Raw genomic sequence first — 50,027 nt, 5'->3', positions numbered from 1 at the left:
GGCGGCGCGCCCCCGCCCATCGGCGCGCCACCCCGCGCCGGGATGCCGTACGCGGCGGCGCCGTCCCCGCCGCGCGGCGACGGGAACTGGGTGCCCGGGTCGCCGGTGCGCGGAGCGGCCGGCGCGGTGCCGCTGGCGGAGGTGGTGCCGTCGGCGCGGGGAGGGGCGGTGCTGCTCGGGGTATCGGTGCCGGCGTGCGAGCCGGGCGCGTCGGACCGCGCGGCGGGCGACGATCCGGAGTGCGCCGGGCTGCCCCCGTCGGCGTGGCTCGGCGAGCCGGAGTGCGAGGGTGCGGGGCTGCTGTCGCCCGCGCGGGTGGGCGAGGGGCTGCTGTCCCCGGCGTGGGACGGCGTGCTGTCGCTGCCGCGGGTGGGTGATGGGCTGCTGTCGCCCGCGTGGGACGGGGTGCTGTCGCTCCCTCGCACCGCCGACGGGCTGCTGTCGCCCGCGTGCGAAGGCGTGCTGTCGCTGCTTCGCGTGGGCGACGGGCTGGAGTCACCGGCCCGCGAGGGCGAGCTGTCCCCGGCGCGCGTCGGCGACGGGCTCGAGTCACCGGCGTGCGCGGGCGAGCCGTCCGAGCGCACCGAAGACGGGCTGCTGTCCGGCGAGCCGTCGCCACTGTGCGCCGTCGGGGAACCGTCCCCATCGCCCGCGTGCGAAGGCGAACCGGAGCCGTCCCCGCTCGAACTCCGGCGTGATGCGGAGTCGGGCGAGGAGCCGGTGTTCATCGGGTCGGAACTCGGCGAATCCCCGTTCGCGTGGCCCGGATCGCCGGAATCCGTCGACGAAGTCTCGCCGCTGTGCGAACCGTCGCCGTCCGGCGAACCGTCCCCGTCGCCGGAGTGCGAGCTTTCGCCGTCCCCGCCGGAAGAACCCTCGCCGTGGGCGCGCGCGTGGACCCCGCCGCCTTCCCCCTTGGGGATCTTGTGGACGAAGCCGCCTTCCTTGACCTTCAGCCCGTCGAGCCCGCTGACCTTGCCCAGCACCTTGCCGAAGACCTTGGCGATCTTCTCGAAGATGTCGACCAGCTTCGACAGCAGCGGCGACACCTTGCGGATCGTGTCGGTGAGCTTCTTGAGCAGCTCCCCGATCTTCTTGCCCCACTTGGCGATCGCGGCCGTCGCCTGCGCCACCACCACCGGCGTGCCGAAGCCGAGGGAGAAGACCTCCTCCATCACCCAGGCGATCAGCTTGCCGACCAGGTCCGCGATCAGCTGCCGCACGGTCTCGCGCACGAACGAGACGACCTGGCCCATGATCATCGTGACCGTGCTGATCGCGCCGGCCACCGTGGCCGCGCCGGACAAGGCGTCGCTGTGCTCGGCGGCGAACTTGCGGTACGCGTCCGCGCCGTCGCCGGTCCAGCCGGCGGTGCCGTTCTTGACGGCGTTGTCGAAGTCGGTCTTGCGCTCGCCCAGCGCCTTCGAGACGTTGCCCCAGGTGTCGGCGTAGGACTGGATCACCGGCGGGTTGCCCGCGACGGAGTCGAGCATGTCCTTCAGCGGCTGGATGTGCTCCATCAGGAACGACGCCACCGACGACATCAGGTACCCGAACGGGTCGATCGCGGCGCCCGCGATCTCCCCGGCCAGGCTGAGCACGCCCAGCCCGCCGGATACCCAGTCGCCGTCCTTGATCCCGTTGAACGCGTCCATCGACGACTCGGCGAGGCCGATGCCGCCGGCCCAGCCGTAGTCACCGTTGCCCGCGGTGAACGCGCCCGGCCCGTCCGGGTCGGCCTTGGCGTCGACGACGAGCGGGTTCCCCTCGGGCATCACGCACCGCCCGCGGACTGGTTCAGGTCGTCGGCCACGCCGGCCTCGTACTTGTGGTAGGCCGCCGCGGCTTCGCGGACCTTGCCGGAGACGGCGGTCATCGCCTGCACGGCGTCCTTGAGCGCGTCGATCCCGTACTGCTCGACCGGGTCGAGCATCATGCGGAACGGCTGGCAGAGGATGCCGTACGCGTCGGTCGGCATGCTGACCTGGTTCGCCGCGTCGACGGCCTGCTGCAGCCCGTCACCGATGGCGTCGAGCTGCTTCGCGTGCGCCGTGAGGTCGGTGCTGAGTTCCACGTCTGCCACGGTTTTCCCCCTCAGGAAAGAATCGGTCCGCCGAAGTCGTCGTCATCGTCGTTGTCGGTCGGACGCCGGCGCCGAAGCGGCGGCTGCTGCTGCGGCGGCGCGGGCGGCGGCGGGGTGCGCGGCGGTTGCTCTTCGTTGTCCTCCGGCAGGAACCGGCGGACGCGGTCGGGCTCCGGGAACGCGGGTTCGGGATCCGGCGGCGGTTCCGGGAAGGTGCTCTGCGCCTCGCGGACGATCTCCGCCGCGGCCTGGTCGCCGGTGCCGGTGGTCTCGGTCATGGCCTGCTGCAGCAGTTCCGGGATCCGCGCCTGCGCGCGCTGCACCAGCTGCATCACCTGCGCCGACACCTCGGCCATCCGCTTGCTCGTGGCCGTCTCGGCGATGACGAGGTTCTTCAGCAGGCCGCGCGAATCGACGGTCACCTGGACCGTGCCGTCCTTCGACCGCTCGGTGACCGACTGGCCCTGCACGCGATCGGCCAGCGCCTGGTACCGGGCGGCGTTCTCCTCGAGCCGCTTGGTCCAGTTGTCGATCATCGCGTCGCTGGCGTCGATGCTGTCCGGCATCCCGGCCCCTTCTCTCTGCTTCTCCACACTGACGGATCCGGGAAGCAGTCGGTTCCCGGAACACGCCAAAGGCCACCATAGGGGACCCGGAGGTGCCCGATGGTGGCCTTCGCCGTTTCGTGAAACTAGAGGTTGCCGCGGCGCTGTGCTGATGGCGCCTCGGCGTTAAAGATTGCCTCGGCGCTGTGCTGATGGCGCCTCGGCGTTAAAGATTGCCTCGGCGCTGTGCTGATGGCGCCTCGGCGTTAAAGATTGCCTCGGCGCTCCTGCTCGCGCTCGATGGCCTCGAACAGAGCCTTGAAGTTGCCCTTGCCGAAGCCCAGCGAGCCGTGGCGCTCGATCAGCTCGTAGAAGACGGTCGGGCGGTCGCCGATCGGCTTCGTGAAGATCTGCAGCAGGTAGCCGTCCTCGTCGCGGTCGACCAGGATGCTGTGCTCCTTGAGCGTCTCGATCGACACGCGGACGTTGCCGATCCGGGCGCGCAGCTCCGGGTCCTCGTAGTAGGACGCGGGGGTGTCGAGGAACTCGACGCCGGCGGCGCGCATCGCGGTGACCGTCGCGATGATGTCGTTGGTGGCCAGCGCGATGTGCTGGCAGCCGGCGCCGCCGTAGAACTCGAGGTACTCGTCGATCTGCGACTTCTTCTTCGCGACGGCGGGCTCGTTCAGCGGGAACTTGACCCGGTGGTTGCCGTTCGAGACGACCTTGCTCATCAGGGCCGAGTACTCGGTCGCGATGTCGTCGCCGACGAACTCCGCCATGTTCACGAAGCCCATGACGCGGTGGTACCAGTCGACCCAGTAGTCCATCTTGCCGAGCTCGACGTTGCCGACGCAGTGGTCGACGGCCTGGAACAGCCGCTTCGGCGCGCCTTCCGGCCGCTTGATCGTGCTCTCGCGCGGCTCGTAGCCGGGCAGGTAGACGCCGGTGTAGCGCGACCGGTCGACCAGCGAGTGGCGGGTTTCGCCGTAGGTCGCGATCGCGGCGACGCGCACGGTGCCACGGGAGTCGGAGACGTCGTGCGGCTCTTCGAGGACGGTCGCGCCCTGCGCGCGGGCGTGCTCGACGCACTTGTCGACGTCGGTGGTCTCCAGCGCCAGGTCGATGACGCCGTCGCCGTGCTTGCGGTGGTGGTCGAGCAGCGGTGAGTCCGGCCGCACGCCGCCGGTGATGACGAACCGGGCCGAGCCGGACTTGAGGACGTAGGACTTGCGCTCGAAGTCGCCGGTCTCGGGGCCCGAGTACGCGACGAGCCGCATCCCGAACGCGATCTGGTAGTACCAGGCCGTCTGGGTGGCGTTGCCCGCGATGAACACCACCGCGTCCATGGCCTTGACCGGGAACGGGTCGGTCGAGGCGTCGTGGTCGACGAGCCCGACGAGCTGACGCAGCTGGTCATAGCTGACGTCGTCGAGTCCGCTCTGAGGTTCGGCAGTCTGGGTCATACCCCAAAGGATCAGCCCTGTGAGGCAAGATGTGCAATGGACTCAGTTTTCGCTGAACAACATGCTTGGTGACTGCCGGACATCGGCTGTCATCATGGACAACTTGTGCAGGGGAGAGAGCAATGTCGGAGAACCTCGACGCATTGGACGCGCGCCTCCTGTTGCTGCTGACGGACTCCCCGCGGCTGGGGGTGCTGGAGAGCGCGCGCCGGCTGGGGGTCGCGCGCGGGACGGTCCAGGCGCGGCTGGACCGCCTGACCGACCGCGGCATCCTCGGCGGGTTCCCGCCGGAGCTCGACCTGGCGGCGATGGGCTACGAGCTGACGGCGTTCGCGGTGCTGGAGATCGCCCAGGGCCGCCGCGCGGAGGTGACGGAGGCCCTCGAGGCGATCGACGAGGTGTGCGAAGTCCACGCGACGACGGGTCAGGGCGATTTGTTCGTGCGGATGGTGGCGCGGGGCAACGACGACCTGCAGCGGGTGATCGACGAGGTGGTGGAGGTCCCGGACGTGCTGCGGACGTCGACGTCGATCGCTTTGTCGACCCCGGTGCCGCCGCGGGTCCGCCCCCTGCTGGAACGCACGGCCCGAGGCGGGGGGCGCCCAACGTCATGAACGACTCTTTCCTGCCGCTGGGGGCCATGAACGACCCTTTCATGACGTCGGCCACCCGGGCGCGAACCCGATCATGACCAGGCAGGTCCGCGGCGCACGGGCCGGCGGTCAGCCTTCGTCGACCACGTGGGCCAGGTAGCGCTGCGCCGATCGCTGCACCACCTCGGAGCCATCGCTCCGCACGACCGCGTCCCACCAGGCGCCGTAGATCGCCTCGAAGCGGTAGCCCGCCAGCAGCTCCGCCGCGCGCCGGACGACGTGGGGGCGTTCCGGGATGAGGTTCGGGTAGCTGTACATGAAACCCACGTGCTTGCGGTCGGGGATCACCTGGACGATGTCGCCGGACAGCAGCGCACCGCGGCCGTCCTCGCCGTCCGGCCAGTGCAGGACCGTGCCGCCGGTGAAGTGCACGCCGAGGTTGATCAGGCGGAGGTCGTCGGCGACGTCCAGCGTCGTGCCGGACCACAGCTTCACCGCCGGGTCGGGCCGGCCGATCCACTGCTGGTCGCCTTCGTGCAGGTAGATGGGCACGTCGAACGCGTGCGCCCACTCCACCATCGTCGTGTAGTAGTGCGGGTGGCTGATCGCGATGCCGGTGATGCCGCCCAGGTCGCGGACCTGCTGGACCAGCGCGTCGTCGAGGTACGCGGCGCAGTCCCAGAGGAAGTTGCCGGAGCGCGCCCGCACCAGCAGCGCGCGTTCGCCGATCGCGAAGCCGGGGTTCGAGCCGACGCCGATGATGCCGCGGCCCTGCTCTTCGACGCGCGGGGCGTACGTGCCGCTCGCGCGCAGGGAGGAAAGGTTCGTCCACTGCTGCCCGGCCGCCGGGACGTATTGGCGTTCGTCCTCGCAGACCGGGCAGTCGTCACGGGCCTCGGCGTACTGCATGCCGCAGGCCAGGCAGATGGGTTCGGTGCTCACGACGATGTCCTCCCAGAACGTGGATCCTGGGAGGACACGCTAGCCGCGTTATTTGGTGTCGGTGTACGGAACCGCCTTGACGAGGGTGACCTTCTGGAGCTTGCCGTTGGGCAGCTCGTACTCGCGCGACTCGCCCTCCTTGGCGCCGAGCAGGGCCTTGCCCAGCGGCGACTCCGGGGAGTACACGTCGAGGCCGCCCTCGGCGCCCTCTTCGCGGGTGGCGAGCAGGAACTTCTCGTCCTCGTCGTCGCCCTCGTAGCGCACGGTGAGGACTTTCCCGGGGCCGGCGGTGCCGTCGTTCGCGGGCTTTTCGCCGACCTTGGCCGAGCGCAGCAGCTCCTGCAGGTGCCGGATGCGCGCCTCGGCCTGGCCCTGTTCTTCACGGGCGGCGTGGTAGCCGCCGTTCTCCTTGAGGTCGCCCTCTTCGCGGCTGTCGTTGATGCGCGCGGCGATGACCGGACGATTCTCGATCATTTCGTCGAGCTCGTGCTTGAGCCGGTCGTAGGCATCCTGGGTCAGCCAGGTCACCTTGGTGTCGCTCACGGTCACCATCTCCTCGTCGGGCCTGCCAGGCTTGCGTGTTCAAGCCGGCCCACACGGGCCTAGGTGCCCGCGTGGCTGAGATAAAGGAAAAACACGGCCCGTCGCGGGCCGTGCTGAAGGGTCAGACTATCACGGCGCGACTGGTCGACGCCCGTTAATTCCGCGCGCCGTGGGCGTTGGGCGCGCGGTTCACCCCGTTGGCCGCTATGGGCTTGACAGGTACCGTGGTATGTCGTACGAGCAGCCGTACACGTCGGCAGTCACCGGTTCCCCGATGCTCTTGATCGTCGTGGTCATCCTGCTGTACTTCGCGCCGGCGGGGATCAGGAGCTCTTTGCGGCCGCTCTCGGCGCCGGTCTCGTCGCGGACGCGCACGATGCACACGCCCGCCCGGTCGTTGTCGTCCCGCGTCACGTTGATGGTGATTTCCATCGCGTTGCCCGGTTCGCCGCTGAAGGCGACGCGCTCGGCGTCGATCGGCGCGGACCCGAGGTTGACGTACGCGACCCACGCGATCACGCCGCTGACCAGCAGGGCGATGGCCAGGAACAGCCATCGGCGCCAGCGCTTGGGCGCCTTCGCCCGCGTGGTGCCGTACCGGCCTTCGGGCAGCACGGGGGCTGCCGTTTCCGCCGGTCCGCCTGCCACGCGGGGCCTCCTGCTCGTTCTTGTCGTACCCGTGGGGACAATGGTGGGGCGGGTACGGCTTCGAGTATCCGCCCGCTGGGTGGGCGGCCCGCACGTGGGTCGCGGAATACGGGTAGAGAAGGAGTCGTTCGCAGCATGGTGGACCAGCTGACGAAGACCGCCAGGCCGCGCCTGCGGATGATGGCCGTGCACGCGCATCCGGACGACGAGTCGAGCAAGGGCGCTGCCACGATGGCGCGCTACGCCGCCGAAGGGCACGAGGTGCTGGTCGTCACGTGCACCGGGGGCGAGGCGGGCAGCATCCTCAACCCGGCCATGGACCGGCCCGAGGTGCTGGCGAACATGCACGAGATCCGCCGTGAGGAGATGGCCCGCGCGGCCAAGATCCTCGGGGTGAGCCAGCGCTGGCTGGGCTTCGTCGACTCCGGCCTGCCGGAGGGCGACCCGCTGCCGCCGGTGCCCGAGGGCTCGTTCGCGGTCGTGCCGCTCGAGGAGTCGACCGAGGCCCTGGTGCGCGTGATCCGGGAGTTCCGCCCGCACGTCATCACGACGTACGACGAGAACGGCGGCTACCCGCACCCCGACCACATCCGCACGCACGAGGTGTCGATGGCGGCGTGGGACGCGGCGGCCGACCCGAGCCGCTTCCCCGAGGCGGGCGAGCCGTGGCAGCCGCTGAAGCTGTATTACATGCACGGCTTCTCGAAGGCCCGGATGGTGGCCTTCGACGCCGCGCTGAAGGAGGCCGGGCTCGAGTCGCCGTACACCGAGTGGCTGGCCAAGTGGGACCCCGACCGGGCCGATGTGATGGAGCGGGTGACGACCCGCGTCGAGTGCGGTGAATACTTCGAGGTGCGGGACGAGGCGCTGAAGGCGCACGCGACGCAGATCGACCCGAACAGCCGCTGGTTCTTCGTCCCGTTGGAGATCCAGCGCCAGACTTGGCCGACCGAGGAGTACGAGCTGGTCAAGTCGCAGGTCGACAGCACGTTGCCGGAGGACGACCTGTTCGCCGGCATCGGCATCGAGGAGAAGGTGAACACATGAGTCTGACGCTGCCGGCCGGCGTGGCGCTTCCGGTGACCGCGTCGGCCCTCGTCCTGACGCAGCAGCCGGGTGACGGCGACAACGGCGGGCAGGGGGAGGACTTCGGCAAGTCGTCCCCGGTCGGCTTCCTGGTGCTGATCCTGTTCCTCGTCGCGGTGGCGTTCCTGGTCCGCTCGATGACGAAGCACCTGAAGCGCGTCCCGGCCAGCTTCGACGAGCCGGCCGCCGAGGAACCCGCTGAGCCCGAGAAGGCGGAGAAGAAGGACGAACCCGAGGCGGCCGAGAAGCCGGCGAAGGACTCCTCGTCCACCAAGGCCGACTAGGGCACGCCTATTTCGAGTTGACCCGCGGCCGCCGGTTGTCGAGGCTGAGCACTCGTGGACGCCAAGGCGAAGTACCCGTGCCCGTGCTGCGGGCACCTGATCTTCGATGAGCCGCCGGGCTCCTTCGACATCTGCCGGGTGTGCTTCTGGGAGGACGACCAGCTCCAGCTGCGCTGGCCCGATTACGGCGGCGGTGCGAACGGTCCCTCGCTGATCGAAGCGCAGCGCGCTTACGCCGAACTCGGCGCGATGGAGTACCGGTTCACCGGTCTCGTGCGCATGGCCACCGCGTCCGAACCCGTGGACGACGGGTGGCGTCCCATCGATCTCGCCGTCGACGACTTCGAGCCTCGGGGAGTCGCGGAAGCGCGCCGGCTCGATGACTACACGACGCTGTACTGGTGGCGGCCGGCCTTCTGGCGTCGCGGCTGAGACCCGGTCGAAGCCCGCCGGTGCTGATCGCTCACCGGCGGGCTGCCCTACAGTCGCGGGTCCACCGGGTCCGACTCCAGGGCGAGCACCGCGAACACGCACTCGTGCACCCGCCACAGCGGCTCACCCCGCGCGACGCGCTCCAGGGCCTCCAGCCCCAGCGCGTACTCGCGCAGCGCCAGCACGCGCTTGCGGTTCACCCCGCGCTTGCGCAACCGCTCGAGGTTGGCCGGCAGCGTGTAGTCCGGGCCGTAGATGATCCGCAGGTACTCGCGCCCGCGCACCTTCACGCCCGGCTGGACCAGGCCGCGCGCGCCCCGGGTCAGGTTCGCCGACGGCTTGACGACCATGCCCTCGCCGCCCGACGCCGTCAGCTCCTCCCACCACGCGACCCCCTGGGCCACCGACCCGGCGTCCAGCAGGTCCACCGTGAGCGTCCGGGTGCGCTGGAAGCGCGGGCCGGCGAGACCGGCCAGCACCGAGAGGTGCCACGAGTGCGGCCGGTCGTGGTAGGCCGCCCCTTCCGACGCCAGCAGCTGGAACGGCGCCAGCCGCACCCCCGTCAGCCCGGACGTCGGCCGGCAGTACCGCCGGTACGCGTCCCGATAAGACTCCACTGTGGACTCACGCAGAGCCGTCCGCCGCAGCAGGTCCGAGACGTCGATGCCGCGCGCGGACGCCGCCGTCATGGCCGAGACCGCCGCCGGCAGCACCGCCTGGGCCGCCGCGCCGACCGACGCGTACTGGTCCGCGATCAGCGAACCGGCCTTGGCGCTCCACGGCAGCAGCTCCGCGTCGAGCAGCAGCCAGTCCGACTTCAGCTCCTCGAACACCCCGGCGGCCGCCGAACGCACGTCGTCCAGCAGCGAAGCGTTCTGCGCCGCCGAGAAGAACGGCCGTCCGGTCCGCGTGTACACCGCGCCGCCACCGTCGATGCCGAACCGCCGGGACCCCGAGCCGTCCCGGCACACGAGCACGACCGCCCGCGAGCCCATGTGCTTCTCCTCGCACAGCACCGACTCCACGCCCGCCGCGCGGTACTCGGCGAACGCCTCGTCGGGGTGCTCCAGGTAGTCGTCCCGGGACGACGTCGAGCACGGCGCCATCGTCGGCGGCAGGTAGGCCAGCCACCGCGGGTCGACCGCGAACCGGCTCATCACCTCCAGCGCCGCCGCCGACTGCTCCGCCGAGACGCCGACGCGGCCGTGGTGCGCGGTCTGCACGATCCGCTTCCCGATGACGTCGGCCAGCTCCAGCACGGCCGGCTCGCGCCCGCCCAGCGGCCGTGAAGCGTCGAGCGGTCGCGAAGGCTCGTACCAGACCTGGTGCGCCTTCACCGAGACGACCTCGCGCTCCGGGTAGCGCAGCGCGGTCAGCTTCCCGCCGAAGACGGCCCCGGTGTCGAGGCACATCGTGTTGTTGACCCACTCCGGCTCCAGCGTCGGCGTGTGCCCGTAGAGGACCATCGCGGATCCGCGGTAGTCGCGCGCCCACGGCAGCCGCACCGGCAGGCCGTACTCGTCGGTCTCGCCGGTCGTGTCGCCGTAGAGCGCCATGCTCCGCACCCGCCCGGACGCGCGCCCGTGGTAGCGCTCGGGCAGCCCGGCGTGCGCGACGACCAGGTCGCCGCCGTCGAGGACGTAGTGCGCGATCAGCCCGTCGCAGAACTCGTGCGCGCGACGGCGGAACTCCTCCGTCTCGGCGCCGAGCTGCTCCAGCGACTCCGCGAGCCCGTGAGCGGCGTTGACCTTCCGCCCGTGCAGGGCGCGCACCAGCTTCTGCTCGTGGTTCCCGCAGACGACCAGCGCGTCGCCGGACGAAGCCATCGCCATGACGCGCCGCAGCACGCCCGGCGTGTCCGGGCCGCGGTCGACGAGGTCGCCGACGAACACCGCGGTGCGCCCGTCCGGGTGGACGCCGTCGACGTATCCCAGTCCGGTCAGCAGCTCTTCGAGCTCGGCCGCGCAACCGTGGACGTCGCCGATCACGTCGAACGGCCCGGTCAGGTCGCGCTTGTCGTTGCGCAGCGGCTCGACGGCGATCTCCGCCTCGGCCACTTCGGTCTCGGAGCGCAGCACGTGCACGCGCCGGAACCCCTCGCGCTCCAGCGACTTCAGTGACCGCTGCAGCTCACCGCGCTGCCGGCGGACGACGTGGTCGCCGAAGTCGCGCTCGGGGCGCGAAGCGTTGCGCGCCACGCAGACGCCGAGCGGCAGGTCGAGCACGATCGCCGTCGGCAGCACGTCGTGCTCCTTCGCGAGCTTCACCAGGCTCGCCCGCGACGCGCGCTGGACGTTCGTCGCGTCGACGACGGTCATCCGCCCGGCCGCGAGCCGCTTGCCCGCGACGTAGTGCAGCGCGTCGAACGCTTCGGCCGACGCCGACTGGTCGTTTTCGTCGTCGGCGACGAGCCCGCGGAAGAAGTCGCTGGAGAGCACCTGTGTCGGCGCGAAGTGCGTGCGCGCGAACGTCGACTTGCCGGAGCCGGAAGCGCCGACGAGCACGACGAGCGACATGTCGGGAACGGTCAGCTTCACGCGGCCACCTCCTTGCTGCTCGTGAAGACCGCCAGCTGGGTCGGCGGTCCTGAAGTCTGGTCCTCCGGTCCCACCGGCAGGTAACGAACGTCGTAGCGATTTCGGGCCGCCACGCCGTCCGCCCAGGCGCGGAACTCGGCCCGGGTCCATTCGAACCGGTGGTCGGCGTGCCGGAAATGCCCCATCGGCAGGAACTCGAACAGCCGGTTGTACTCCGCGTTGGGCGTCGTGACGAGCACCGTGCGCGGCGCCGCGACCCCGAACACCGCGTGTTCCAGGGCCGGGAGCCGCTCCTCGTCGACGTGTTCGACGACCTCCATGAGCACGGCGGCGTCGTACCCGGCCAGCGCCGGGTCGGCGTAGGTGAGCGCGGACTGCCGCAGCGTGACGCGCGAGTCGTCCTTCAGCCGCTTCTCCGCGATGTCGAGCGCGCTCGCGGAGACGTCGACGCCGACGATCTCGGTGAACGACCGGTCCTTCTCCAGGACGCGCAGCAGCGCGCCGCTCCCGCAGCCGAGGTCGAGCACGCGCCGCGCGCCCGCGGCCCGCAACGCGGCGAGCACGCTGCCGTGACGCTGCGAGGCGAGGCTCTCCGGCCGGTCCGGCAGCTCGGTGACCACCGCCTCGGTCTCCGCCGGGACGTCGCCGGACTCGGCCAGCCGCGAAAGCGCGTAGCGCACGACCGGGCGGCGCCGGTCGAGGTAGCGGTTCGTGATGAGCGTCCGCTCGGCGTGCCCGGCGAGCCAGCCCTCGCCGGCGCGCAGCAGCTTGTCGGCCTCGTCCTGGCCGACCCAGTAGTGTTTGCCGCCGTCGAGCGCGGGCAGCAGGACGTAGAGGTGGCGCAGCGCGTCGGCGACCCGATGGGTGCCGGTGAGTGTCAAGTCGACATAGCGGCTCTCGCCCCACTGCGGGAAGTGCGGGTCGAGCGGGATCGGCACGGTCGCGACGCGCCAGCCGAGCGGCTCGAACAGCTTGTGCACCACCTCGGCGCCGCCGCGCGCGGACAGCGACGGCACGCCGACCGCCAGCTCGAAGGGCTCGTCGACGAGTTCGGGACGCGCGGCGCAGCGGCCCGCGAGCGCCGTCGTGAACGCCGCCCGCAGCGCGACCGCGAGGTACGAGCCACCGGCGTAGGGCCGGTCGTTGACGTACTGCGTCAGCGAAGTCCCGCCCCCGCGGACGAGCTCGATCGGGTCGATCTCGACGAACAACGCGACGGTGCACCGCTCCGGCGACGCCTCCGGGTAGAAGACGTGCGCGGTTCCGGCCGACAGCGCGACCGACTGCGCTTTCTCCGGGTGCTTGTGCAGGAGAAAACCCAATTCGGTGGCGGGGTTCCGGGTCGTCGTGATCGTCAGCAGCACCGGATCAGTGTGGCCGAGGGCCGGTGACCGCGCGCCCGGTTTTCCGGGGTGCGACCCTGAAGTCATGAACCGTCTCGCCAGTGCGACCAGCCCGTACCTGCTCCAGCACGCCGGCAACCCGGTCGACTGGTGGCCGTGGGGGCCGGACGCGCTCGCCGAGGCGCGGCGGCGGAACGTGCCCGTCCTGCTCTCGGTGGGTTACGCCGCGTGCCACTGGTGTCACGTCATGGCGCACGAGTCCTTCGAAGACGCCGAGACGGCGGCGGTAATGAACGCGCACTTCGTCCCCATCAAGGTCGACCGCGAAGAGCGGCCGGACATCGACGCCGTCTACATGGCCGCCACGCAGGCGATGACCGGGCAGGGCGGCTGGCCGATGACGTGCTTCCTGACCCCGGACGGCGAACCCTTCCACTGCGGCACCTACTACCCGCCGTCGCCGCGGCCGGGCATGCCGTCGTTCCGGCAGCTGCTCGCCGCCGTCGCCGAGGCGTGGCAGGAGCGGCCGGACGAGCTGCTGAACGGGGCCAAGCAGATCGTCGCGCACATCGCCGAGCAGACGGGCCCGCTGCAGGAGTCGGTCGTGGACGAGGCCGTGCTCGCGGCCGCCGTCGAGAAGCTGGCGAAGGAGGCGGACCCGGTCAACGGCGGGTTCGGCCGCGCGCCGAAGTTCCCGCCGTCGATGGTGCTGGAGTTCCTGCTGCGCCACCACGAGCGGACCGGATCTCCCGATGCACTGTCCCTTGTGGACAAGACAGCCGAGGCGATGGCCCGCGGCGGTCTGTACGACCAGCTCGCCGGCGGGTTCGCGCGGTACTCCGTCGACGCCGAGTGGATCGTGCCGCACTTCGAGAAGATGTTGTACGACAACGCGTTGCTCCTGCGCTTCTACGCTCACCTGTGGCGGCGCACCGGCTCGGCGACGGCGTCGCGCGTCGCTTCCGGGACCGCGGAATTCCTGGCCGCGGACCTGCTCACCCCCGAGGGTGGCTTCGCGTCTTCGCTGGACGCGGACACCGAGGGCGTCGAAGGCCTGACGTACGTCTGGACGCCGTCGCAACTGCGTGACGTGCTCGGCGACGACTCCGCCGCTTCGTTGTTCGGCGTCACCGACGAGGGGACGTTCGAGGCGGGCGCGTCGACGTTGCGCCTGTTCGGGGACCTGCCGGAACCGATGCGCGTCCAGCTCCTGGAGGCCCGCGCGAAGCGGCCGCAGCCCGGCCGGGACGACAAGGTGATCGCGTCCTGGAACGGCCTGGCGATCACGGCGCTGGCCGAGGCCGGCGTGGCGCTCGATCGTCCACAGTGGATCGACTGGGCCGTGGGTGCGGCCGAGTTGCTGCTTCGGGTGCACGTCGTCGACGGCCGGCTGCGGCGAAGCTCGCGCGATGGCGTCGTCGGGGAGTCGGCGGGGGTGCTGGAGGACTACGCCTGCGTCGCGGACGGGTTCCTGGCTCTGCACCAGGCGACCGGTGACGCGAAGTGGCTGACCGAAGCGACCCGGCTGCTCGACCTGGCGCTGACGCACTTCGCGTCCCCGGACGTCCCGGGCGCCTACTTCGACACCGCCGACGACGCCGAGACGCTGGTCCAGCGTCCGGCCGACCCCGGCGACAACGCGAGCCCGGCCGGGGCGTCGGCGCTGGCCGGAGCGCTGCTGACGGCGTCCGCGCTGGCCGGGCACGCCGATTCGGCCCGGTATCGCGAGGCCGCCGAGCAGGCGCTGCGGCGGGTCGGCGTGCTGGCCGGGCGGGTGCCGCGGTTCGCCGGGCACTGGCTGTCGGTCGCGGAGGCGCTGCAGGCGGGCCCGGTGCAGGTCGCGGTGGTCGGCCCGGATCCGGCGTTGCGCCTGGCGGCGGCGCGGGGCGTGCACGGCGGCGGCATCGTGCTGGCCGGCGAGCCGGACGCGCCGGGCGTCCCGCTGTTGGCGGACCGTCCGCTGGTGGATGGGTCGCCGGCGGCTTACGTCTGCCGGGGGTACGTCTGCGACCGGCCGGTGACGACGCCCGAGGCGTTGTCGGCTCAGCTCTGATCGCCCTGGGTGAACGCTCTGCTCTCTCCCGTGTATTCGGCGTAGCGTCAGTAGTGTTGTAATCATGTAATCGCGGAGGTGGAGTCATGGGGCGAGGCTGGAAGGGCAGCGGGGGCTGGAAGGGCGGCGGAGGCTGGCAGCAGGCCGAAGTGCCCTCGGCGGGCGACGCGGCGGCCTGGCTCGGCGGGCGCCTGCCCGACGGCTGGTTCACCGGAGCGCCGGAGGTCACGGTCGACCGCGAAGAGATCATCGTGGTGGGCGAACTGCCGGCGTTGACCGAGGAGTACGCGGACGACGCGGCCCGCGCGGCGGCCGAAGAGGGCCGGATCAGCCGCTACCGCGAAGAGACGCGCGACGAGCGCATCGAAATCGCGCGCCAAGCTGAGCACCGCTACCAGCGCAAGGTGGCCTGGGGCGCGCGGCTGGGCGGGACGACGGCGCTGTTCACGACGCATTCGGCGCCGGTGATGACCCGGCTGCGCCAGCCGGAGCGGCTGGTGCTGGACACCCTGGTGGACGCGGGAGTGGCCCGGTCCCGCTCGGACGCGCTGGCGTGGGCGGTCCGGCTGGTGGGCGAGCACGCGGACAGCTGGCTCGGCGAGCTGCGGCAAGCGATGACCAAGGTCGACGACCTGCGCTCGAAGGGCCCGGACCTGGCCTGACCTCCGGGTCGTGGGGTGCCGCCCCCTCGGCGGCACCCCACGACCCGTCAGTCGGCGACCAGGACCGGCTTCCGGAAACCGGCCCCAATCTCGCGTTGCCGCCGCACGATCCACGTGCCGGGCGCGATGCCGGTGCCCCCGTGTTCGGGGTGGATCAGGTACGCCGGCGCGGTGTTCTCGAAGGTCGCGATGGTCAGCCGTTCGGGGTCGTCCAGCCACGTGGTCATGCGGCACGTGCCGTGGTCCGCGACGAGCGTGTGCGGATTGTTGCCCGCCTCGCCGCGGACGAGTTCGCGGCCTTCGTCGGGCAGGTCCCACCACCAGCCGCGGTGGACCGTGGCGTTCAGCAGGGTCACCGGCAGAACGAGCAGGTCGCCCTGGGCCTGGAGGCCGTCGATCACCGGGACGGTGACCTGGCGGTCCAGGTGGCCGAGGACGTCGAGTCCGGTCCGGTCGAGCAGTTCGCTCAGGAACACAGGAATCACCTCAGGGGTTCAGGTCCGGCGCAGCAGGCCCGCGTACTGGGCTCCGGAGAGCCCGTACGACCAGCCGGCCGCGTCGAGGGGATGGTCGAATTCGGCGGGCACGCGCAGCCCGTAGCGGCGGCGGGTGCCGTCGCGCTCCACGGAGCCGTTGACGGCCAGCAGCAGCCGGCTCGGCGCGTGCCACTTCTGCGGTGGCAGGGTGTAGAGCTGCAGTTCGCAGCCGGGATTGCCGGGATCGGGCGCCCGGTCCAGCAGCTCCAGCCCGCCCTGGTCGATGTACGCGGACCAGCCGAGGTGCTCGACCGCGCACCGCCGCACCTCGACGTTGAACTCCCGGTTGATCCGGTCCGCGGTGGGGTCTTCGATCACCCAGGACGGCACCCGCGTGCCGTGCCAGACGTGCACGGCCCAGCCGTCGGGGTAGACCACCGCGGGCCCGGTCGCGCAGTGCAGCCGGCGCCCGTCGCCGTCGGGTTCGGTGCGCAGGGCGAGCGGCCGTTCGGACACGACGCAGACGCCGTCGCGCGGCCACCACCAGCCGCACGACCGGACCAGCGTCGCCCACAGCTCCGCTTCCGGATCACCCGTGTCCGGCACCACCCAGTAGACGTCCTGCTGGCCGTACCAGTGCAAGCCGAAGGGGTGCGGGATCGCCGCCTTGATCAGGCCGGCGACGGACTCCTTGGCGGTCTGCCGGAGCTCGCTCGGGAGCCCGCGCCGCCGTTCGCGCAACGCGGCCGCCCGATTCGCCAACCGTGCTTCCGGCGGCAGCGGGCCACCGGTGGAAAGCGCTTGCTGCGGCGGCAGGTACGAGACCGCGGCGTTCGGCGAAGGCACCCAGACGAACTCGGGCGGCGGCTCGCCCAGCAGGGCGTACAGCCGGGTGATGGCGTCCTCGGCCGCCGCGCGATCAGCGGGATCCGTGCGGAAGGCGTGCTTCAGCCATTCGGAAAAGTCGGGGAATCGGCGGTTCGCCCGCCGCGAGGCGCTCAACGCGCGAGGGCGCGCACGCCCTTTCGAATCGACATGACCCGATCATGACAGCACATTCGCCGATCGCGCAAGCCTGGACCTGGCGCGGCCTTCGCGCCTAGAGTTCGTCGTGCCCACGGTCCGTGCCGTGGTTCCGCCGTCGCACCGCACTCACCCGTGAAGGACGGCATTCATGGACGGCAGGATCACCCGGCGGCACCTGATCAAGGGCGGGCTCGCGGTGGCGGCGGTGCCGCTGCTCCCGGCCCTCGCCTCGGCGGCACCCCGCGTCGACGTGCCCACGCTCCCGTGGCCGGCGGCGAACGACATCGTCGCGAACACCACGATCCCGATGTTCCCCGACCGCGGCTTCCCGATCACGGGCTACGGCGCGAAGAACGACGGCAAGACCGACAACACCGCGGCGATCAAGAAGGCGATCGACGCCTGCAACGCGGCGGGCGGCGGGCACGTGATCGTGCCGGCCGGCGGCAGTTTCCTCACCGGCGCCGTCTACCTGAAGAGCAACGTCGACCTGCACCTGGAAAAGGGCGCGGTGCTGAAGTTCAGCGGTGACGCCTCGAAGTTCCCGAACGTGCTGACGCGCTACGAAGGCATCGAATGCGTCAACCACTCACCGATGATCTACGCCTACCGGGAAAAGAACATCGGCCTCACCGGCACCGGCACCCTTGACGCGGCCGCCACGTCGTCGTGGAACAAGGGCAGCGACCGCGCGTACCTGGAAACGCTGGTGGCCAAGGGAACTCCGCCGGAGAAGCGCGTCGTACCCGGCTCCGGCCACACCATGCGGTCGGCGTTCGTCGAGCCGTACGCCTGCGAGAACGTGCTGATCCAGGGCGTCACCCTGAAGAACTCCATGTTCTGGCAGCTGCACCCGACGCTGTGCCGCAACGTCACGGTCGACGGCGTCAGCACCGATCCCAGCACCGCGCACTCCAACACCGACGGCTGCGACCCGGAATCGTGCGACCACGTCGTCATCGCGAACTGCACCCTGGGCGCGCACGACGACAACATCGCGATCAAGTCCGGCCGCGACGCCGACGGGCGCCGCGTGAACGTCCCGTGCCAGAACCTCGTCGTCGTGAACTGCGTGATGAACGGCAACTGGGGCGCGATCACCTGCGGCAGCGAGCAAACGGGCGGGATCCGCAACGTCTACGCGTACCGGCTCACCGTGCAGGGTGACACGAAGTTCGCGCTGTACGTGAAGTCGAACACGCTGCGTGGCGGGTTCTCGGAGAACATCAACCTCGACAGTGTCTCCGGCACCTTCGCGCGGAACTTCGTGTTCGTGACGTCCACGTACAACAGCCAGACCGGCGGCTACGTCCCGTCGTTCGGGCCGTTCACGATCAGCAACTGCGCGAGCACGAAGATCGCGGGCAAGACCTTCGACGTCAGCGGGCTTTCGAACGCCCACGTGCACGGGTTCGCCGTGGCGAACTCCACGTTTGAGGGCGTGTCCGACCCGTCGAACACGCTGAAGTACGTGGACAGCGCCCGGTTCACGAACGTGACGGTCAACGGCAAGCCGATCTGACGTGGCAGGATCGGCGCGGCTGCGGCAGGCTTACTACCAACGAGTAGGAAGCCTGCCGTCAGTCCTTTCCGGAGGTAGCCGTGGACGTCCCCGAAGTGCCCTCGAAGGTGGATCCGGACGCGCTGACCACCGTCCTCGACGGCCGCTGGGCCGAGCTGCGCCGCGGCGTCCGCGCGCAGATGAGTGACGAGGAGTTCCGCGATCCGGTCAACCTCGGCATCGAGGCGCACCGCGCCCAGGTGCTCGACCAGCTGCGCGCGCTCGCCGAGAGCGACCGCCCCGGCCTCGGCTTCGACCCGGCGTACGGCGGCGGTGGCGATGTCGGCGGGTCGGTGACGTCGTTCGAGCTGCTCGGCTACGGCGACCTGTCGCTGATGGTGAAGGCCGGTGTCCAATGGGGACTGTTCGGCGGCGCCGTCCAGCTGCTCGGCACCGAGCGGCACCACGCCGCGCACCTGCGCTCGATCATGAACCTCGACCTGCTCGGCTGCTTCGCGATGACCGAGCACGGGCACGGCTCCGACGTCCAGCACCTGCGCACGACGGCGACCTTCGCGGACGGCGGGTTCGTCGTCCACACGCCGGACGCCATGGCCACCAAGGAATACATCGGCAACGCGGCCCGGGACGGCCGGCTGGCGGTGGTGTTCGCGCAGCTGGTCACCGGCGGCGAATCCCGTGGTGTGCACGCGTTCCTGGTGCCGATCCGGGACGACTCCGGCGAGCCGATGCCGGGAGTGTCCATCGAGGACTGTGGCCCGAAGGCGGGCCTGAACGGCGTCGACAACGGACGGCTGAGCTTCGACAACGTCCGGATCCCGCGCGAGGCCCTGCTGAACCGCTTCGGCGACGTGGCCGGGGACGGGACGTACTCGAGCCCGATCGAGAGCGACAGCCGGCGGTTCTTCACGATGCTGGGCACGCTGATCCGCGGCCGGGTGAGCGTCGGCGGGAGCGCGGGCGCCGCGACGAAACGCGGCCTGGCCCTGGCGATCCGCTACGGCGAGCAGCGCCGCCAGTTCAGGACGCCGGAGGGCGAGGAGGTCGTCATCCTCGACTACCTCGGGCACCAGCGGAAGCTGCTGCCGGCGCTGGCGAAGACGTACGCGCTGGCCTTCGCCCAGGAAGAGCTGGTGGCGAAGCTGCACGACATCGACTCGTCGGCGCCCGAGGAGGAGCAGCGCGAGCTGGAGTCGCGCGCGGCCGGGCTCAAGGCGCTCAACACGTGGCACGCGACGGCGACGATCCAGGCGGCGCGCGAGGCGTGCGGCGGCTCGGGGTACCTGGCGGAGAACATCCTGCCGGGCCTGAAGGCCGACACCGACGTCTTCACGACGTTCGAAGGCGACAACACCGTGCTGCTGCAGCTGGTCGCGAAGGGCCTGCTGACCAGCTACAAGCAGGACTTCGAAGACCTCTCGCCACTGGCCACGGCCCGGTTCGTCACCGACCAGGTGGTGAGCGCGATCCTGGAGCGGACGTCCGTGCGCAAGGCCCTCGAGTCGCTCACCGAGGGGTCCGACTCGGACGTCTTCTTCCGCCGCGAGTGGCAGCTGCGGCTCTTCGAAGACCGCGAGGAGCACGTCGTGGAGGGGGTGGCGAAGCGCCTGCGCAAGGCGGCTTCGGACCCGTTCGGGGTGTTCAACGCGGCCCAGGACCACGTGCTGCGCGCGGGCCGCGTCCACATGGAGCGGCTGGTGCTGGAGGCGTTCGCGGCGGCCGTCGCCCGGTGTGAAGACCCGGACGCCCGCTCGCTGCTCGACCGCGTTTGCGATCTGTACGCGCTGTCGGCGATCGAGGAGGACCTGGCCTGGTTCCTGGGCCACGGCCGCCTGACGGCGTCGCGCGGAAAGGCCGTGACGGCGGCGGTGAACAGCCTGTGTGCGCAGCTGCGCCCCCACGCGCGGGTGCTGGTGGACGCGTTCGCGATCCCGGAGCAGTTCCTCGCGGCGCCGATGCTGCGGGCATGACGGCGGGGGTGGCCGGTGTCGGGGAACCGGCCACCCCCGCCTTGCCTCACCCGGTCAGGACCGGTGGTGCTTGCCGTCGTCGTCGGTGACCTCGAACTGCTCCTTGCGGACCTTGCCGGAGACGGTCTGCTCGTCGCTGACCGTCTCGGCCCGCAGGCGCGCCCGCTCGACCGGCACGGTTTCCTTGCGCACCACGGGCTTCTCCGCGTGGAGGACGACGTCCTGCTCGGCCTCGCCGATCTCGGCCTTGCCCCGGCCGTCCTTGATCGGCTCCCGCTCGACGCGCACCTCTTCGTGCCGCACCGGGACGGTGACCTGCTGCTCCTCGGTGACGACGTACTTGCGCAGCCGCACGCGGCCGGTCTCGACCTGCTCGGTACCGACGTTCAGCCGCTCCTCCGAGCGCGTCATGCTGTCCTTTTCGGACTTCCCGCGACCGGCGTCCATTTCGGACCGCCCGCGGCCCTGCGTCCGGTCACCCGTCCGCCCGTCCCCGTCCATCCGGCCGTCCGCCGAGGTCCGCGGCATGGGCAGGCCGTAGTGCTGGTAGAGCTGGGTGCTTTCCTCCGGTGAGAGGTGCCCGTCGGCGTCGATGCGCGGCGCGTCGGAGACGGCGTCCTTGTCGACCCGGACGTGCACGCCGTCCTTGTCGGTGTGCGCGCCCGAGAGCGGGACGAAGCTCTCCTTGGTCCCGAACAGACCGGTCTTGACGGTGATCCACTCCGGCTGGTGGGTCGCGTCGGCGAGGTAGACGTTGCCGACCTTCCCGAGCTTGTTGCCGGCCGGGTCGACCACGGCACTGTCGATGAGCTCCTGGGGCTGCATGATCTTGGCCATCGCTGTGCTGCTCCTTTCGCGCGTCGGTTCTGTAGGAGCCACCGTGGGTCCCACCGAAGATCACGGCAACCGTCGTGGTGCTCCCGTGGGTGACCCCGGAAAGTGGTGGTTTGGCTGGTGGCCCACTGGCAAGGAGGGCGTGGTTCCCGCAGGTCGCACGGGGTGTCTGTGCGGTGATCGGCAGCGTGGGGGATGGCGCGAAGGTGTGTAACTGAGTTCGCTGTGACGGGCGCCACTGGCGGAGCTGTCACAACGCGGCCGCGCGCGTCGTCAAGGGGGTGAAAGCGGACGACGGAAGGAAAGCACGATGGAAGCGCGCTTCAACATGTTCGAGAACGAAGTCACCAGCAAGTTCTTCAAGCGCCTGATCGCGGCATCGCGCCCGATCGAGGAGTCGTCCCTCCCGAAGGCGACGCAGGAGCTGGTGAAGATCCGCGCGAGCCAGATCAACGGCTGCGGAATGTGCCTGGACATGCACACGAAGGACGCGGCGGCGGCGGGCGAGACGGCGGTCCGCCTGGCGATGGTGGCGGCGTGGCGCGAGGCAGTGGTGTTCACCGAGGCGGAGCGCGCGGCCTTGGCGCTGGCGGAGGAGGGAACCCGCCTGGCGGACACCCACACCGGCGTCACCGACGAGACGTGGGACCAGATCCGCAAGCACTACGACGACGAGCAGATCGGCGCGCTGGTCTGCCTGGTGGCGGAGATCAACACCTGGAACCGGTTGAACGTGATCGCCCGCAACCCGGCGGGCGAGTACCAGCCGGGAATGTTCGGCTGAGGTTCGTTCGGCTCGAGGGGGCTTCGTTCGCTGGGGTGTGCGAGCGAGGCCCCTTCAGTGCGTTCGGTGGGAGACTGATCGGGTGGATGACGGGGGAAGCGGCAGAGCTCTGACGAGTGGCTGGCGCAAATGGACCCTGGCTGCGGCGATTGCGGGCGTCTTTACGCTGGTGTTGATCAGCTTTACGTCGGTCATGTCGGGTAGCTGGGTGAACATGCCGATGGCGCTGGTCTTCGGTGCCGGTGGCGTTCACCAGTGGGTCCGGTATCGGCAGTCACGCTGAGCTGTGGCTCGTTTCAGGCGCACATGGCCGGCTGGATCGCGAGGATCTGCTCCTGGTCTCTTCTCGACCTGGGCTTAGGCACCTTCTAGGTGCGCTGAGCTGCAGTTTTGTCTGTCATCAGTTCTCGCGGGTGCTTGCCTCTTCCTGACCTCTGACGGCCTGGCGGCCGACGCCACACCCCACCCTGCATCCCGATACGAAGCCAGCACGCGGCCGGTCGTGCCGGGTCAAGACACGCTTTCCCGTCTTGACGCGGTGCTACCGGCCGTTGTCACGATCAGGCTTCGGGATGGAGGTCCCTAACGGCGGTGCGTAACAGAGATCGACTCCCGAGCGACCCGTTTGTCACCACCGCTCGTAGCTCGTCGAGGAGGCCGGGATGGCTCAGGGGACTCGTGTGCCGCCGCGCGGCGCTGCGCCAGGTGACCCGCTGGCGGCCGTACCACCCAGCCGGCAGGCGAAGCGGAGCGGCAGCCCGCTGTGTCGGAAGCGGCTGCGGCCGCCAAGGCAAGGGGCTACATAGGCAACAGGCGCGCCGCCATCGGCGGCGCGCCTTGATTCCATAGAGCCAAGTTCGGCAAGTTGACGACACGAGTTGGAAATCGATGGAGTGGAATAATGGCTGATTCGGAGACGAAGCAAGACGATAATTCTGCCTCAGTAGATGGCAAGAAGAAGCGGTCTCGTGTACTGCAAGAGGACGTGCCAAGCTCCAGTTTGGAGCAAGCTATGAGGGTTCCTCGTGCTATTGCGGATAATTATGCATACAAGCCAACCAGGTCTTTGAATGTTGCTGAAGCAATTGGCATGACGCCGACATCAGGATCATTTCGTCTGATCACTGGTGCCGCCGCAGCGTATGGACTTACGACCGGTGCGGCGCAGGCGCCTGAAATCGGGTTGACGCCGATAGGTTTGCGGATTGTGCGGCCTACCTCAGAAGGCGACGATATTGTCGCCAAGCGGGAGGCTCTGCTTCAGCCAAAAATTATTGGTGACTTTTTGCGTCGCTACGACGGTGCTGCGATGCCGCCGGATAACATTGCGAAGAATGTCCTTCAGGAAATGGGGGTGCCCGCGGACCGGGCTGAGAAAGTTTTGGTGCAGATAACTGAAGATGCCCAAGCTTTGGGATTTATTCGAGAATGGAGCGGAAAGCGTTACGTCGATCTTGCTTCACCGGAGCGGGAGGCGGCAGCGGGTAAAGACGCTGCCGAAGATTCTTCTGAAGAAGGAGAAAATTCGCTCGAAGCGCTTGCGGTTCCAGTTGCTACGGTGCCCCCACGTGCGTCAACGACTGAAGTTCAGGTCAACCCTGCCCGGAATTCGCCCAGTGTATCTATGAACGCTGGAATTAACGTGAATGTCGAAATTCATATCGCGGCCGACGCGTCCACGGAGACAATCGAAGATATATTCCGAAACATGCGCCGATACATCTTGAGTGATGGCGGATCCGGAGATGAAGTCGATGGCTAGTGATAATTTCGACACTGAGTATCTTCGCCGAGTAAAGGAGTTTCAGGTCAGGGTCCGGCAACCGCCGGCTAGGCGTCTCGAAGCTGTGGTTCCTGCCAGGGGGCCACTCTCAGCGCGCGACGCGAGTATCCTGGAACGACTTCGAAGACATTCCGTTTCCCTTGCGGAATCATTGGAACAGGTCCTAAAAGACCTCAATGACCAAACGCGGCTGAGCTACATTGGACCTGCGGGCGAAATTCGTGAAGTTATGCGGGCGACGGTCCAGCTGTTTGCGCCTGATGAGGAGGTAAAGGCGCAGTCGTGGTTCAAGGGTACCGAGCAGGGTGGAAAAGTTAATCCTACTCAAAGCGAGCGCATCAGATATGCGGTACAGCAAAGAGATGGAAGTAAGGATCAGGTGAAGGGTGTTGATGATCTAGTTGATCAGCTGATCGGACAAGTTGGTAGGCAGACTTACTCTGCAGGAAGTGGTGCATTTCATGCGGGCACTGTGCAGAAGAAGGTTCGAAAGCTAACAGGCTGGGTCTTTGCCGTGTTGGATGAGGTTCTGCCTGAATAAACTAGCTGAAGAAAGTTTCGACATTGCCGGACAATGCGTGCTCAATTCGCATCTTAATTGAGCGGTGAATATTTAGGGATCCGATTTCCTGAGCGGTCCTCCATGTTACCTCTTTGCTTTCGCTGCTGGTGCTAGGTTTTCCTCCGGTAGGCTGGGCTCGAAAGCAGATTGAGAACTCCTGTCGGACCTCGCCGTCATCGTAGGCGATCACATGCTTTGGATCTGAGTACAGGCCAATTACCGTTGTGACCTCGCACTCAATGCCGGTCTCCTCGCGGACCTCTCGGACTGCAGCCTCGGCCAGTGTCTCGCCGAGTTCAAGCTGGCCGCCGGGGATTGAGTACAGGTCGTTGTCCGTGCGCTTGATCATCAGGATCCGGCCTTCGTCGTCCTGGATGAATGCCGACACCGCTACCGCGATGCTGTTCGCTTTCGGTGCGTTCGGGTCGTTGTAGTAGTCGACGCGGGTCATGCTGCCTCCTAGAAGCTGGCCGGCTTGGCGAGGTTCCAGACTGACTCGAAGCTCTCCGAGTACGTTTCGAAGAGGTCCCCAGCGGACAGCCTCCGCAGGTGGAGGGACGGGGCGTGAGCTCCCTGGAACCCGTACACGTGCGTATTGATGATCATCTCGTCGTCGAACCGGAAGATCGAGTTGTAGAGCGTCGTGTTGTGGAAGCGCATCTCCACCCCCTCGACCCCGACCAGCGGACGGTAAGACGCCAGCGCGTTGCGGATGCGTGCTGCAAGCGTCCCGTCGCCCAGTTGCTCTTCCTCGCCGCGTAGGGCAACACTGCCACCCTCGGGGTCTCCGAACGCGAGCCGGATTTGAGCGCCGGCCGCTGCCTTGGCTGTCAGGTCCTTGATGAACCGCGGGCGTTCCACTAGGAACAACGCAGCGTGGACCAGGATCTCAACGGTCTCCGCGGCTTCCTTAATCAGCCGATCCCACAGCTCGACGGGCACGGCGTTGCGGTGCGGGAAGACCTGCACAACCTCGGCGGCAGCCGTCTCGGCCCTGCGCTCCGGAGCCATGGAGTCCGGCCACAGGTAGGTCTCTGACTCGCGCACCATGGCGGCGATCTTGTGCCGGTGCTTGGGGTAAGGCGTCCGGTTCTTGGTGATCCAGCGCTCGACGGTCTTCTGGTCGACCCCGACAGCCTTGGCCACCTGCTCCAACGTCAGCCCGTTGCGCAGTAGTGCGTCACGCAGGCGTTCGTTCGCCATCGGCACCCCTTGGGACGTGTAGGGACGTCTTCAACGTACCAGGGACGTCCCAAGATGTCCTGCCACGTGGTGATCACGTCCCGCGTTTTGGCGGAGATTAGGTGTCAGGTTGCCGCGACACCGAGGAGGTAGACGTGACCATTCAAACCGCCGGCTGGCCGGCTGCCTTGGACAAGCGGGCGGTAACTCGTCGACGTGCGGCGTAGACGCCATCGCCGTACTGCGGAGGGAACTGGACGAGGTGAGCGCGGCACTGAACGCCACAGCGGCACGAGGCGGAGAGCCGCCAGAAGCTGCCGAGCTGGCAAGGGATTGGGCAAGTGAAGCAGGACATGGACGGGCTGGGGGTGCGCTGGGTAGTCGGCCCGAACATCGAGGTGACGGTGGAGGAGACCGGCCCGGAGCAGTCGTGCCCACCGGTCCTGGTGCTGGCCGGCGCGCCCTTCGTGCTGACGCTGGTCCCTCCGCACGACCAGGAAACGTGGCCGGAAACGGTGGCCTTCCTGCGGCAGCTCCGCGACCACGCGGACGAGCTGGCGGCGCTGCTGGAAGCCCGCGCAGAGAGGCGTGACCGTGCGGAACGCTGAGCCGAAGACGCTGCGCGACGCCCACGAGGTCGTGATGGACCGCAGACCGCCGAACGACGCGAACTCGTCGGTGTGGCTGGCGTTCCGGCTCGGCAACGCGCGGCTGTACAAAGCCGTCGCGGACGTCGATCGGGGTCATCGCCACGAGGCGCTGTATTGGGCCGGGTACGAGGAACGGCAGGCGGGTGAGATCTCGGTGAACCGTCAACCGGAGGCCAAGACCGCTGACTAGGCGTACATGGCCAGCCAGATCGCGATGTAGTGCGAAACCGCCGCGAGCACCGTGCAAGCATGGAAGAACTCGTGGTACCCGAAGGTCTCCGGCCAATGGTTCGGCCACTTCACCGCGTAGAACACCGCTCCGAGCGTGTAGAACAGCCCGCCCACGCAAAGCAGCACCACAGCCGCGACCCCGGCGTGCGTGAAAAGCTCAGGGAAGACGAACACCGCGACGTAGCCGAGAGCGATGTAGATCGGCACTCCGAGCCAGCGCGGCGCGTGGGGCCACAGCATCTTCAGCGCCACGCCGAGAATCGCGCCGCCCCAGACGATCGACAAGACCACGTACCCCGTCGGCTTGGACATCGCCAACAATGTGAACGGCGTGTACGTGCCCGCGATGAACAGGAAGATCATCGAGTGGTCGGCGCGCTTCATCCACTTGTACGCGCGGGGGCTCCAGAAGCGACGGTGGTACAGCGCGCTCACGCCGAACAACCCCAGCACCGTCAGGCCGTACACCGATGTCGCCAGCGTCGCGACCGAGGACACTGTGGACGCCGCCAAGGTGATCAGCGCCGCCGCTGCCGCCAAGGCACCGAAGAACGTCCAGAAGTGGATGTGGCCCCGCAACCGCGGGCGGAGGTCCACTACGGGCTCGGGTGGTGGTTCCGTCTTCACGCTCACCCTTCCAGGTTAAGGGACCGCAGGTTCCCCGGCAGCGGTCGAGTCACGCGCCTCACACCGGGTGCGTACTCTTCCTCGACGTGAGTGTTCGCTCCTTCTTGTCCGACGTCGTGTACAGCGCCTACGGCCGGCGCCTCATCCAGCAGGCCGCCGGCCGGCATCCCCGGCACATCGCCATCATGCTCGACGGTAACCGCCGGTGGGCTCGTGAAGCGGGCTTCGCGGACGTTTCGGACGGCCACCGCGCCGGAGCGAAGAAGATCGCGGACTTCCTGAGCTGGTGCCAGGAGGCCGACGTCGAGGTCGTCACCATGTGGCTGCTCTCGACCGACAACCTCAACCGCGACCCGGACGAGCTCACGCCGCTGCTGAAGATCATCACCGGCGTCACCGACGAGCTGGCCGCGCCCGGCAAGACCTGGCAGCTGCGGATCGTCGGCGCCCTCGACCTGCTGCCCGCCGACGTCGCGAAGCGGCTCAGCGAAGCCGCCGCGCGCACCGAGGGGCGGACCGGGATGGAGGTCAACGTCGCGGTCGGTTACGGCGGGCGACAGGAAATCGCCGATGCGGTCCGCAAGTTGCTGCTGCAGCACGCCGACGAGGGTACGACCATTCACGAGCTCGCGAAAATCCTCGACGTCGACCACATCTCCGAGCACCTCTACACGTCGGGGCAGCCGGATCCGGACCTCATCATCCGCACCTCCGGCGAACAACGGCTTTCCGGATTCCTGCTCTGGCAATCCGCCCATTCGGAATTCTGGTTCACCGAAGCGTATTGGCCGGCCTTCCGCCGGGTCGACTTCCTGCGCGCCATCCGCGACTACGCCTGGCGGCACCGCCGGTTCGGATCGTAGAAACCCGGATCGCAGAACCTGGATCGTGGAAACGCCGAAGGGCCCCGGAGCGAACTCCGAGGCCCTTCGAAAGCCGCACTCAGTGGTGGTGGTGCTCCAGCGAGTGCAGGATCAGCGCCGGGGTGGTGGCGATGCCCGTGTAGGCACCGGCGACCAGGGAGGCCGCACCGTAGCCCAGCGCGCCGCCGCCGTTGATGAACGTGGCGTAGGCGTCGCCGAACGTCGGGTCCGGGGTGCCGCCGTGGTCGCCCGTTGCGGCGAACGCGGTGCTGCCGATCATCATGAGGCCCGCAGCGGTGGCGGCGACGAAACCAGCCTTCTTCAGCACTTCGCACACTCCTAGGTAGATCTGTTGGGTACGGGCACCGGGTGAACCGGTGGTGTGTCCCGTAAGGAGAAAAATTACCCGCTTGCCCGGCTTCTCGTACGGTTTGTACGCCCATTGTGTGAGCCTGGCGCAGGCGCTTTCACTCGGACCGGTTCTCTATCGGTATTGCGGAATGCGCGGCGCAACTCGCCGTGGTAAAAGCCGTCAGTCGATCTTGTGAATACAACGGGTCAGCAATTCTCCCAAGATCATTCCGAAGGGTGGGTATCGATGGAGCGGCCAGTGACGCAGGGTGAGCGTCACGGGACGTCGATGTCGGACGACCGACAGTGAGGTGACGATCTGGCGAATCACCGTGTTGGCTCGCTGCGCGATCAGGCATTCGTAGGTACCTTCCGAGGTGAGGGCACGCGTTCCGTGCGAGTCCTCGCGGGAGGCCCTGGTCGTGACGGTGATCGAGGGGGCGGCGCAGCCGCCCACGAGACGCACGAGGGGGCCGGCACCCGGCCCTCGTGGCCGCGCCGACTGACCCACCGGTCAGGAGGAACGGTCCAGCCAGGGAGGTGCCCGGCCCAGCGAGTGCGGGCGTGAGGTGCACACGCCCTCGAGGGAGATGCCGTCGTGACTGCGCAGCGTTTGCCCCGTAAGGCCTCTGGCCGTTCTTCGACCGGTGCCGTTCCTGGCCCGGAGAAAGCCTCGACCTCGCCCGAATCCCAGCAGCACATGTACGTGCTCGACACGTCGGTCCTCCTTTCGGACCCGTGGGCGGTGACCCGGTTCGCCGAACACGCCGTCGTGCTTCCGCTGGTCGTCATCAGTGAACTGGAGGCGAAGCGCCACCACCCGGAGCTCGGCTGGTTCGCCCGGGAGTCCCTGCGCATGCTCGACGACCTGCGCCGGCAGTACGGCAGGCTCGACGCGCCGCTCCCCATCGGGGACCACGGCGGCACGCTGCAGGTGGAGCTGAACCACTCGGACCCGACGGTGCTCCCCGTCGGCTTCCGGACCGACTCCAACGACCACCGGATCCTCGCCTGCGCGCTCAACCTGGCGGCGGAGTTCCCGGCGGTCACCCTGGTGACGAAGGACATCCCGCTGCGGGTCAAGGCGGGTGCCGTGGGCCTGGAGGCCGACGAGTACCGCGCGCAGGAGGTCACGCCGTCCGGCTGGACGGGCATGGCGGACGTCGACGTCGAGCAGGACGTGCTGGACACGCTGTTCGGCGGCGGCACGGTCGACCCGGTCGAGTACGGCATGGACGAGCTCGCCGAACTGCCCTGCCACACCGGGCTGCGGCTGCTCGCGGGCACGTCCAGCGCGCTCGGGCGGATCACGGCGGACAAGCGCATCCGGCTGGTGCGCGGCGACCGCGAGGCGTTCGGCCTGCACGGCCGCAGCGCCGAGCAGCGCGTCGCGCTCGACCTGCTGCTCGACTCCGACGTCGGCATCGTCTCGCTGGGCGGACGAGCCGGCACCGGCAAGTCGGCGCTCGCGCTGTGCGCCGGCCTCGAGGCCGTGATGGAACGCCGTCAGCACCGCAAGGTCGTGGTGTTCCGGCCGGTCTACGCGGTCGGCGGCCAGGACCTCGGCTACCTGCCCGGGTCCGAGAGCGAGAAGATGCAGCCGTGGGCGCAGGCGGTGTTCGACACGCTCGGCGCGCTGGTCAGCCAGGAGGTCCTCGACGAGGTCTTCGACCGCGGCATGCTCGAGGTGCTCCCGCTGACGCACATCCGCGGCCGCTCGCTGCACGACACGTTCGTCATCGTCGACGAGGCGCAGTCACTGGAACGGAACGTCCTGCTCACGGTGCTTTCGCGGCTCGGCACGGCGTCGCGGGTGGTGCTCACCCACGACGTCGCCCAGCGCGACAACCTGCGCGTCGGCCGGCACGACGGCGTCTCGGCGGTGATCGAGAAGCTGAAGGGCCACCCGTTGTTCGCGCACGTCACGCTGACGCGCTCCGAACGCTCGCCGATCGCCGCCCTGGTCACCGAGATGCTGGAGGACCACGGCTGAGCTTGAAGTCCGTGAAGGCCCCCTTACCGGCGCTAAGAGCCGGTAAGGGGGCCTTCACGGCTTTTACCAGCCGGAGGGGAGGGGGCGGCCTTCGGCGAAGCCGGCCGCCGACTGGACGCCCAGCAGCGCGCGCTCGTGGAACTCCTCCAGGGTGCGCGCGCCCGCGTACGTGCACGAGGACCGGACGCCGGAGCCGATCGAGTCCAGCAGGTCCTCGACGCCCGGCCGGGCCGGGTCGAGGGCCATCCGCGACGACGAGATGCCCTCCTCGAACAACGCCTTCCGGGCGCGGTCGAAGACGTTGTCCGTCCGCGTCCGCGCGCCGACCGCGCGCTTCGACGCCATGCCGAACGACTCCTTGTAGGGCCGCCCCTGCTCGTCGAACCGCAGGTCGCCGGGGGATTCGTAGGTGCCGGCGAACCACGAGCCGACCATCGCCGCGGAGGCTCCCGCGGCCAGCGCCAGCGCGACGTCGCGGGGGTGGCGGACACCGCCGTCGGCCCAGACGTGCTTGCCCAGCTCACGCGCCGCGGCCGCGCAGTCGGCGACCGCGGAGAACTGCGGGCGGCCCACGCCGGTCATCATCCGCGTGGTGCACATCGCGCCCGGCCCGACGCCGACCTTGACGACGTCGGCGCCCGCCTGGATCAGGTCGCGCGTGCCCTCGGCGGTGACCACGTTCCCGGCGACCACCGGGACCTGCGGCGACACCGCCCGGACGGCCTTCAGCGCGGCGATCATCTTTTCCTGGTGCCCATGCGCGGTATCGACGACGAGCACGTCGACGCCGGAGCCGAGGACGGCTTCGGCCTTCGCCGCGACGTCGCCGTTCACGCCGACCGCGGCGGCGACGCGCAGCTTGCCGTCGCCGTCGACCGCCGGGGTGTAGATGTCCGCGCGCAGCGCCCCGACGGCGGTGAGCACGCCCGCGAGACGGCCCTCCGAGTCCAGGCCGAGGGCGAGCTGAGCGCCGTGGCGGTGGAGCTGCTCGAAGACCTCACGCGCCGGCGTGGTCAGCGGCACCGCGACGGTCGCGGGCTGCGCGACGTCGGCGAGACGCGCGAAGCGGTCGACGCCCGCGCAGGCCGCTTCGTCGACGATGCCGACCGGGCGGCCTTCGCCGTCGACGACCACGACGGCGCCGTGAGCGCGCTTGTGGACCAGGTTGAGGGCGTCGGCCACGGCGTCGCCGCCGGTCAGCACCAGCGGCGTGTCCCACACCGGGTGGCGGCTCTTGACCCAGCCGACGATCTCGGAGACGGCTTCGGTGTCCACATCTTGGGGGAGCACCACCAGCCCCCCGCGGCGGGCGACGGTCTCGGCCATCCGGCGGCCGGCGACCGCGGTCATGTTGGCGACGACGATCGGGATGGTCGCGCCGGTGCCGTCCGCGGTGGCGAGGTCGACGTCGAAGCGGGACTCCACGTCCGAACGGTTCGGCAGCAGGAACACGTCGTCGTAGGTCAGGTCGTGAGCGGGCCGGTGGCCGTCGAGGAAACGCACGAGTCCCCAGGCTACGTGGCCGGGCGCGAGACGGCGAACGCGGCCGGGGCCGTGGCAGGATCGGGGCATGAGCCGCCGCGACCGCGACACCGAGGGACGGGCCCGCAACGCACGGCCGCGCGACGGCCTCGGCCGGCCCCTGCCGTACGGCACCGACGGCGTCGAGCGCCAGCCGGAAGGCATCGCGAGGACGCCGTCGCAAACGCTTGCGGAGGCCCAGCAGCTCCTCGACGACGGCAAGCCGTTCCACGCGCACGAGGTCTTCGAGGACGCGTGGAAGACGACCGACGGGCCGGATCAGGAGTTGTGGCGCGGGTTGGCGCAACTGGCGGTCGGGTTGACGCACGCGGCGCGCGGCAACGCCGTCGGTGCGGCCGCCTTGCTCGAGCGGGGGGCGGCGAACATCGAGCCGTTCCGGGCCGAGCCGCCGCACGGTGTCGACGTCGCGGGGTTGCAGGAGTGGGCGCGAAGCTTGGCCGACGAGGCGAAGCAGCGCGTGCGGGTGTCGCCGACGCCGCCGCGGCTGAAGTGCTGACGGCGCTCGGCGCCGCGGTCATCGCGGCCGTCGCGTCGCTGGTCGGCGTGACGCTCGGGGCGTTGGTCGAGCCGTTGAAGCTCAACGCGGCGCGACGCGCCAAGCTGCGGCAGGACCGCGCCGACCGCTGCGGCCGGTTCATCGAAGCCGCGGCCCGGGCGCGGCAGCACCTCGTCAGCCTCAACGTCGGTCACCGCCGAGGAGAATCCGGCGAGGTGGCGAGCTACGAAGCCGACTACTACACAGCGCGTGCGGAACTGCGCTCGTTGCTCGGGCTCCTGGTGATGAGCGGCCCCGACGAGCTGGTCGACGCGGCCAGGGACGTCCGGAAGAAGGACATGGATCTGCACCACGTACGGCATGAGCCGGACGAAGGCGGCGAGTTCGACCAGTTTCAGCTGCCGCCCGTCGTGCGGAAGGCCGTGACCGCGGTGGACCGGGCGATCGAGGAGTTCGCCCTCGTCGCCCGGAAGCACACCTCTTAAGCCTCGTCCCAGCCGGTCGAAGCGGTCTTCTCCGCGCCCAGCGTCGTGCCTTCGCCGTGACCCGTGTGCACCTTCGTCGCCTCCGGGAGCGTGAACAGCTTCTCGCGGATGGACTGCACGATCGTCGGGTAGTCCGAATAGGACCGTCCGGTCGCGCCCGGGCCGCCGTGGAACAGCGTGTCACCGGTGAACAAGACGCCGAGGTCTTCGGCGTACAGGCACACCGCGCCGGGCGCGTGCCCCGGGGTGTGGATGACGCGCAACGCCGTGCCCGCGATCGTGATCGTCCGGCCGTCCGCCAGCTCGCCGTCCGGCGCGCGGTCCGGGTGCGTCTGGTCCCAGAGGACGCGGTCGTCCGGGTGCAGCAGGATCGGCGCGCCCGTGGCCGCGGCCAGCTCCGGGGCCGCGTTGACGTGGTCGTTGTGCGCGTGGGTGCAGACGATCGCCGCCAGCTTTCGCTCGCCGACGACGTTCCCGATCGCCTTCGCGTCGTGGGCCGCGTCGATCACGATCACTTCCGTGTCGTCGCCCACGATCCACACGTTGTTGTCGACGTCCCAGCTGCCCCCGTCGAGCTGGAAGGTGCCGGACGTCACCAGGTTCTGCACGATCGCCGTCATGTGCCCGACCCTAACGCGGTCAGCCAGGTCTTCGCGGGCCGGCAGACGAGTTCGCCGCCGACGACCCGGCACCACGTCCGGTAGTCGTCCGAGTAGAGGCGCTCGCCGACCCAGTGGTAGCCGGGGCCGGGCTCGGTGCGCGGCGTGAAGGGGACGAAGTTCGCCGCGTCGTCGATGCTGCCGCTGCCGTCGTACCGGGCGACCGCCGGGTACGGGTAGACCGGACGGCTGCGCGTCGCGTTCGACGCGACCACCTTGCCGGGCGCCTTGCCGCTCTCCGCCCAGGCCATCACCGGCGTCAGGACGTCGAAGGTGTTCGGGCCGTCGCCACCGCCGCAGTGCGCGACGCCGGGGAACAGGTACAGCCGGGCGAAGCTGTCGACGCGAGTCGCGGCGCGCAGGGCGTCCCAGTACGCGAGCGTGGACTGCGGCGAGATGTGCTGGTCGTTCCAGCCGTGCCAGAGCAGCAGCTTGCCGCCGGCGCGCTGGAAGCTCGTCAGGTCGGGGTCCATCGCCGCCAGGTAGCTCGACGACTGGACGGTCTTCCAGAACGACGCCACGGTGAACTTCAGGTCCGACAGCTGGAAGTCCGGGTCCTGCGCGCCGGGGAAGGCGAGGTAACGCAGGTACGACAGGGCGAAGTTCGCGCTGGCGGACGGCCCGGTCGGCGTCGCCGGGACGAACAGCGACCACTCGAGCTCCGAACCCCACTCGTGTGCGATCGCGGGCTCGAGGCGGCGGCCCTGCGCGTCGGTGGCGCCGTCGTGCAGCTTGCGGACGACGGCCGCCTCGGCCGGGCTGAGGCAGGTCGCCGGGTCCTGGCCGGCCGCGCAGGCGAGCGTGGCGGGGTCGAGGTGGCACCAGCGGGGATCGTCGAGCTGACCGTCACGCAGGCCGTCGAGCGCGTCGCACGCCTTGAGCACGGCGGTGTGGACGAGCGGGAGCTTGCCGGCGAGCAGGATGGCGTGGCCGTCCGCGTCGAGGTTGGCGACGACGTTCCAGGCGTGGTGGAAGGTGTTCTGCACGGCCATGTCGTTGGCGGGCGCGCCGGCGGCGATGCCGTCGAAGTCGTCCGGGTAGCGCTGGGCCTCCATGAGCGCTTCGCGGCCGCCGTCGGAGCAGCCGGTGAAGTAGGAGTACGCCGGGGCGCGGCCGTAGAACCGGCTGATGAGCGCCTTGACGACCTGGGACGTCACGTGCACGCCGCGGTAGGCGAAGTCGATCTGCGCCTGCGGGTCGTCCAGGGCCCAGGAGCCGTCGTTCTGGCCTTGGTGGCCCATGTCGGTGGTCGCGCCGGCGAGGGTGCCGTCGACGACGAGCGGGCACGTCGAAGCCTGGCCGTAGTTGATGTTCGCGCTGCCGCACAGCCCGCCGCAGCCGGTCTGGACGTACCGCTGGGTCCAGCCGTTCACGGGCAGGCGGGCGACGACGGTGTTCGCGGGCGCGACCGTGGCCTTGACCTCGCAGTAGGGCGCCGGGGTCCCGGTGGTCACGACGGTGGCGGACTGGATGGTGACCTTCGCGTCTCTTCCGGAGAGGTCGAGCTCCGGGACGTCATCGCAGGTCATCACGGGTTTGAGGGCGGGGAGGTCCCGCAGTCCGTCCGACGTCACCGGGCGGGCGTCGGCGACGGCCGGCTGAGCCGCGAGGAGAAGGAGGGCGGCGATGAGGCAGCGCTTGAGACCCGGCATTGCTCGTTCTCCTCTGCACGGAGGGAAGTTGCCGGGAGGGGACGCTACGGCGTTGTCGCCGAGATTGTCAACGATTTCTTCGACAGTCGGCGATCGAGGAGGAGCGCGCCGACGGCGAGCGCGGTGAAGAACAGGCCGATGACGACGCAGTTGAGCGTCACGCGTCCGTAGCCGAGCGCGGCGGCGTCGACGAACGGGTACGGGTAGAAGCCGGTGATCGCGCCGCGCGGCAGCGTGAAGGCGAGCCAGGCCAACGGGTAGAGCAGTGACCACCGGACCGCGCGCCAGGTCAGGACGCCGCGCGGCCCGGCGACGAGCCAGCCGAGCACGAACAGGATCGGCGTGACCTTGTGCAGCATGGTGTCCGAGAACAGCGAAAGCCCGTGCAGTTCGTACAGGCCGGCGAGGGCGACCTGGTAGACGATGCCCGTCACGATGATGCCGACCAGCGCGTCCAGCCAGAGGACGGCGAACAGGTTCTGACGGGTGACGCCGAGCGCGACGAGCACCGAGGTGACGGTGACCAGCAGGTTCGAGTCGATCGTGAAGAAGCAGAGCAGGTTCGCGACCCGGCCGCCGGGATCGCTCGCGGTGGCGATCACCTGGGTCACGAGGCCGGCCAGCGCGACCGCGGCGGTGACCGCGAACCAGGCGCGGGTGAGCTTTTCGCTGCGCATCCCCGGAGGATAGCTCCACTGTGGACGGACGGGCGCGCCCCGGTGCCGAGCCGCACCGGGGCGCTCGGTCGTCAGGCCGTGGTGAGAGCGTCCCGGAGGGTGGTGAACGCTTCGTATTCGGCCTTCTGCTCGACGGGCAGCTGGTAGCCGGCGGCGAGCAGCTTCGGCACGGAGGGGAGGATGCTGAGCTTGAAGCTCTGCCCGTCGGTCGTCTTGATCACGAACCGGCCTTGGAGATCACGTTTCTTGACCGACGCCCGGTTCGCCTCCGTGATCGTCAGCGGGGTGCCCGGCGTGACCGTCCCGCTCTTTTCTTCGAGCGGGACGATCACGAGATCGGTCTGCCCCGGCCGGAAACCCACCGCGAAATTGCTGACGGTGGTCGTGCGGAAAACGATGAAGTTCTTTTGCTTGATTTCCGCGGCGTAAACCTTCGTGTACCCGGCGCCGCCTTCGACGGCCGAGTCGAAGGCGGCGTGGATCGCCGCTTTGAGCTGTTCCTTGCTTGCCACTTGTGCTCCTCCATGACCGCTCGGGGACTGAGCGGGTCTGCCAAGGAGCAGCATCGTACTGACCGACGTCCCCGCGATCTGTGGGGAAAATTCCTGTCATGGCGCGCGTCGAACAAACCGAATTCCACCGTTTCCGGTGAATTGTTCAGCACGTGTTTGTCAACGCAGCGCTTTCACCAGTGCGGGAACGAAGACCGAAGCGTCGACCGTGCCCCAGCCGCTGGCGATGTCGAAGCCTTTCGCCGCGGTGAAGCCGGTGACGCCGTCCTGGCTGTTGTCGCCTTCGGTGACGTCGACGATTCCCGCCTTCGCGCCCGCCGGGCCGAGCTTCGAGTACAGCACGGGGTTGATCTGGCCGAGCTTGCCGTGCTTGGCCTGCACCGCGAGCGCGAGCACGCCGGCGAACAGCGGTGCCGACTGCGACGTCCCGTAGACGCCTTCCATGCTGATGTCCGGGAACGAGCGCATCTTGCTGCCGGTGATCTTCTTGACGCCGTCCTGCCAGTTCGGCCGCGCGTACGTCTTCGACAGTCCGGCGCCCTCGGAGAAGCCGTTGTCGGCGACGTTCACGACGTCGTCGGCCTTGGTGCGGGTGCCGTTCGCGTCGAGGTGCAGCTGGGTGCCGCCGAGCGTCGTGACGCGCGGGTCGGACGCCGGCCAGCTCGCGACGCGGTACGGGTAGTTGCCCGGGCCGTAGAGGTAACCGCCGGTCGGGCCGTCGTCGCCGGAGGAGGCGACCATCGTGACCCCGGCCTTGCTCGCGCGGTCGAGCGCCGGGTCGAGCGTCTTGATCGAGTCGAACGACGGGAAGTTCTCTTCGGTGGTCCCGAAGCTCATCGAAATGACGTCGGCCAGCTGGTGCTCGGTCATGTAGTCGACGGCGTGCATCATCTCGGGCAGACCGGTGAAGCCCTGCGTCTCGGCGACCGGCGTCGCGGCGACGATGATCTTCGCGTTCGGCGCCATGGCGTGCATCATCGTGACGTCGAGGTCCGTCTCGCCGCCCCAGCCCTGGCAGGTGGCGGTGTCGACGCCGGGGTCGGTGCACGCGGGCACCGCGCCGGACGGCTCGATGACCTCGACGTTCGCCGGCGGCAGGCCGTGGTTCTTCGAGTAGGTGTCGAGAACCTGCTTGACCTGGTCGTCACCGAAGGACACGAGCGTCGCGACGGTGCTGCCCGCACCGGTGATGCCGGCGTTCCACAGCTTCGTCGCGTTGTACGCGGTGCTTTCCTTCGGCAGCGAGGCCATCGCCGTTTCCAGCTTGGCGACGCGCTTCTGCACAGTGTCGGCGCCGACGAACGACTGCGCGGCCGCCGAGAAGTGGTGCTTCGACGGCTGGTGCCCGGCGTTCGGCGTACTCGGCACGGGCGAGGCACCGGCGGGCGCCGCGAACGCGGTCACGAGCAGGGTGGTGCTCGCGAGCAAGCCGGACACAGCGCGCAATCTCATGCTTTTCTCCCTGGCTGAAGGAAACTCCGTCAGCCACTCTGCTCAAGAGCGGGAGAAGGCAACATCGACTTTCGTCTTTCCTTTTAGGAGGAAAGCACCGCCGACGCGCGAGATGTCGCGATCGAGACTTTCGTAGTCAGCTCCCTTCCGTGCGGTCGCCGTGCAGCAGGCCGCGGACCGTGTCGATCGTGTCCGCGTCTCCCAGGTCCTTGTCCGGGCGATACCTGACCACTCGCGCGAAGCGCAGCGCCAGCCCGCCCGGGTAGCGGGTGCTCACCTGGGCGCTGTCCAGCTCGATCTCCACCACGACCTCCGGCCGGACGTACACCGTCCAGTCGTCGCGGTGGGTCTCGATCTCCTGGAACGTCCTCGTCTGCCACGCCAGGAGCTCGTCGGTCATGCCCTTGAACGTCTTGCCCACCATGATCGGCGGGCCGCCGTCCGGGTCGCGGGCGCCCAGGTGCAGGTTCGACAGCGAGCCCGTGCGCCGGCCGTGACCCCACTCCGCCGCGAGCACCACCAGGTCGATCGTGTGCACCGGCTTGACCTTCAGCCACGCCCGGCCGCGCCGCCCGGCCGCGTACGGCGACGCCAGGTCCTTGACCATCACCCCTTCGTGGCCGGCCTCCATCGCCGCCTCCAGCACGGCGGCCGCCCCCGCCACACCCACCTCGCCGGGGATCACGTGCGCCCCGGCGACCTTGCGCAGCGCCGCGTTGCGCTCGGACAGCGGCGCGTCCAGCAGGTCGACGCCGTCGAGGTGCAGGCAGTCGAAGAAGTACGGCCGCAGCAGCAGCGCCTTCACCTGCTCCTCGCGCGTGCTGCCGAACCGGCTCATCGTGTCCTGGAACGGCCGTGGCCGCCCGGCGTCGGTCAGCGCGAGGGTCTCGCCGTCGAGCACCACCGACTCGCACGGCAGGGCCCGCACGAGCTCGACCAGCTCCTGCACGCTCGTGGTGATCTCGCGCAACGTCCGCGTCCAGACGTGCACCTCGTCGCCCTGGCGGTGCACCTGGATCCGCGCACCGTCCATCTTGTACTCGACGATCGCCTCCGCGTGCTCCGCGACGGCTTCGTCCAGCGACTCCGCCGGCGACGCCAGCATCGGCTTGATCGGCGTGCCCAGCGTCAGCCGGAACTCCGCCAGCGCCTCCTGGCCACCGGTCAACGCCGCGACGCCGGTGACACCGAGCTTGCCGGACAGCATGAAGGCCCGCCGCACGTCCCCGGCCGGCACCTCGGCCGCCGCCGCGATCGCGTCGATCATCACGCCTTCCAGCGCGCCCTGCCGCAGCTCGCCGGTGACCAGCCGGAACAGGAACCTCTGCTCCTCCTCGGTGAGCCGGACGAACAGCTCCCGCAGCACGTCCTGCCGCCGCGTCGACGACCCCGTGCCCGCCGCCACCCCGGCGGCCGAAGTCAAGGCGGCGTCCACCTCCAGCACGGTGATCACCGGCGACGAGGCCGGCGACGCGCCCAGCCCGGCCAGGGTGCGCCAGCCCGCACCCAGCCGGTCCTGCGCCGTCTGCCCGGTCAGGTACGCGATCACCGTGGCCAGCTCGGTGAACTCGGCCGCGCGCAGCAGTGCGGCCAGGATGGCGATCTTCGCCTTCCTGGACCGCGTCGCCGCCAAGTCGGCGGACGCCCGGACTATCTCGCTCAGCAACACCCGGACATCATGACCCGGACCACCGACAGTTTCTAATCGGCGCTGTCTTGTCGGTCAGATGTCCGGCCTGGTGCAGAGGGATCGAGCAGGCAGCGCTCACCCGGGGTGGGGTTGCGACGACCGGGTGTTCACCGGTCGTTCATCGGAGGTGATCCAGCTGGCCAGCAGGCCCAGCGCGCGCTCGGTCTCCGACCCCGGTTCGGCGTGGTAGACGACCATGCCCTGGTCGGGATCCTGGGGCAGGCGCAGCGTCTCGTAGCGCAGCCGCAGCTCGCCGACGACGGGGTTGCGCAGCACCTTCCAGCCTTGTGCCTTCTCCTGCACCGCGTGCTCGGCCCACAGCTTCCGGAACTGCTCGCTGGCCAGCGAAAGCTCGCCGATCAGCTGCGCGAACCGCGGGTCGCCGGGGTGGCGCCCGCTCTCCGCGCGCAGGTTCGCGACGAGTTCGCGGCACACCGCGTCGTACTCCGGGTGCAGCTGCTTGGCGCGTTCGTCGAGGAAGATCAGCTTCGGCATGTTGCGCTCGTCCAGGTCGGCGAAGGCGAACGCGACCGCGCCGCCGAGCGCGTTCCACGCCAGCACGTCCATGTACCGCCCGAAGACGAACGCCGGCGCCTGGATGGCGTCGAGCAGCTGCTGCAGCTCGGGCCGGACTCGCTGCGGCGCGCGCTCGTCCCGCCGCTTCGGTGCGGCGAGATTGCGCAGGTAGGACTCCTCGCCGGCGTTGAGCCGCAGCGCGCGGGCCAGCGCGTCGAGGATCGCGTCCGAGACGTTCTTCGCGCGGCCCTGCTCCAGCCGCGTGTAGTAGTCGACGCTGATGCCGGACAGCTGCGCCAGCTCCTCGCGGCGCAGGCCCTTGACCCGCCGCTGCGTGATCCCGGGCGGCAGGCCCAGGTCGGCGGGGTCCAGTGCGGCGCGGCGCGCCTTCAAGAAGGCGCCCAGCTCGGCTGCGTCACTCATGCCTCCAGTATCCCCGGCTCGCGGTTCCCCGCCTGGTACTGCCGGACCCAGGTTGAGCGTGACCTGGTCCGCTCTCCGCGCCGCTTCCAGAGTGGTGGCATGAAACGACGAGTTCTGGGCGGCACGGGCATCTCGGTCAGCGAATACGCGTTCGGCGCGATGATGCTGGGCAAGTGGGGCAACACCGACCACGAAGAGGGCGTCCGGATGCTGCACACCGCGCTCGACGCAGGGGTCAACTTCTGGGACACCGCGGACATGTACAGCGACGGCGAGAACGAGCGGATCGTCGGCCAGGCGCTCAAGGGCCGCCGCGACGAGGTCGTGCTGGCCACCAAGGGCTTCTTCCCGATGGGTGCCGACCCCAACCAGGGCGGTCTGTCACGGCGTTGGCTGACTCGCGCGCTCGACGACAGCCTGCGCCGCCTCGACACCGACTACGTCGACCTCTACCAGGTCCACCGGCCCGACCCGGCGACCGACATCGAGGAAACGCTTTCGGTGCTGACGGACTTCGTGCGGTCGGGGAAGGTGCGCGCGATCGGGTCGTCGGACTTCCCGGCCGAGCAGATCGTGGAAGCCCAGTGGGTGGCGGAAAAGCGCGGCCTGGCGCGGTTCCGCGCCGAGCAGCCGCCGTACTCGATCTTCAACCGCGCGATCGAGGCAGCCGTGCTGCCGACCGCGCAGAAGTACGGCATGGGCGTGCTGACGTGGAGCCCGCTGGCCAGCGGCTGGCTGTCGGGCAAGTACGTGAAACCGTCCGATGTGGACCTTTCCGAAGGCCGCCGGACGTTGCAGGCGCACAAGTTCGACCCGGCGCTGCCGGAAAACGCCGTCAAGTTCGAGGCGATCGCGCAGCTGAAGAAGATCGCCGACGACCTGGGCCGCCCCATGACGCACCTGGCGACGGCGTTCGTCCGGGCGCACCCGGGCGTGACGTCGGCGATCATCGGCCCGCGCACGCCCGCGCAGCTCGACGACCTCCTGTCCGGCGCGGACCTGGTCCTCGACGACGAGGTGCTGGACCGGATCGACGAGATCGTCCCGCCGGGCACCGACCTCAACTCGGCCGAGAAGGACTACACCCCGCCGGCGGTGGCGGACCGGCGCCTGCGCCGGCGGTAGCGGGTCACTTGCCGCCGCGGGCCATGCGGAGGACGTCGAGCGCCTCGTCGAGCTGCTCTTCGGTGAGCTTGCCGTCCTTCACGTACCCGCGCTCGAGGACGACCTCGCGGATCGTCTTCAGCTCCTTCAACGCCTGCTTCGCGACCGCCGCGGCTTCTTCGTAGCCGATGTACTTGTTCAACGGCGTCACGATCGACGGCGAACCCTCGGCGTAGGTGCGGGTGCGCTCGGTGTTCACGGTGATGCCCGCGAAGACCTTGTCCGCCAGCAGCCGCGACACGGCGGCGAGCAGGCGCGCCGACTCGAGGACGTTCCGCGCGATCACCGGCAGGTTGACGTTCAGCTGGAAGTTGCCCGCGGCGCCCGCGAACGCCACGGCCGCGTCGTTGCCGATCACCTGCGCGACGACCTGCAGCGTCGCCTCCGGGATGACCGGGTTGACCTTGCCCGGCATGATCGACGACCCCGGCTGCAGGTCCGGCAGCGCCAGCTCGGCCAGGCCGGTGCGCGGGCCGGAACCCAGCCAGCGCAGGTCGTTGGCGATCTTGTTGAGCGACACGGCGAGCGTGCGCAGGTGCCCGGACGTCTCGACGACGCTGTCCTGCGTCGCCTGCGCCTCGAAGTGGTCGCGGGCCTCGGTCAGCGGCAGCCCGGTCACGGTGGCGAGCTCGGTCGCGACGGCCGAGCCGAAGCCGTCCGGTGCGTTGAGGCCCGACCCGACGGCGGTGCCGCCGATCGGCAGCTCGCCGAGGCGCGGCAGGCCCGACTTCAGCCGTTCGATGCCGAACCGGATCTGCGACGCCCACGCGCCGGCCTCCTGGCCGAGGGTGATCGGGACGGCGTCCATCAGGTGCGTGCGGCCGGACTTCACGACGTCGGCCCACTCCGCGGCGCGGACCTCGATCGCGCCGGCGAGGTACTCGAGCGCCGGGATGACGTCCTTGGTGACGGCTTCGGTCGTGGCGACGTGGATGGTCGTCGGGAAGGTGTCGTTCGACGACTGCGACGCGTTGACGTGGTCGTTCGGGTGCACGTCCCGGCCGAGGGCCCGGGTGGCCAGCGTCGCGATGACCTCGTTGGCGTTCATGTTCGACGACGTCCCCGAGCCGGTCTGGAAGACGTCGATCGGGAAGTGCGCGTCGTGGGCGCCCTCGGCGACCTCGTCGGCGGCGGCCGCGATGGCGTTCGCGACGTCGGCGTCGAGCACCCCGAGCTTGAGGTTCACGCGCGCGGCGGCGGCCTTGAGCAGGCCGAGCGCGCGGATCTGGGCGCGCTCCAGGCCCCGGCCGGAGATGGGGAAGTTCTCGACGGCCCGCTGGGTCTGCGCGCGGTAGAGCGCCTCGGCCGGCACGCGGACCTCGCCCATCGTGTCGTGTTCGATCCGGTATTCCTGGTCAGCCATGCCCCCGATTCTGGACCTCTTCCGGCGTGCCCGCGTGGTGGCGTCGACCACCTTCGGCGGCCCGCGACGCTAGGATCGGCTGTGTTCTCGATCACCGCCATCCACCACTGGCTGGAGCGAGCATGACTGAAGCTTCTGGGGACGCCTACGACCTCGTGATCATCGGTGCGGGTCCGACCGGCCTCTTCGCCGCCTACTACGCCGGGTTCCGCGGCCTTTCGATGGCGGTGGTCGACTCGCTGCCCGAGCCCGGCGGCCAGGTGACGGCGATGTACCCCGAGAAGATGATCTACGACGTCGGCGGGTTCGCCGAGGTCCGCGGGCGCGATCTCGTCGACGGCCTGGTGCAGCAGGCCGCGCCGTTCAAGCCGAAGTACCTGCTCGGACGCAAGGCCGAGAAGCTCGAAACCGTCGGCGAGCAGGTCGAACTGACCCTCGACGGCGGCGAGACCCTCAAAGCCCGCGCGGTCCTCATCACCGCGGGCATCGGCGAGTTCACCCCGCGCCCGCTGCCCGCCGGCGACGGCTGGCTCGGCCGCGGCATGGTCCACTTCGTCCCGTCGCTGCAGGTGCACGCCGGGCAGCACGTCGTGGTCGTCGGCGGCGGCGACTCGGCCTTCGACTGGATCCTCGCCCTGCACCCGGTCGCGGCGAGCGTGACGCTCGTGCACCGCCGCGCCAAGTTCCGCGCGGCCGAGTCGATCGTCCGGCAGGCGCGCGAGCTCGGCACCCGGATCATCACCGACGCCGAGGTCACCCGGTTCGTCGAGAACGAGAGCGGCGCGCTCGAAGCCGTTGATCTCTCGATCAAGGGTGCCGGAGACGAGCGGCTGCCGGCCAACGCCGTCGTCGCGGCGCTCGGGTTCACCGCCGACCTCGGCCCGATCGAGAGCTGGGGACTGGAGATCGACCACCGTGCCATCGCGGTCGACTCGACGATGGCGACGCCGCGCGAGCGCGTCTACGCCGCCGGCGACGTCGCCGCGTACCCGGGGAAGGTCAAGCTGATCGCGACCGGCTTCGGCGAGGCCGCGACGGCCGTCAACAACATCGCCGTCGCCCTCGACCCGGACGCCCACCTGTTCCCGGGCCACTCCAGCAACGCGGAGTAGTAATCCGGCACAGTAGGTCAGGCCTTCGTCTTCTCCGCGATCCACGGCGCGTAAGCGACGACGGACGTGTAGATCGACGGCGCCGACGCGCACTGCGGGTCGTTGTTGCCCGGCCGGCTGGTGACGCCGACGAGCAGCCAGTGGTCGCCGTCGCGGACGACCTCGGGGCCGCCGGAGTCGCCGAAGCACGCTCCGGCCTTGCCACCGGGGTTGTCGGTGCACAGCTCGGCCGTGCCGTCGAACACCGACGTGCACTTCGCGCCCTCGACGATGTGCGTGTCGAGCTGCTGCAGCGTCGCGGGGATCTGGCCGCAGTTCACCTTCGGGCAGGTCTGGCCCCAGCCGAGGATCCGCGTGGCCGTGCCGGGCGCCGCGGCCGTCGCCAAGCCGATCGGCGCAGCCTTCGCCGGCGTCGCCAGCCGCAGCAACGCGATGTCGCCCGCCGGGCTCTGCGTGTTGAAGGCCGGGTTCACGACGATGTCCGCGACCTGGGCGACTTCGCCGCCCTGGCCCACATCAGTGGTCCCCGCCCGCACGGAGATCCCGGCCGGGGTCTTGTCGAACGCGCAGTGCGCGGCCGTGACCACCCACGCCGGGGCGATCAGCGCGCCGGCGCAGAACAGCTTGCCGGTCGAGGAGTGCAGCGACACCGCGAACGGGTACGGCTGGTCGGCGTCGCCGCCCCCGACGATCACGGGTTCGGCCGACGCGGTGGCGGGGACCAGGGCGAACACCAGGACCAGCAGGGCCAGTAGTCGCCGGGGCACGGATCTCCTTACGGCAGCGGGGGAACGACGTCGTCGTCGGGCGCGTCCAGGTGGCCGTCGAAGTTGACCGAGGAGTACGCCCGCAGCTTGGTGAGCCGGTGGTAACCGTCGATCATTCTGACGGTCCCGGACTTGGACCGCATCACGATGGACTGCGTCGTCGCGCCGCCCTCGCGGTAGTGGACGCCGCGCAGCAGGTCGCCGTCGGTGACGCCGGTGGCGCAGAAGAAGACGTTGTCGCCGGTCACGAGGTCGTCGTTCAGCAGCACGCGGTCGAGGTCGTGCCCGGCGGCGATGGCCTTCTCGCGCTCGGCGTCGTCCTTCGGCCAGAGCCGGCCCTGCAGCTCGCCGCCGAGGCACTTCATCGCGCAGGCGGCGATGATGCCCTCCGGCGTCCCGCCGATGCCGATCAGCATGTCGACGCCGGTGGTCGGGCGGGCCGCGGCGATCGCGCCCGCGACGTCGCCGTCGGAGATGAACCGGATCCGCGCGCCGGCGTCGCGGATCTCCTTGATGAGCTGCTCGTGGCGCGGCCGGTCGAGGACGCACACGGTGACGTCGCCGACGCTGCTGTTCTTCGCCTTGGCCACGCGCCGGATGTTCTCCGCGATCGGCGCGCCGAGCTCCACCTTGCCCGCGGCTTCCGGCCCGACGGCCAGCTTCTCCATGTAGAACACCGCGGACGGGTCGAACATCGCGCCGCGCTCCGCGACCGCCAGCACCGCGAGGGCGTTCGGCATGCCCTTGGCCATCAGCGTCGTGCCGTCGACCGGGTCGACCGCGACGTCGCAGTCGGGCCCGTCGCCGTTGCCGACCTCCTCGCCGTTGAACAGCATGGGCGCTTCGTCCTTCTCGCCCTCACCGATCACCACGACCCCGCGCATCGACACCGTCGACACCAGCTGGCGCATCGCGTCGACGGCCGCGCCGTCGCCGCCGATCTTGTCGCCGCGGCCGACCCAGCGGCCGGCGGCCATCGCGGCGGCTTCGGTCACCCGGACCAGTTCCATCGCGAGGTTGCGGTCGGGCGCTTCACGACGACTCTCTGCGGCGGACATCATTGCCTCCCGGATCGTGGAACTGGCGGGTCAACAGTCTGTCAGATCCCTGTCCGATTTCCCGATGCCGAAGGCATGGCAAACGTCACTGGCTGTCGCCGGTTTCGTCCTCCGAAGACTCTACGGACGCCAGAGCAGCTTCGATGCGCTCGCGCGCGCCTTCGAGATGGCGCTCACAGAGCTTCGCGAGCTTCTCGCCCTTCTCCCACAACGCGAGCGACTGCTCGAGGGACAACCCGCCGGCTTCGAGCTCGCGGACGACCTCGACGAGGCGGTCGCGGGCCTGCTCGTAGCCGAGTTCCTCGCTGGCTGCTTCGCTCACGCTGGACGTTCTCCGACCTTCCGGGATGGGGTGCTGGCGCACACTACCGCGCTCGCCATCGCGTGGTCGTACCCGACGAACGCCAGCGCGAACTCCTGTCCGTCACCCTCCGCGATCGCCTCTTCGAGGTTCTCCTGCGCGCCCGCCACCCGTTTCCGGTGCCCGGCGCCTTCGGCGAACCACCAGCGCGAGCCGACCTGCGTCGACGTCGCCTCGGACAGCCGCCGCAGCTGCGGGCCCAGGTCGCGGCGGGCCGCGCCGCCGCAGCCGGCGAGCAGCGCCGTCCAGCACTCGGCGGCCGCCCGGTCGGTGCGCATCGTCTGGTCCAGCAGCGGACGCGAGCCCGACCGCCGGGCCGCGTCCATGGTGAGGGGGAGGAACGTCGCCGCCTTCAGCGTCACCCCTGTGCTCCTTCCGCCACCGCGCCGATCGCGCCGTCGCCCACCCGCACGCGCAGCTGGGCACCGGCCTCGACTTCGGAGACGGAGCGGAGTACCTGGAGGTTGCCTTCGGGATCGAAGAACTGCACGACCGCGTAGCCGCGGGCCAGCGTCGCGGCCGGGCCGAGCGCGGTCAGCCGGGCCCGCGAGCTCGCGAGTTCGGCCTGGTCCTTGGCGAGCAGCGTCAGCATGGCGCGGCGCGCGCGTTCGCGGTGGACGTCGACGTCGTCCTGGCGCCGCTGGACCGGGCCGAGCGGGTCGGCCAGCGACGGGCGGCTGCGCAGCTGGGTCAGCAGGCGCGCCTGCGTGTCGACCCAGCCGTGGAGGGCGCGGCGCCCGCGATCGCGCATCTGGCGGACGCGCTCGGACTCTTCGCGGTGGTCCGGCACGATCCGCTTGCTGGCGTCGGTCGGCGTCGAGCAGCGCAGGTCGGCGACGTAGTCGAGCAAGGGGGTGTCGGGCTCGTGCCCGATGGCGCTGATCACGGGCGTGCCGGTGGCCGAGACGGCGCGGCAGAGCGCCTCGTCGGAGAACGGCAGCAGGTCCTCGACGCTGCCGCCACCGCGGGCGATGACGATGACGTCGATGTCCGGGTCGGCGTCCAGGATGCGCAGCGCGCGCATGACCTGCGGCACGGCCTGCGAGCCCTGCACGGCGGTGTTGATGACCTTGAACCGGACGTGCGGCCACCGGGTCTGGGCGTTGACCAGGACGTCCCGCTCGGCGGCCGACGCGCGGCCGGTGATCAGCCCGACGCCCCGGGGCAGGAACGGGATCGGCCGCTTGCGTTGTGCCGAGAACAGGCCTTCGGCGGTCAGCAGCTTCTTGAGGCGCTCGATCCGGGCCAGCAGCTCGCCGATGCCGACCGCGCGGATCTGGTCGGCGCGCAGGCTGATCGTGCCGCGGCCGAAGAAGAACGACGGCTTCGCGTGCACGACCACGCTCGCGCCCTCGCGCAGCGGCGGCTCCATCTCGCGGATCAGCCAGTTCGGGCAGGTCACCGACATCGAGACGTCCGCCGACGGGTCGCGCAGCGTCAGGAACGCGGTCTGCGTGTTCGGCCGGGAGCTGACCTGCGTGACCTGGCCTTCGACCCAGACGCTGCCGAGCCGGTGGATCCAGTCGCCGATCTTGCGCGCGACCGTGCGGACCGGCCAGGGCTTTTCGGCGGTGCTCGCTTCGGTCTCGGTCACCGGCCTTCCGCGCCGTTTTCCTCGCCGGTGTCCCTGGCCTGCTCGGCCTTGCGCGCGTTGGCGATCCGGCGGGACAGCATCCCGGTGAAGGACGAGCGATCGGCGTTCGCGCGCTCGTAGTCGAGGATCGTCTCGAGCTGGGAGATCGAGAGCTGGCGCAGGCGGGCCCGCAGCTGGGGGAGGGTGAGCTGGTCGTAGCCGGTCAGCCCGGCCGGACCGTCGTACCCGCCGGCGCTGGTCCGGGGCGTGTCGCTCTTGGTCTTCTTGTCGATCTTGGGGGTGCCCGGCTTCGGCTTGGTCTCGGCTTCCGGGGCGTCGTTCTCGCCGTCGGCGTGGTCCTCGGCGAGCGCGCGCTCCTCCTCGGCCCACGGATCACCCAGCTCCGCTTCGAGTTCGGCCGCTGACGGAATGTGACCGTTGATCTCCGAACGGGGCTCGGGCACGTCGGCGACCTGCGTGAGGTTCGGCCGCGACGGTGGGACGTCGGGGAGGTCCTCGTCGAAGGTCGCCCAGCTGGGGACATCCTCGACGGGGCGCAGGCTGGAGAGGGCGTTGTCGCCCTTGATCGCCAGCTCGGTGACGTGCTGCTGGACGCGCATGGAGGCCTGCAGCACCTGGCTGACCACGGTCACCGGGAAACCGGCGAGCTGCCGGGGAAGCTCACGAACCCGCTCGGCGGTGGAGACGGCGAGGCCCGCGGCGACCCGGAGGGGGAGCGGGAATGGCTTCATGCGTCCAGCCTGCCGCATATCGGCCATCCTGCCCAACCGAACGGGTGGGTTCGGGCGCAATGCGTGACCTCGCGCACAGCACGGAAGGGGGACGAAGCTCACCCGAAAGGGACTTCGAGTTCGTCTCGGGGCTGCCCGTACGCTGGTGGCATGAGTTCAGCGAGTCCCGGAATCGAGCCCGCGGGTACCCCGACGATCACCGGCACCGCTTCCGGCAAGCGCGTGCTGCTCGCCAAACCCCGTGGTTACTGCGCCGGCGTGGACCGCGCGGTGATCGCCGTCGAGAAGGCTCTCGACGTCTACGGCGCCCCGGTGTACGTCCGCAAGGAGATCGTCCACAACCGGCACGTGGTCGAGACGCTGCGCGAGCGCGGCGCGATCTTCGTCGACGAGACGTCCGAGGTGCCCGAGGGCGCGCTGGTGGTGTTTTCGGCCCACGGCGTCTCGCCGATGGTCCACGCGGAGGCGGCGGACCGGAACCTGCGCACGATCGACGCGACCTGCCCCCTCGTGACGAAGGTGCACAAGGAGGTCAACCGCTTCGCGAAGGACGACTACGACATCCTGCTGATCGGCCACGAGGGCCACGAAGAGGTCGAGGGCACGGCCGGCGAGGCGCCGGACAAGGTCCAGCTGGTCGACAAGGCGGAGGACGTCGACAAGGTCGAGGTCCGCGACCCGTCGAAGGTGATCTGGCTGTCCCAGACGACGCTGTCGGTCGACGAGACGATGGAGCGCGTCGACCAGCTCCGCGAGCGCTTCCCGGGCTTGGCGGACCCGCCCAGCGACGACATCTGTTACGCGACGACGAACCGCCAGGTCGCGGTCAAGACGATGGCGGCGGAGTGCGACCTGGTCCTGGTGGTCGGGTCGACGAACTCGTCCAACTCGAAGCGCCTGGTCGAGGTGGCCTTGAAGGCGGGGGCCCGGGCGTCGTACCTGGTCGACTTCGCGCACGAGGTCGACGAGGCCTGGTTGGACGGCGTGACGACGGTCGGCGTGACTTCGGGGGCATCGGTCCCGGACGAGCTGGTGATGGAGCTGCTGACTTGGCTGGCCGAGCGCGGCTACGGCGACGTCGACGAGGTGACCACGGCGAACGAGAAGATCACCTTCGCGCCGCCGAAGGAGCTGCGGAAGGTCTGAGGCCCAGGGGCCCGGCAAAGTCGGTGGCCGGGTCCGGCTCGGCGGTCTTCCGGCGGCGTCGACGGGTGCAGTGGCGTCGTGAATGACTCATTCGGGTCTTCGGAGGTCCTGAATGACTCATTCAAGACCTTTGCCGAACCGGCGCCCGAGCCGCGGCGAACCGGCGCCGAACCGGCGCCGAACCGGCGCCCGAGCCGCGCCGGCGCCGAACCGGCGCCCCAACCGGCGCCCGAGCTGCGGCGACTTTGGCGGAGCCCTGGTCCGAGGCCGGTCCCGCCGCGTGCGTGCCGGTGCCGAGTCGCCCCAGCTCCGCGTAGACGAAAGGCGGTCACCTTCCCGGGAAGGTGACCGCCTTTTCGCCGGTCGTCAGCGCTCTTCGTCGTCCCAAGGGCGATTCCGGCGCGGTGGGGCACTCCGGCCGCCGGACGGGCGGCGCGGCGGGGGCGTGTCGCGGCCGTCTTCCGCGGGCGGGCGGGGGTGGCGCCGGGGGGCATCGCCGCCGCGTCGGCGGGGGTCGCTGTCCGCGGGCGGTGGCGTGCGACGGCCTGCCGGCGGC

General features: G+C 69.8%; 51 protein-coding genes and 1 pseudogene. 21 read left to right on the top strand and 31 right to left on the bottom strand.

Annotated features, from left to right (window positions below):
* The 4 genes and pseudogenes from AB0N03_RS45530 to hppD all read right to left on the bottom strand — a co-directional run.
* Positions 1–1,775, bottom strand: a pseudogene (locus tag AB0N03_RS45530) (hypothetical protein); the annotation flags it as partial.
* Positions 1,775–2,083, bottom strand: a complete 309-nt coding sequence (locus AB0N03_RS45525; RefSeq protein ID WP_364386528.1) for a type VII secretion target — start codon at positions 2,081–2,083, stop codon at positions 1,775–1,777. The gene AB0N03_RS45525 and the pseudogene AB0N03_RS45530, both read right to left, overlap by 1 nt.
* Positions 2,084–2,094: 11 nt before the next feature.
* Positions 2,095–2,649: a YbaB/EbfC family nucleoid-associated protein gene (locus AB0N03_RS45520; protein WP_364386526.1), complete on the bottom strand. Its 555-nt coding sequence runs from the start codon at positions 2,647–2,649 to the stop codon at positions 2,095–2,097.
* A gap of 245 nt (positions 2,650–2,894) precedes the next feature.
* On the bottom strand, positions 2,895–4,094 hold the full coding sequence (gene hppD / locus AB0N03_RS45515) for a 4-hydroxyphenylpyruvate dioxygenase (protein ID WP_364386524.1): 1,200 nt from the start codon (positions 4,092–4,094) through the stop codon (positions 2,895–2,897).
* A 122-nt stretch (positions 4,095–4,216) separates the two neighbouring features.
* Between hppD and AB0N03_RS45510 the strand changes: the two genes are divergently transcribed.
* A complete protein-coding gene (locus tag AB0N03_RS45510) occupies positions 4,217–4,708 on the top strand; it encodes an Lrp/AsnC family transcriptional regulator (RefSeq protein WP_364386522.1) in 492 nt (163 codons plus the stop codon).
* A 108-nt stretch (positions 4,709–4,816) separates the two neighbouring features.
* Here the strand turns inward: AB0N03_RS45510 and AB0N03_RS45505 are convergent, their stop codons facing one another.
* From AB0N03_RS45505 to AB0N03_RS45495, 3 genes are all read right to left on the bottom strand, one after another.
* Positions 4,817–5,629 (bottom strand): MBL fold metallo-hydrolase, encoded by an 813-nt coding sequence (locus AB0N03_RS45505; protein WP_364386520.1) that lies wholly within the window; start codon positions 5,627–5,629, stop codon positions 4,817–4,819.
* A 48-nt stretch (positions 5,630–5,677) separates the two neighbouring features.
* Positions 5,678–6,181: a transcription elongation factor GreA gene (gene greA / locus AB0N03_RS45500; RefSeq protein WP_364386518.1), complete on the bottom strand. Its 504-nt coding sequence runs from the start codon at positions 6,179–6,181 to the stop codon at positions 5,678–5,680.
* Positions 6,182–6,376: 195 nt separating this feature from the next.
* The gene (locus AB0N03_RS45495) at positions 6,377–6,820 is read right to left on the bottom strand and encodes a DUF4307 domain-containing protein (RefSeq protein ID WP_364386516.1); all 444 of its coding nucleotides are present in this window, start codon (positions 6,818–6,820) and stop codon (positions 6,377–6,379) included.
* 135 nt (positions 6,821–6,955) lie between these two features.
* Here AB0N03_RS45495 and mca point away from each other — a divergent pair, with 135 nt between their 5' ends.
* From mca to AB0N03_RS45480, 3 genes are read left to right on the top strand one after another with little or no spacing between them, the layout of a single operon-like run.
* Positions 6,956–7,867, top strand: a complete 912-nt coding sequence (gene mca, locus AB0N03_RS45490) for a mycothiol conjugate amidase Mca (RefSeq protein ID WP_364386514.1) — start codon at positions 6,956–6,958, stop codon at positions 7,865–7,867.
* A complete protein-coding gene (locus AB0N03_RS45485) occupies positions 7,864–8,190 on the top strand; it encodes a hypothetical protein (RefSeq protein ID WP_364386512.1) in 327 nt (108 codons plus the stop codon). Before mca ends, AB0N03_RS45485 begins: the two co-directional genes overlap by 4 nt.
* A 54-nt stretch (positions 8,191–8,244) precedes the next feature.
* Positions 8,245–8,622 (top strand): CPCC family cysteine-rich protein, encoded by a 378-nt coding sequence (locus tag AB0N03_RS45480; RefSeq protein WP_364386510.1) that lies wholly within the window; start codon positions 8,245–8,247, stop codon positions 8,620–8,622.
* A gap of 47 nt (positions 8,623–8,669) precedes the next feature.
* Here AB0N03_RS45480 and AB0N03_RS45475 read toward each other — a convergent pair whose 3' ends face one another.
* On the bottom strand, positions 8,670–11,159 hold the full coding sequence (locus AB0N03_RS45475) for a polynucleotide kinase-phosphatase (RefSeq protein ID WP_364386508.1): 2,490 nt from the start codon (positions 11,157–11,159) through the stop codon (positions 8,670–8,672).
* Entirely contained in the window at positions 11,156–12,523 is a 1,368-nt protein-coding gene (locus tag AB0N03_RS45470; protein ID WP_364386506.1) for a 3' terminal RNA ribose 2'-O-methyltransferase Hen1, read from the bottom strand. The genes AB0N03_RS45475 and AB0N03_RS45470 overlap by 4 nt, the downstream gene beginning before the upstream one ends.
* 64 nt (positions 12,524–12,587) lie before the next feature.
* Between AB0N03_RS45470 and AB0N03_RS45465 the strand changes: the two genes are divergently transcribed.
* The gene (locus AB0N03_RS45465) at positions 12,588–14,555 is read left to right on the top strand and encodes a thioredoxin domain-containing protein (protein ID WP_364386504.1); all 1,968 of its coding nucleotides are present in this window, start codon (positions 12,588–12,590) and stop codon (positions 14,553–14,555) included.
* 86 nt (positions 14,556–14,641) lie between these two features.
* Positions 14,642–15,217, top strand: a complete 576-nt coding sequence (locus AB0N03_RS45460; protein ID WP_364386502.1) for a hypothetical protein — start codon at positions 14,642–14,644, stop codon at positions 15,215–15,217.
* 47 nt (positions 15,218–15,264) lie between these two features.
* Here AB0N03_RS45460 and AB0N03_RS45455 read toward each other — a convergent pair whose 3' ends face one another.
* Complete coding sequence (locus tag AB0N03_RS45455) at positions 15,265–15,693, bottom strand: hypothetical protein (protein WP_364386500.1); 429 nt, start codon at positions 15,691–15,693, stop codon at positions 15,265–15,267.
* A gap of 18 nt (positions 15,694–15,711) precedes the next feature.
* A complete protein-coding gene (locus AB0N03_RS45450; RefSeq protein ID WP_364386498.1) occupies positions 15,712–16,695 on the bottom strand; it encodes a DUF6745 domain-containing protein in 984 nt (327 codons plus the stop codon).
* Positions 16,696–16,867: 172 nt separating this feature from the next.
* On the opposite strand from AB0N03_RS45450, the gene AB0N03_RS45445 reads away from it, so the two are divergent.
* Together AB0N03_RS45445 and AB0N03_RS45440 are read left to right on the top strand one after the other, a co-directional pair.
* The gene (locus AB0N03_RS45445) at positions 16,868–18,241 is read left to right on the top strand and encodes a glycosyl hydrolase family 28 protein (protein ID WP_364386496.1); all 1,374 of its coding nucleotides are present in this window, start codon (positions 16,868–16,870) and stop codon (positions 18,239–18,241) included.
* Between the two features lie 80 nt (positions 18,242–18,321).
* Positions 18,322–20,211, top strand: a complete 1,890-nt coding sequence (locus AB0N03_RS45440; protein WP_364386494.1) for an acyl-CoA dehydrogenase — start codon at positions 18,322–18,324, stop codon at positions 20,209–20,211.
* Between the two features lie 54 nt (positions 20,212–20,265).
* Here the strand turns inward: AB0N03_RS45440 and AB0N03_RS45435 are convergent, their stop codons facing one another.
* Positions 20,266–21,048 (bottom strand): PRC and DUF2382 domain-containing protein, encoded by a 783-nt coding sequence (locus AB0N03_RS45435; protein ID WP_364386492.1) that lies wholly within the window; start codon positions 21,046–21,048, stop codon positions 20,266–20,268.
* A gap of 307 nt (positions 21,049–21,355) precedes the next feature.
* Here AB0N03_RS45435 and AB0N03_RS45430 point away from each other — a divergent pair, with 307 nt between their 5' ends.
* The 4 genes from AB0N03_RS45430 (at position 21,356) to AB0N03_RS45415 (ending at position 24,153) form a co-directional block, all read left to right on the top strand.
* On the top strand, positions 21,356–21,829 hold the full coding sequence (locus AB0N03_RS45430; RefSeq protein ID WP_364386490.1) for a carboxymuconolactone decarboxylase family protein: 474 nt from the start codon (positions 21,356–21,358) through the stop codon (positions 21,827–21,829).
* Between the two features lie 82 nt (positions 21,830–21,911).
* Complete coding sequence (locus AB0N03_RS45425; RefSeq protein WP_364386488.1) at positions 21,912–22,112, top strand: hypothetical protein; 201 nt, start codon at positions 21,912–21,914, stop codon at positions 22,110–22,112.
* Between the two features lie 618 nt (positions 22,113–22,730).
* A complete protein-coding gene (locus tag AB0N03_RS45420; RefSeq protein WP_364386486.1) occupies positions 22,731–23,591 on the top strand; it encodes a hypothetical protein in 861 nt (286 codons plus the stop codon).
* Complete coding sequence (locus AB0N03_RS45415) at positions 23,560–24,153, top strand: hypothetical protein (RefSeq protein WP_364386484.1); 594 nt, start codon at positions 23,560–23,562, stop codon at positions 24,151–24,153. The genes AB0N03_RS45420 and AB0N03_RS45415 overlap by 32 nt, the downstream gene beginning before the upstream one ends.
* Before the next feature lies 1 nt (position 24,154).
* Here the strand turns inward: AB0N03_RS45415 and AB0N03_RS45410 are convergent, their stop codons facing one another.
* Both AB0N03_RS45410 and AB0N03_RS45405 read right to left on the bottom strand, forming a co-directional pair.
* Positions 24,155–24,625 (bottom strand): NUDIX domain-containing protein, encoded by a 471-nt coding sequence (locus AB0N03_RS45410; protein ID WP_364386482.1) that lies wholly within the window; start codon positions 24,623–24,625, stop codon positions 24,155–24,157.
* Between the two features lie 8 nt (positions 24,626–24,633).
* Positions 24,634–25,377, bottom strand: a complete 744-nt coding sequence (locus AB0N03_RS45405) for a DUF5919 domain-containing protein (RefSeq protein ID WP_364386480.1) — start codon at positions 25,375–25,377, stop codon at positions 24,634–24,636.
* A 320-nt stretch (positions 25,378–25,697) separates the two neighbouring features.
* Here AB0N03_RS45405 and AB0N03_RS45400 point away from each other — a divergent pair, with 320 nt between their 5' ends.
* Together AB0N03_RS45400 and AB0N03_RS45395 are read left to right on the top strand one after the other, a co-directional pair.
* Entirely contained in the window at positions 25,698–25,964 is a 267-nt protein-coding gene (locus AB0N03_RS45400) for a hypothetical protein (RefSeq protein WP_364386478.1), read from the top strand.
* Entirely contained in the window at positions 25,945–26,196 is a 252-nt protein-coding gene (locus AB0N03_RS45395; RefSeq protein WP_364386476.1) for an AMED_5909 family protein, read from the top strand. The genes AB0N03_RS45400 and AB0N03_RS45395 overlap by 20 nt, the downstream gene beginning before the upstream one ends.
* Here AB0N03_RS45395 and AB0N03_RS45390 read toward each other — a convergent pair.
* Positions 26,193–26,834 carry a hemolysin III family protein gene (locus AB0N03_RS45390; RefSeq protein ID WP_364386532.1) on the bottom strand — a complete coding sequence of 214 codons (642 nt, stop codon included), beginning with the start codon at positions 26,832–26,834 and terminating at the stop codon, positions 26,193–26,195. The genes AB0N03_RS45395 and AB0N03_RS45390 overlap by 4 nt on opposite strands.
* Positions 26,835–26,950: 116 nt before the next feature.
* On the opposite strand from AB0N03_RS45390, the gene AB0N03_RS45385 reads away from it, so the two are divergent.
* Complete coding sequence (locus AB0N03_RS45385) at positions 26,951–27,727, top strand: isoprenyl transferase (protein WP_329055302.1); 777 nt, start codon at positions 26,951–26,953, stop codon at positions 27,725–27,727.
* A 79-nt stretch (positions 27,728–27,806) separates the two neighbouring features.
* On the opposite strand, the gene AB0N03_RS45380 is transcribed toward AB0N03_RS45385, so the two are convergent.
* Positions 27,807–28,055: a hypothetical protein gene (locus AB0N03_RS45380; RefSeq protein ID WP_364386474.1), complete on the bottom strand. Its 249-nt coding sequence runs from the start codon at positions 28,053–28,055 to the stop codon at positions 27,807–27,809.
* Between the two features lie 723 nt (positions 28,056–28,778).
* Between AB0N03_RS45380 and AB0N03_RS45375 the strand changes: the two genes are divergently transcribed.
* Positions 28,779–30,071, top strand: a complete 1,293-nt coding sequence (locus AB0N03_RS45375; RefSeq protein ID WP_364386472.1) for a PhoH family protein — start codon at positions 28,779–28,781, stop codon at positions 30,069–30,071.
* A gap of 63 nt (positions 30,072–30,134) precedes the next feature.
* Here AB0N03_RS45375 and AB0N03_RS45370 read toward each other — a convergent pair whose 3' ends face one another.
* The gene (locus AB0N03_RS45370) at positions 30,135–31,574 is read right to left on the bottom strand and encodes a GuaB1 family IMP dehydrogenase-related protein (RefSeq protein ID WP_364386470.1); all 1,440 of its coding nucleotides are present in this window, start codon (positions 31,572–31,574) and stop codon (positions 30,135–30,137) included.
* Positions 31,575–31,641: 67 nt separating this feature from the next.
* On the opposite strand from AB0N03_RS45370, the gene AB0N03_RS45365 reads away from it, so the two are divergent.
* Together AB0N03_RS45365 and AB0N03_RS45360 are read left to right on the top strand one after the other, a co-directional pair.
* Positions 31,642–32,109, top strand: a complete 468-nt coding sequence (locus tag AB0N03_RS45365; RefSeq protein WP_364386468.1) for a DUF309 domain-containing protein — start codon at positions 31,642–31,644, stop codon at positions 32,107–32,109.
* Positions 32,034–32,594 carry a hypothetical protein gene (locus AB0N03_RS45360; RefSeq protein WP_364386466.1) on the top strand — a complete coding sequence of 187 codons (561 nt, stop codon included), beginning with the start codon at positions 32,034–32,036 and terminating at the stop codon, positions 32,592–32,594. The genes AB0N03_RS45365 and AB0N03_RS45360 overlap by 76 nt, the downstream gene beginning before the upstream one ends.
* Here AB0N03_RS45360 and AB0N03_RS45355 read toward each other — a convergent pair.
* The 7 genes from AB0N03_RS45355 to AB0N03_RS45325 all read right to left on the bottom strand — a co-directional run bounded on the left by AB0N03_RS45355 (position 32,591) and on the right by AB0N03_RS45325 (position 40,175).
* On the bottom strand, positions 32,591–33,214 hold the full coding sequence (locus AB0N03_RS45355; protein WP_364386464.1) for an MBL fold metallo-hydrolase: 624 nt from the start codon (positions 33,212–33,214) through the stop codon (positions 32,591–32,593). The two genes, AB0N03_RS45360 and AB0N03_RS45355, sit on opposite strands and share 4 nt — an antisense overlap.
* Positions 33,211–34,905, bottom strand: coding sequence for a tannase/feruloyl esterase family alpha/beta hydrolase (locus AB0N03_RS45350; RefSeq protein WP_364386462.1), 1,695 nt, complete (start codon positions 34,903–34,905; stop codon positions 33,211–33,213). The genes AB0N03_RS45355 and AB0N03_RS45350 overlap by 4 nt, the downstream gene beginning before the upstream one ends.
* A 44-nt stretch (positions 34,906–34,949) precedes the next feature.
* On the bottom strand, positions 34,950–35,582 hold the full coding sequence (locus tag AB0N03_RS45345; RefSeq protein WP_364386460.1) for a Pr6Pr family membrane protein: 633 nt from the start codon (positions 35,580–35,582) through the stop codon (positions 34,950–34,952).
* 71 nt (positions 35,583–35,653) lie between these two features.
* Positions 35,654–36,094, bottom strand: coding sequence for a hypothetical protein (locus AB0N03_RS45340; RefSeq protein ID WP_364386458.1), 441 nt, complete (start codon positions 36,092–36,094; stop codon positions 35,654–35,656).
* A 159-nt stretch (positions 36,095–36,253) separates the two neighbouring features.
* Positions 36,254–37,546: a S53 family peptidase gene (locus AB0N03_RS45335; RefSeq protein WP_364386456.1), complete on the bottom strand. Its 1,293-nt coding sequence runs from the start codon at positions 37,544–37,546 to the stop codon at positions 36,254–36,256.
* A gap of 136 nt (positions 37,547–37,682) precedes the next feature.
* Positions 37,683–39,215: an ATP-dependent DNA ligase gene (locus AB0N03_RS45330; protein ID WP_364386454.1), complete on the bottom strand. Its 1,533-nt coding sequence runs from the start codon at positions 39,213–39,215 to the stop codon at positions 37,683–37,685.
* Between the two features lie 96 nt (positions 39,216–39,311).
* Positions 39,312–40,175, bottom strand: coding sequence for a helix-turn-helix transcriptional regulator (locus AB0N03_RS45325; protein ID WP_364386452.1), 864 nt, complete (start codon positions 40,173–40,175; stop codon positions 39,312–39,314).
* Between the two features lie 99 nt (positions 40,176–40,274).
* On the opposite strand from AB0N03_RS45325, the gene AB0N03_RS45320 reads away from it, so the two are divergent.
* On the top strand, positions 40,275–41,300 hold the full coding sequence (locus AB0N03_RS45320) for an aldo/keto reductase (protein ID WP_364386450.1): 1,026 nt from the start codon (positions 40,275–40,277) through the stop codon (positions 41,298–41,300).
* A gap of 4 nt (positions 41,301–41,304) precedes the next feature.
* On the opposite strand, the gene AB0N03_RS45315 is transcribed toward AB0N03_RS45320, so the two are convergent.
* Positions 41,305–42,702 (bottom strand): class II fumarate hydratase, encoded by a 1,398-nt coding sequence (locus AB0N03_RS45315; RefSeq protein ID WP_364386448.1) that lies wholly within the window; start codon positions 42,700–42,702, stop codon positions 41,305–41,307.
* A gap of 122 nt (positions 42,703–42,824) precedes the next feature.
* Between AB0N03_RS45315 and AB0N03_RS45310 the strand changes: the two genes are divergently transcribed.
* Positions 42,825–43,814 (top strand): NAD(P)/FAD-dependent oxidoreductase, encoded by a 990-nt coding sequence (locus AB0N03_RS45310; RefSeq protein WP_364386446.1) that lies wholly within the window; start codon positions 42,825–42,827, stop codon positions 43,812–43,814.
* A gap of 17 nt (positions 43,815–43,831) precedes the next feature.
* Here the strand turns inward: AB0N03_RS45310 and AB0N03_RS45305 are convergent, their stop codons facing one another.
* From AB0N03_RS45305 to AB0N03_RS45280, 6 genes are all read right to left on the bottom strand, one after another.
* A complete protein-coding gene (locus AB0N03_RS45305) occupies positions 43,832–44,581 on the bottom strand; it encodes a serine protease (RefSeq protein WP_364386444.1) in 750 nt (249 codons plus the stop codon).
* 8 nt (positions 44,582–44,589) lie between these two features.
* Entirely contained in the window at positions 44,590–45,642 is a 1,053-nt protein-coding gene (gene glpX, locus AB0N03_RS45300) for a class II fructose-bisphosphatase (RefSeq protein WP_364386442.1), read from the bottom strand.
* Positions 45,643–45,724: 82 nt separating this feature from the next.
* Positions 45,725–45,961 (bottom strand): exodeoxyribonuclease VII small subunit, encoded by a 237-nt coding sequence (locus AB0N03_RS45295; RefSeq protein WP_364386440.1) that lies wholly within the window; start codon positions 45,959–45,961, stop codon positions 45,725–45,727.
* Positions 45,958–46,326, bottom strand: a complete 369-nt coding sequence (locus AB0N03_RS45290) for a hypothetical protein (protein ID WP_364386530.1) — start codon at positions 46,324–46,326, stop codon at positions 45,958–45,960. Before AB0N03_RS45290 ends, AB0N03_RS45295 begins: the two co-directional genes overlap by 4 nt.
* Positions 46,327–46,358: 32 nt before the next feature.
* Positions 46,359–47,594: an exodeoxyribonuclease VII large subunit gene (gene xseA, locus AB0N03_RS45285; RefSeq protein WP_364386438.1), complete on the bottom strand. Its 1,236-nt coding sequence runs from the start codon at positions 47,592–47,594 to the stop codon at positions 46,359–46,361.
* Positions 47,591–48,325: a lipid droplet-associated protein gene (locus tag AB0N03_RS45280; protein WP_364386436.1), complete on the bottom strand. Its 735-nt coding sequence runs from the start codon at positions 48,323–48,325 to the stop codon at positions 47,591–47,593. Before AB0N03_RS45280 ends, xseA begins: the two co-directional genes overlap by 4 nt.
* A 150-nt stretch (positions 48,326–48,475) precedes the next feature.
* On the opposite strand from AB0N03_RS45280, the gene AB0N03_RS45275 reads away from it, so the two are divergent.
* Entirely contained in the window at positions 48,476–49,471 is a 996-nt protein-coding gene (locus AB0N03_RS45275; RefSeq protein WP_364386434.1) for a 4-hydroxy-3-methylbut-2-enyl diphosphate reductase, read from the top strand.
* Positions 49,472–50,027 lie beyond the last annotated feature (556 nt).

Source organism: Amycolatopsis sp. NPDC051061 (genome assembly GCF_040682935.1).
Lineage (GTDB): Bacteria > Actinomycetota > Actinomycetes > Mycobacteriales > Pseudonocardiaceae > Amycolatopsis.
The sequence above is the reverse complement of the archived record's forward strand: the minus strand, read 5'-3'. Positions and strand labels throughout refer to the sequence as shown.

Excerpts from the sequence above, each read along its gene's own strand:
- AB0N03_RS45520 (WP_364386526.1), bottom strand. The coding sequence starts at position 2,649 with ATGCCGGACAGCATCGACGCCAGCGACGCGATGATCGACAACTGGACC.
- hppD (WP_364386524.1), bottom strand. The coding sequence starts at position 4,094 with ATGACCCAGACTGCCGAACCTCAGAGCGGACTCGACGACGTCAGCTAT.
- AB0N03_RS45510 (WP_364386522.1), top strand. The coding sequence starts at position 4,217 with ATGTCGGAGAACCTCGACGCATTGGACGCGCGCCTCCTGTTGCTGCTG.
- greA (WP_364386518.1), bottom strand. The coding sequence starts at position 6,181 with ATGGTGACCGTGAGCGACACCAAGGTGACCTGGCTGACCCAGGATGCC.
- mca (WP_364386514.1), top strand. The coding sequence starts at position 6,956 with ATGGTGGACCAGCTGACGAAGACCGCCAGGCCGCGCCTGCGGATGATG.
- AB0N03_RS45485 (WP_364386512.1), top strand. The coding sequence starts at position 7,864 with ATGAGTCTGACGCTGCCGGCCGGCGTGGCGCTTCCGGTGACCGCGTCG.
- AB0N03_RS45465 (WP_364386504.1), top strand. The coding sequence starts at position 12,588 with ATGAACCGTCTCGCCAGTGCGACCAGCCCGTACCTGCTCCAGCACGCC.
- AB0N03_RS45460 (WP_364386502.1), top strand. The coding sequence starts at position 14,642 with ATGGGGCGAGGCTGGAAGGGCAGCGGGGGCTGGAAGGGCGGCGGAGGC.
- AB0N03_RS45445 (WP_364386496.1), top strand. The coding sequence starts at position 16,868 with ATGGACGGCAGGATCACCCGGCGGCACCTGATCAAGGGCGGGCTCGCG.
- AB0N03_RS45435 (WP_364386492.1), bottom strand. The coding sequence starts at position 21,048 with ATGGCCAAGATCATGCAGCCCCAGGAGCTCATCGACAGTGCCGTGGTC.
- AB0N03_RS45430 (WP_364386490.1), top strand. The coding sequence starts at position 21,356 with ATGGAAGCGCGCTTCAACATGTTCGAGAACGAAGTCACCAGCAAGTTC.
- AB0N03_RS45420 (WP_364386486.1), top strand. The coding sequence starts at position 22,731 with ATGGCTGATTCGGAGACGAAGCAAGACGATAATTCTGCCTCAGTAGAT.
- AB0N03_RS45415 (WP_364386484.1), top strand. The coding sequence starts at position 23,560 with ATGGCGGATCCGGAGATGAAGTCGATGGCTAGTGATAATTTCGACACT.
- AB0N03_RS45410 (WP_364386482.1), bottom strand. The coding sequence starts at position 24,625 with ATGACCCGCGTCGACTACTACAACGACCCGAACGCACCGAAAGCGAAC.
- AB0N03_RS45405 (WP_364386480.1), bottom strand. The coding sequence starts at position 25,377 with ATGGCGAACGAACGCCTGCGTGACGCACTACTGCGCAACGGGCTGACG.
- AB0N03_RS45375 (WP_364386472.1), top strand. The coding sequence starts at position 28,779 with ATGTACGTGCTCGACACGTCGGTCCTCCTTTCGGACCCGTGGGCGGTG.
- AB0N03_RS45365 (WP_364386468.1), top strand. The coding sequence starts at position 31,642 with ATGAGCCGCCGCGACCGCGACACCGAGGGACGGGCCCGCAACGCACGG.
- AB0N03_RS45355 (WP_364386464.1), bottom strand. The coding sequence starts at position 33,214 with ATGACGGCGATCGTGCAGAACCTGGTGACGTCCGGCACCTTCCAGCTC.
- AB0N03_RS45350 (WP_364386462.1), bottom strand. The coding sequence starts at position 34,905 with ATGCCGGGTCTCAAGCGCTGCCTCATCGCCGCCCTCCTTCTCCTCGCG.
- AB0N03_RS45345 (WP_364386460.1), bottom strand. The coding sequence starts at position 35,582 with ATGCGCAGCGAAAAGCTCACCCGCGCCTGGTTCGCGGTCACCGCCGCG.
- AB0N03_RS45335 (WP_364386456.1), bottom strand. The coding sequence starts at position 37,546 with ATGAGATTGCGCGCTGTGTCCGGCTTGCTCGCGAGCACCACCCTGCTC.
- AB0N03_RS45325 (WP_364386452.1), bottom strand. The coding sequence starts at position 40,175 with ATGAGTGACGCAGCCGAGCTGGGCGCCTTCTTGAAGGCGCGCCGCGCC.
- AB0N03_RS45320 (WP_364386450.1), top strand. The coding sequence starts at position 40,275 with ATGAAACGACGAGTTCTGGGCGGCACGGGCATCTCGGTCAGCGAATAC.
- AB0N03_RS45315 (WP_364386448.1), bottom strand. The coding sequence starts at position 42,702 with ATGGCTGACCAGGAATACCGGATCGAACACGACACGATGGGCGAGGTC.
- AB0N03_RS45310 (WP_364386446.1), top strand. The coding sequence starts at position 42,825 with ATGACTGAAGCTTCTGGGGACGCCTACGACCTCGTGATCATCGGTGCG.
- glpX (WP_364386442.1), bottom strand. The coding sequence starts at position 45,642 with ATGATGTCCGCCGCAGAGAGTCGTCGTGAAGCGCCCGACCGCAACCTC.
- AB0N03_RS45290 (WP_364386530.1), bottom strand. The coding sequence starts at position 46,326 with ATGGACGCGGCCCGGCGGTCGGGCTCGCGTCCGCTGCTGGACCAGACG.
- AB0N03_RS45280 (WP_364386436.1), bottom strand. The coding sequence starts at position 48,325 with ATGAAGCCATTCCCGCTCCCCCTCCGGGTCGCCGCGGGCCTCGCCGTC.
- AB0N03_RS45275 (WP_364386434.1), top strand. The coding sequence starts at position 48,476 with ATGAGTTCAGCGAGTCCCGGAATCGAGCCCGCGGGTACCCCGACGATC.